The following is a 56,544-nucleotide window of genomic DNA, read 5'->3' on the forward strand; positions in this document are numbered from 1 at the left end:
GGCCCCTTCAGCACTTCGATCTGGTCGGCCAGGAACGGCTCGATGCTGGTGGCGTGGTCGGCGCTGACCGTGGAGGCATCCATGTTGCCCATGCCGTTGGAGAGCACCGCCACGCGCGGGCCTTCCTGGCCACGGATGATCGGGCGGCCGACGCCGGGGCCGAAGAACGTGCTCTGCACGCCGGGCAGCTTGGCCACGGTATCGCCGAGGGTGCCGGCCTTCTGCTCGTCCAGGCGTTCGCCGGCAAGCACGTCGACCGGGCGCGCCAGCGATTCGGCATCGCCCTGCAGCGGCGAGGCCGTCACCTGCACCGACGACAGCTCGGTCAGGTGGCGGTCACGATGAGCGGTGTCCTGGCCGGCGGCAAAGGCCGTGGATGGCAGCAGGGCGGCCAGGGCCAGGGCGAGGGAATGCGGCTTGAAGCGCAGGGTTTGGGCGGGCATGGGCAGGTCCTTTGTTACAATGTATCAATCGCGGGGCGCACGTATCCCGTCGGCGGGACAGGGGAGGGGAAACCGTGCGGGTCGGGAACGGATGTTATATTATTCCATAACGATTCGCCGACCCTGCTGGAAGTCATGTCCCTGTCCTCACGCCTGCGCCACCTGCTCGACCGTTTCGGTGCCACTGGTTCGATGCTGTGCGCGGTGCACTGCGCGGTGATTCCCGTGCTGCTGGCGGCGGCGCCTTCGCTGGGCCTGTCGTTCTGGCTGAGTGATGGCGTGGAGCAGGCTCTGGTGGTGTTCGTCACCCTGCTGGGGCTGTTCAGCCTGGTCTGGGGCTACCGCCGCCATGGCGCGCTGCGTGCGCTGGGCTTCCTGATTCCCGGTCTGGTCGCGCTGTGGGCCGGCGTGCTGTACGACCCGCTGCACCACAACGCGGTGCCGCACGCGGTGGTGATGACCATCGGTGGCCTGCTGGTGGGGGTTGCCCATCTGGTCAATCTGCGCCTGAACCACGGCCACGTGCACGACGCAAGCTGCGCGCACTAGGCGCTCCGTGATAGGATTTTCGATCGTGCGCGGGGGCGCCCAGCAAGGCGGCCCCGCCGAACCCGTGTCAGTACGGGGTAACCAGATTTCACACTTGAGGAGTTGAAGACATGGGTAAGGGTGACCGCAAGACCGCCAAGGGCAAGCGCTACAACGCCAGCTACGGCAACGCCCGTTCGCACACCGCGAGCAAGGTCGCCGTAGGCGCCGCCGCCCCGGTTGCCAAGAAGACCGTGGCCAAGGCTCCGGCGAAGAAGGCTGTGGCGAAGAAGACCGTCGCCAAGGCCTGATCCGGCCGACCGACCGGTCCAAAGAAAACGCGGCGCCTGGCGCCGCGTTTTTATGCGCGTTTCTGTAGAGCCGAGCCCATGCTCGGCTGGCGCAATGCAGCCGGGCATGGGCTCGGCTCTACGGGGAAGTCAGCGCAGCGTCTGCTTCAGCGTTTCCGGGTTGCCATCATTCGGCGCGGCCGGTACCTGCAGCAGGTGGGCCAGCAGCGGGTAGACATCCACGTTGTCGAACCCGTCGATCACCAGACCCTGGCGGAACGATGGGCCGCCGGCCACGAACACCGCGCGCATGGATGGCAGTGCGTTGTCGTAGCCGTGCGAGCCGCGGTCCTGCTGGACGCGTTTGGCGAGCTTCTGCTGGTGCAGCGCGTCCCAGCCTTCGTCCATGTTGCAGACGATGGCCGGAATGCGCGGATGCGTGCCGTAGTGCCAGCGCGCCGGCAGGTTCTCCTTCTTCCAGCACTCATAGTGTGCGTGACGGCCGAGCAGGGCGCGTTCGGCTTCGGCCTCACGGCCGGCCACCGGCGAAAAGCCGATCGACTGGCCCTGGCTGACATTGCGCGCGATGGCGGGGTCGACCATCGATTCGGTGGAAATCACCTGGCCTTCCGGCACCGACGCCATTCCGTGGTCGGACACCACGATCACGTTGGTGGTGGCGGCCAGGCCACGTTGCTGCAGGCCATCGAGCACCTGGCCGACAATCAGGTCGGCACGGGCGATGGCCTCGGCGTACTGCGTCGATTCGGGGCCGTGGTTGTGGCCGGCCTTGTCCACATGTTCCATGTACAACGTGGTCAGGCGCGGTGCATCGGCGTCGGACTGTGCCAGCCAGTCCAGCACGATGCCGGCGCGCTGCTCCAGCGGCTCCTTGCTGTCGTACACGCGCCACTGGCTGGGGCGCACACCGCCGATTGCCGATTCGCTGCCCGGCCAGGAGGTGGTGGCGGTACGCACGCCGACCTTCTCGGCACCGACCCAGATCGGTTCACCGCCCCACCAGCCGCTGGTGGTGACCGCGTCGCGGTTGCTCAGTTCGAAACGGCCCAGCGCTGCATCGTCCATGCTGTTGTTGACGATGCCGTGGTGGTCCGGGCGCAGACCGGTGACGATGGTGTAGTGGTTGGGGAAGGTCAGTGAGGGGTACGAAGGCGTCATCCAGCGTGCGCGGACGCCGCCGTCGATCAGACGCTGCAGGTTCGGGGTCAGACCGCGATCGAGTGCGTCGGCGCGCAGGCCGTCGATGGAGATCAGCAGCAGCTTCGGCGGCGCGGCCGCAGCGACAGCGGTGGGAGCGGAGGCGGAAGGGGCGGGCGCGGTGGTGCAGGCAGCCAATGGCAGCAGCAGCGCCAGCGAACAGGTCAGGCGTACGGAAGTCATCCATGCATGATAAGCGGCTGCAATGACGCGCCCAAGACACGGCGCCGGAAAGCGCGCCGTGTCCACGCATTTTCCTTATCCCCGCGCCTTCGGCGCGCCCCCTTCAACAAGAAGGGGCTCCTCACCAGAGGCACTCCGCAAACCCATCCAGCGTGTCGACCAAGGTCGACACCTACCAACAGCCACTCAACCTTCAGGCAAACAGCGGGGCCTGGCGTTGTTCCAGGCGCAGCAGGGCGGCCTTGGTTTCCAGGCCGCCACCGAATCCGGTGAGGGCGCCATTGCTGCCGATCACCCGATGGCAGGGCAGGATGATCGGCAGGGGATTGCGCCCATTGGCCGCGCCCACCGCGCGGGTCGCACTGGGTTGGCCCAGGTGCTGCGCCAGTTGCAGATAGCTCCAGGTCTGGCCAAACGGGATCAGTGCCAGCGCCTGCCACACGCGCAGCTGGAACGGCGTGCCGCGCGGTGCAAGCTCAAGATCGAAGCGGCTGCGCTCGCCATGCAGGAACTGCAGTAGCTGCTCGCGTGCTTCCGGGAGTGCATCCGGTGCGTAGTGCCAATCGTCGCGGCCGCGCGCCGGATGGCGGTTCTCCGGGAACAGCACATGCGAAAGGCCACGCTCGTCACCGGCGATGGTCAGCACGCCGATCGGGCTGTCGAAGCGGTCGAACAACAGGGTCATGACGATTCTCCAACGAAAGTGCCGGACAGGTGCCACAGGTGCAGCACGGCGTAGGCGCGCCACGGGCGCCACGGTTGCGAGCGTGCTTCGGTGGCACGTTCGCTCAGGCGTTGGCCCTGCGCATGGCCCAGGACCTGCTGCAATACCAGGTCGCCGGCGGGGAAGGCATCGGGTTGGCCGAGGCCGCGCAGGGCGATGTACTGCGCCGTCCACGGTCCGATGCCGGGCAGCGCCACGCAGCGGGCAACGAACTCTTCCAGCGCCTGGCCGGGCCCGAAGTCGAGCTGGCCGCTGGCGCAGGCGGCCGCCAGCGCACGCACGGTGGCCGCTCGGCTGCGCGGCAGGCCGATCGATTCCAGCGGCGCTTCGGCCAGCACCTCGGGCGCTGGGAACTGGCGGTCGAATTCGGAGGGCATGCCGGGCAGATGCGCGCCGTAGGCATCCACCAGCCGCCGCGCGAATGTCGTGGCCGCCGCGACGCTGACCTGCTGGCCCAGTACCGCGCGTACGCCCACTTCGAAACCATCCCAGCCGCCGGGCACGCGCAGGCCCGGCCGTTCGGCGATGCCGCGCGCCAGCAGCGGTTCCTCGCTCAGCGCGGCGTGCACTTGTTGCAGGTCGGCATCCAGATCGAACACGCGGCGCACGCGGCGCACGATGTCCGGAATCAGGCGCGGATCGACCGCGCCCAGCTGCAGATGCAGTTCCGGCCGCTTCGGGTCGGCGGTGACGCGCAGCAGGGTGGGGCGTTCGGGCGTGCCGAGCACGCGCTGGTAGCTGTCCTCGCCGATCAGCTCGATGCCGGGCAGGCTGCGCTTGCGCAGGAAGGCCAGCATGCGCGGGAAATCCAGCGGTGGGCGATACACCAGTCGCAGCACCAGGCTGCCGTCGTCGGCGGCCAGTGGGTGATGCTGGCGGCGCAGCGCGGTTGGCGCCATGCCGCAGCCCTGCAGGAACGCCGTATTGAAGCGGCGCAGGCTGTTGTAACCGGCGGCCAGCGCGACGTCGGTCACCGCCAGCGTGGTTTCGGTCAGCAGCTGCTTGGCCAGCAGCAGGCGATGGGTGGCGTGGATCTGTCCCGGGGTCGCGCCCAGGTGTTCGACGAACAGGCGCTGCAACTGGCGCGCGCTCAGGCCAAGCTTCGCGGCCAGATCGCCCACCGGTTGATCCTGAAGGAAACCGCCATGAATCAGGGCGAGTGCACGCTGTACGGTCTGTCCGGCCAGGGCCTGCTGCGCCTGCGGCGCCAGTTCGGGACGGCAGCGCAGGCATGGCCGGTAGCCAGCTGCGGCTGCGGCGGCCGCCGTCGGGAAGTAGCTGATGTTGCGCGGCTTCGGCGGTGGCGCCGGGCACACCGGGCGGCAATAGATGCCGGTGCTGCGCACGGCGGTGAAGAACACGCCGTCGAAGCGCGCATCGCGGGCCAGACGGGCGCGGTCGCAGGCGGCGGTGTCGAGGGCGAGTGCGGTGTCCATGGCACCAGTCTAGGCCGGTGCAGGCAGCGATACTCGCCACATTCGGACATGGATGCTGAAGGGGGGCAGGGCTGCGCCCTGCACCCGCAGAGGCCAGAGCAACAGCAACAGCGGGCTTCCTGTGGGAGGACGGGGTGGGTCCGGTTGCGGGGGACGCCGTAAACCCGTCCCTGGGGGCTTGGCCGCGGCATCCATGCCGCGGACACCCCCGCAACCGGACCCACCCCGCCTTCGACAGGCTCCTGCAATCTGTCGGGGCAGCGTTCTGAGTTGCTGTTGGTGGGTGTCGACCTGGGTCGACACGCTTTTCCCCAAGGGTCAGAAGGGGTTCAGTGCCACGCGCTGAATGCGCGGCCTGGACGGGTAGACTGTGGCTCTTGCTCAGATGAAGACCGGTTGCCCGATGTCCGCCAAACTCCGCTGGTTGCCCCTGTTGTGCCTGGCCCTGGCGGGCTGCAGTCAGCTGGAGAATCCGGGCAATGTGACCGCTGCCGACAAGGCTGCGCGGGCACCGGCCAGCGATGGCGAGAACATGGTGTCGATCAATGCCGCCGATGCGCCACCGCCGCCGGCGCCGCCGCGCAGCCGGGCCGACCGGCCGTGGCCGCAGGCGCAGCTGGAGAACGGCCGCGCCTGGGTCAGCTGCAGCACCGAATATGCCGGTGACGCCGGCGACGGTGTCGAGCTGGAAGGCCTGCAGCGCGACCAGATCAGCCAGGCATTGGCGCCGTGCGCCGAACGCGGCCTGATGCGCGTGCGCTATGCCGGCAAGATCAATCCGGGCTTCGCCGAGATGATGTGGCGGTTGGCTGCGGTGGCCGATGAACAGAAGATCCACAAGCGCATCCTTGACCTTGATTCCAGCGGCGGCCAGGTGGAATCGGCGATCGTGGCCGGTGACAGCATCGGCGAATCGGGCTGGACCATCTGGGTGCGCGAAGGTTCGATCTGCCACAGCGCCTGCGTGTTCGTGCTGGCAGCTGGCGACAACCGCCTGCTGTCGGGCAAGGTCGGCATCCACCGCATGATGCGCATCAGTTCCAAGGCCACCTCGCGCGCCGAACTCAACCGCGAGCTGCACGAGGTCTACGACAACGTGAAGGACTACCTGCAGCGCAACGGCGTGGCGGTAGGCGTGGCCGACCTGATGATGACCGTGCCCAACCGCAGCCTGCGCCTGTTGACCGCCGACGAGCTGCGCCAGTACGGGCTGGATGGCACCAACGCCGTGCAGGATGATCTGGAACGGATCAAGCAGATGCGCGCCTGTGGCGATGACTTCGTGCAGCGCAAGGATGCGTTCCTGATCGCCTTCGACCAGCAGTGCAAGCGCGAAGGCGCCGACATGGAATCGATCAACAGCTGCGGCCAGGCGCTGAAGCAGCGCTTCGGGTTCCCCGATGCGGTGTGCCCGGAAGAAAGCCCATTGTCGGAGATCGACGTGGCAACGCTGCCGCCGGCGCCATCCGAGCCGTCGCCGGTGGCCGAGCAGCTGCCTGCAGACGCCGGTAGGCCTGCCGCGCAGGCCGATGCGGCTGCCGCGGCGGTGGAAGGCAGTGCTCCCGCGCGCTGACGAGGCGGTCACCGTGCTGGCGTAGACTGCGGTTCTTTCCCCAGAACCGGCGGTGTCCATGAAGCGCGTGCTCCTGCTGCTGTCCCTGATGCCCTTCGCCGCATTGGCGCAGGCGCCTGCACCGGCCACGCCCGCCCCCGCGCCTGCGCGGCCGGCACCGGCATCGCCGGCGGCGGCCAAGCCGCTTACCGCGGGCGCGCCGGCACTGACCGCCGCGCAGCAGGCCCAGGTGCAGAAGCAGGATGCCGAAATGGGGGCCGCTGCAGTGAAGGTCGCGCAGCTGGTCGATGCCAATCGCGCGGGCGAACTGTGGGACGGCGCATCCACGGTCGCACGGCGCGCGGTGCCCAAGGCTGCCTTCGTTACCCAGCTGGCCGGTGAACGCACGCGCCTGGGCGCGATGGCCGGCCGCGGCCAGCCGACCATCACCCGGGTCAAGTACAGCGCGGGTGCGGCCGTACCGGAGGGGCTGTACATCAACGTCAGCTTCCCGACCCGCTTCGCCAACAGCGCACAGCCGGTGCGCGAGCTGGTGTCGTTCCGTTTCGATGAGGACCAGGTGTGGCGCCTGGCCGGCTACAGCCTGCGCGCCTCGGGTCCCTGAGGAGAACGATGATGGCAACCGAACTGACGATGCTGGCCTGGGCGACCCTGCTGGGGTTCGTCTACATCTTCGCCACTTCCACCGTGGTCACCCGCGAGCGTGGCCTGAAGTGGAATGCCTCGGCACGTGATGGCCAGGCCCGGCCGCTCAGCCCGCTGGCCGGCCGCCTGCAGCGGGCCCAGGCCAATTTCCTGGAAACCTTCCCGTTCTTCGCCGCCGCCGCGATTGCGGTGGTGCTGGCCGGGCGTGGCAATGACACCACGGCGCTGGCCGCGCAGGCCTATTTCTGGGCGCGCGTGGCCTATCTGCCGTTGTACGCCGCGGGCGTGCCGTACGTGCGCAGCCTGGTCTGGCTGGTGTCACTGCTGTCGATCCTGGCGCTGGTGTTCGCGCTGCTGTGATCCGACGCTGATCCAGATCAAGGCCGCTCAGCTGCACGGCGCTATGCTGGCGCGGACTGGATCAACGGCAGGAGGCGCGCATGCGCAGGATGGACGTGGTGGTGGTCGGTGCCGGGCCGGCAGGCCTGTGCTTTGCGCGCGCGCTGGCCGGCAGCGGCCTGCAGGTCGGGCTGGTGGACGTGCAGCCGCGCCAGGCGCTGGCCGAGGCTGCCTTTGATGGCCGCGAGATCGCGCTGACCCATGCCTCGCGGCAGAGCATGGAGCAGCTGGGTCTGTGGCAGCGCCTGCCGCATGCCGAGATCGCCGAACTGCGCGATGCGCGGGTGATGAACGGCGCATCGCCGTTCGCGCTGACCTTTGCCAGCCGACAGGTCGACGGCCAGCCGCTGGGCTGGCTGGTGCCCAATCACCTGATCCGCCGTGCCGCGTGGGATGCGGTGCAGGGGCAGGACGGCCTGGAACTGTTCGACGGGCGCAAGGTGCTGGGCGTGCAGGCCGACGCGCAGGGCCATGTGGTCAAGCTCGATGACGGCAGCCAACTGCACGCGCGCCTGCTGGTCGCCGCCGACAGCCGCTTCTCCGCCACGCGCCGCATGCTCGGCATCGGCGCGCAGATGCGTGACTTCGGCAAGTCGATGCTGGTGTGCCGCATGCAGGTCGAGCGCGATCACCATCACACCGCCTGGGAGTGGTTCGGCTATGGCCGCACCCTGGCGCTGCTGCCGCTCAACCAGGGCCAGGCCTCGGCGGTGATCACGCTGCCGCCGCGGCAGATCGAGGAGTTGCTGGCGATGGACGAGGTGGCCTTCGGTGAAGCCATCACGGCCTTCTTCGAGCACCGCCTGGGTCGCATGCAGCCGGTGGCTACGCCACAGGCGTATCCGCTGGTCGGCGTGTATGCGCACCGTTTCGTTGGCGAGCGCTCGGCGCTGATCGGTGATGCCGCGGTGGGCATGCACCCGGTCACCGCGCATGGCTTCAATCTGGGCCTGGCCAGCGCACAGCGGCTGGCACAGGGCATCGTTGATCAGCAGCGCCGCGGGGCAGATATTGCGGCGGCGGGCATGCTGGTCAGCTACCAGCGTGGTCATCGACTGGCGTCGCGGCCGCTGTACGAGGCGACCAATGCAATCGCCAGCCTGTATACCGACGACCGCCGCCCGGCGCGCGTGCTGCGTGCGGCCGGCCTGCGCCTGGCACAGGGCGTCGCGCCGTTCCGGCAACTGATTGCCGCGCATCTGACCCAACGCGTGGCCTGAACCGGTTCAGATCAGCCGGCGGCCAGCACCCGGATCTGGCTGTCGGCGAATTCCACCACCTGGCCTGCGCGGATCTTGCAGGCCTTGCGCAGCTCGACCTCGCCGTCGACCAGGACCTGGCCTTCGCTGATGACCATCTTGGCCTCGCCACCGCTGGTGACCAGGTCGGCCAGCTTGAGCAGCTGCTTGAGTTCGACGTAGTCGCCGTCGAGGTCGAATTCGAGAATCTGCATGGAGCGGGGTTTCCTGGAAAAGGGGCACGGGCCAGCGGCCGGGCCGGGGGAAGAGGGCGCGTATTGTGCGCCAGCACGGGGCATGACGGCACGCGCACGCAAAGCTGTACGCGTTGTTCAGGATCAATGCGGTATCATTCCGCTCTGAGCGAGTGAATCTCCCTCCGAACGAGCAGCGCCAGGGCACGCGATAAGAAGGGCGCCCAAAGCGCGGACCATCCCTTTTTATCGCACTGCCATGCAGATGGCCGTGCCTTTGGAGTTTTCCATGTCCCAAGAATCCCAAGCGCCGCTGCAGTTTGCGCAGCTCGGCCTGTCCGAGCCCGTGATGCAGGCGGTCACCGCCATCGGCTACGAAACCCCGTCGCCGATCCAGGCGGCCACCATCCCGGCCATGCTGGAAGGCCGCGACGTGCTGGGCCAGGCCCAGACCGGCACCGGCAAGACCGCTGCGTTCGCACTGCCGGTACTGTCCAACATCGACCTGCAGCAGATCAAGCCCCAGGCCCTGATCCTGGCGCCGACCCGCGAGCTGGCCATCCAGGTGGCCGAGGCGTTCCAGTCGTATTCCTCGAAGATCCCCGGTTTCCGCGTGCTGCCGGTGTACGGCGGCCAGCCGTACGGCCAGCAGCTGTCGGCGCTGCGCCGTGGCGTGCACATCGTGGTCGGTACCCCCGGCCGCGTGATCGACCATCTGGACCGCAGCACCCTGGACCTGTCCGAGCTGAAGACCCTGGTGCTGGACGAAGCCGACGAAATGCTGCGCATGGGCTTCATCGACGACGTCGAAGCCGTGCTGAAGAAGCTGCCGGAGCAGCGCCAGGTGGCCCTGTTCTCGGCCACCATGCCGCCGCAGATCCGTCGCATCGCGCAGACCTACCTGCAGGACCCGGTGGAAGTGACCATCGCGGCCAAGACCACCACCTCGGCCAACATCCGCCAGCGCTACTGGTGGGTGAGCGGCATGCACAAGCTGGACGCGCTGACCCGCATCCTGGAAGTCGAGCCGTTCGACGCGATGATCATCTTCGCGCGCACCAAGGCGGGCACCGAAGAACTGGCCAGCAAGCTGCAGGCCCGTGGCCTGGCCGCTGCCGCGATCAACGGCGACATGCAGCAGGCCCAGCGTGAGCGCACCATCGCCATGCTGAAGGAAGGCAAGCTGGACATCCTGGTGGCCACCGACGTGGCTGCGCGCGGCCTGGACGTGGAGCGCATCAGCCACGTGCTGAACTACGACATCCCGTACGACACCGAAAGCTACGTGCACCGCATCGGCCGTACCGGCCGTGCCGGCCGCAGCGGCGAGGCGATTCTGTTCGCCACCCCGCGCGAGAAGGGCATGCTGCGCCAGATCGAGCGCGCCACCCGCCAGCCGATCGAAGAAATGCAGCTGCCGAGCGTGGAAGCGGTCAACGACACCCGCATCAACAAGTTCACCTCGCGCATCACCGAGACCCTCGGCGCCGGTGGCCTGGACTTCTACCGCCAGCTGCTGGAGCGCTTCGAGAACGAACAGAACGTGCCGGCCATCGAAGTGGCCGCCGCGCTGGCCAAGATGCTGCAGGGCGATACCCCGTTCCTGCTGCAGGCGCCGGTGCGCGCCCCGCGTGAAGAACGGGGCCCGCGCGAACGCTTCGACCGTGGTGACCGGCCTGAGCGTGGCGATCGTTTCGATCGTAACGATCGTGGTCCGCGTTTCGAACGTGGCCCGCGCCGTGACGACGCCGAAGGCGGTTTCGAGCAGCGCCCGCGCCGTGAGGTTCCGCCGCGCGGTGCGCCGGAGCAGGGCATGGAGACCTACCGCATTTCGGTGGGCCACCAGCATGGCGTGAAGCCGGCCAACATCGTCGGCGCCATCGCCAACGAAGCCGGCCTGGAAAGCCGCTTCATCGGCCGCATCGACATCCACGACGACTTCTCGCTGCTGGATCTGCCGGCGCAGATGCCGCCGGACGTGCTGTCGCACCTGCAGAAGGTCTGGGTGTCCGGCCAGCAGCTGCAGATGCGTGCGCTGGCCCCGGGTGAAGACACCAACCCGGCCCCGCGCCCGTTCAAGCCGCGCTTCGACAAGCGCGGTCCGGGTGGTCCGGGTGGTCCGCGTCGTGGCGGCCCGGGTGGCCCGGGTGGCCACGGTGGCGAGCGCGGCGACCGTGGTGGTGACCGCGACGGCCGCCCGCCGCGCCGTGATGGCTTCAAGCCGCGCGGCCCGCGCAGCTACTGAGCCTCACCCGACGTAGTGGACAACGCCAGCCTCCGGGCTGGCGTTGCCCGTTGTGGCCCACGAAAAAGGGGACGGAGGGGATTAAGTCGTAATTGGCCGGCTGGACGCTTATGCCGAAAACGACTTAATCCCCTCCGTCCCCTTTTTCGCATGGCCCACACATTGCCGGTCATAGGCTGGACCGGTTCCAAGGGAGGTTGTCACCGCAGCACATTCGGGGGATCCGGGATGGGTAGGAGTGGCACGGACCAGCAGCGCCGACGGGTTCCGATGACCCGTGGCCTGGGACTGCGATTTGCGTTGCTGACGGGCATGGCGATCGGATTGGTCGCACTGTCCGCGTTGATCCAGGAGTTGCAGGCGGCGTCCACCGCCTGGATCGCCGGCCAGGGCTACTGGTCGCGGGGGCAGCAGGATGCGACCGCCGCGCTCAGTCGTTACCTGGCCCGTGCGGATGCCCGCGATCTGGACGATGCACGCCAGGCCCTGCAGGTGCCGTTGGGCGATCTGCAGGCGCGGCTTGCGCTGGAACAGGCCGAGCCGGACGTCGGCAAAGCCAGGCAGGGCTTCCTGCAGGGCGGTAACGCGCCTGCCGATATTCCGCGCCTGGTGTTCTCGTTCCGCTATGCGCGCGACATCGGCGCCTTCCGCGAAGCCACCACGCTGTGGCGCAATACCGATGATGACCTCAAAGCAGTGCAGCGGCTGATCGATACGCTGCAGCGGCGGCACCCGCAGGGCGCGCTGCCCGCCGCCGCCCGTGACCTTCATCTGCAGCAGCTGCGCGATCTCGACCGCCGCCTGCAGGTGCAGGCCCAGGCGTTTTCGCAGGCGTTGCTGCGCATGGCCACGATGGTGCGCGTCGCCACGCTGGTGGTGGGTGGATTGTCGGTGCTGGCGATCAGCCTGATGGCGGTCGCGCTGGCGCGGCGCGTCGGCAAGGACCTGACCGAGCATGAAAGCCGGTTCCGCGCGGCCTTCTACCAGGCCAATGTCGGCATGCTCAAGCTTGACACCGACGGCAAGGTGGTCGAGGCCAACCAGGCAATGGCCGACATCCTCGACCATCGCCGCGATGCGCTGATGCAGTTGTCCCTGGGCGACCTGTTGATGGACGGGGAACTGGTCATCGATGGCGTGGGCCGGATCGACTGGGACAGGCAGCTGCGGCCGAGCGAACTGCGTTTCCGGCGCCGCGATGGCAGCCTGGTCTGGGGGCGCTGGAGTGGCACCGGCGTACGCAGCGCCGATGGCGGTTTGTCGGTGTTCGCGATCATCGAGGACGTCAGCCAGAATCACGCCCTGGCCCGCGAGATCGAGCACCACGCCAGCCACGATCCGCTGACCGGCCTGATCAACCGCCGCGAGATCGAGCGGCTGCTGGAGCGGGCGCTGCTGCAGGTGCGCAGCGAGGGCGGCACGCATGCGCTGTGCTACATCAACCTGGACCATTTCAAGCTGGTCAACGATAGTTTCGGCCATGCTGCCGGCGACCAGATGCTGCGCAGCTTCGCCGACTATCTGCTGGCGGCGGTGCGCGACGGCGACTGGGTGGGCCGCCTGGGCGCCGACGAATTCGCGGTGTTCCTCGCCCATGCCGGGCAGGACGAGGCCAAGCGCGTACTGCAGCGGGTGATCCGCAACCTGGGCCAGGCCAGTTTCCCGATGAGGGAGGGCAGCCCACAGCCGAGCTGCAGCATCGGCGTGGTCGAGGTCAACGCCGAGGCGCCGGACGTGAACTGGCTGATGAGCGCCGCCGACAGTGCCTGCTACGCTGCCAAGCAGGCCGGGCGCAACCGCGTGCATTGCTTCAACGAGAACCGCATGGCGCTGGAAGAACGGCGCCGTGAAGCCGAACGGCTGCAGGGCGTCAGCGTGGCGATGGCCGAGAACCGCATGGTGCTGTACGCGCAGCGCATCGCCCGTGTCGACGATCCGCAGTACCTGCACTACGAAGTGCTGGTGCGCATGCGTGGCAGCGATGGCAGCCTGCACCTGCCGGGCCAGTTCATGCCGGCGGTGGAGCGCTACGGCATGGCCGTGGCACTGGACCGGCACGTGCTCGGCCTGCTGTTCCGGCACCTGCAGGTCTGCCCGGCGCATGTCCGGCAGCTGGGGCTGTGCAATGTGAACGTATCGGCACAGTCGATCGCAGAGCCGGGGTTCCTGGCCTTTGTCTGCGATCTGCTGGAACGCAACCGGGCGCTGGCGTCCAAGCTGTGCTTCGAGATCACCGAGACGGCCGCGATCAGCAACCTGAGCCAGGCACGCGCCTTCATCGACGCGGTGAAGGCGCGCGGCTGCCGGATGGCGCTGGACGATTTCGGCTCCGGCCTGTCCTCGTTCGGGTATCTGCGCCAGCTGCCGGCGGACATCCTGAAGATCGACGGTGCGTTCGTGCGTGACATGGATACCGATCCGGTCAGTCATGCCACCGTACGTGCGATCAGCGAACTGGGGCGCGAACTGCAGATGGAAGTGGTGGCCGAGTGGGTGGAGACCGCCGAGGTCGCCGCCGCCTTGACCCGGCTGGGCGTGCAGGGGCTGCAGGGCTATGCGATCGAACGGCCGCAGCCGCTGGAACGGATGACGCTGTCCGAGCTGCGGCCGGCGCGGCTGATCGCGGTGAAGGGACCGCCGGCCGCCGGCTGAAGGCCCGCAGCGACTTTGGTCTACACATGCGACGCTGCGGGGGCTGCGATAATGCCGGCCAGGGGCGACGTGCAGTGGGCGCGGTCGTAGGCAGGAACAGGATGTGGCGTGGGCGGCAGGCAGTGGCGATACGGAACAGGCGGGGTACGGATCGTGCTGCTGCTGTGGTGGGCGATGTCCTGGCCGCTGCAGGCGGCCCCGGCAGCGGCCGGACAGGATTACCTGCTGGTGGGCAGCGCCACCGACGAACCCACGCCGCACCGGGCCTGCACGCCGCAGATGCTTGAAGGACCGCGCCAGCAGGTGCGGGTCGCGGCGCCGCCGGGGGCTGGTCGGGCCAGCCGCAGGCGCTGGATGTGTTCAACGTGTTTGCCGGCGAAGTGCGCGTGCAGCACGGCGATCGCGAGATCTGCGGCAACATGCACGACGCGCGCACCCGCGATTCGCGCTTTCGTGCGGGCATCGGCCTGGTCGCGGTGCCCGCGGCCGGCAGCCATGAACCGTTCCTGGTTTCCTGGCAGACACCACTGAAGGCGCGCTGGGTGCCGACGCTGCGGCTGGGCGCGCCCAGTCCGGTGCAGCAGAACGACACCGCCCGGCTGCTGGTGCGCGCGGCCTGCATCGCGGTGGCGATCGCGCTGGCGCTGTCGGCGTTGATGGCGTTCCTCACCACGCGTGATCGCAGTTTCCTGGTCTACATCGCCGGCACCGCCGTGATGGTGCTGTGGCAGTCCATCCTGGGGGGCCTGAGCGGCTATCCGGAACCGTGGCTGCCGGTGGGCGAACAGGGCGCCTGGTGGCTGCTCGCGCTGACCGCGGCGACCCAGGCGCTGGTGTTGCCTGCGCTGTGGCGGCTCAATGGCGGTGATCGTCTGCTGCCGCGCTCGCGCCCGGTCCAGCTGCTGGCGCTGTGGGGGCTGCTGGGCGTGGCGGTGCTGGTGCCGTGGCTGCAGCGCGATGGCCTGGCCTGGGTGGCACGCGGCCTGCAGGCGTCCTACCTGCTGGGCTGCGGCCTGGCGCTGGCCGTGGGCGTGTGGGCGCGCTGGCGCGGCGACCGCTGGGCGCAGGCCGGGCTGGCGGCGCTGGCGCCGATGCTGGTGCTGATCGTCGCCGATGCCTGCCGTGCGGAATGGCTGCTGGAGTACCGGGTAGAGGCGCTGCAGCTGGCCGTGACCTGGCTGCTGATGATGGCCGCCTACGCGTTGAACCAGCGCCTGGGGCGGCTGCGCCAGCAACGCGATGAACTGCGCCAGCTGGCCGAGACCGATGGCCTGACCGGGCTGCCCAACCGTCGCGCCGGCCTGCAGCAGCTGGCCCGCCAGCTGGAACGGGTGGACCGCGAGCGTGGGCCACTGGTGATCGGTTTCCTCGACATCGACCTGTTCAAGGACATCAACGATCGCCATGGCCATGCGGTCGGCGATCAGGTGCTGGTGGCGGTGGCGCGCGCGCTGCGTGCAGCGGTACGCAGCCAGGACCAGGTGGTGCGGATGGGCGGCGAGGAGTTCCTGCTGCTGATGCCGGGCATGCCGCGCGAGGCCGCGTCGGCGCGCCTGGAGCGGCTGCGCCAGCGCATCACCGAGGCGGGGCAGGCGCTGCAGGTGCCGGGCCTGGAGGTGACCGCCAGCATCGGCCTGGCACAGTGGCGGCCGGGCGAGGACGATCTGGCGGCGCTGCTGCGCCGGGCCGACCATGCCATGTATGCGGCCAAGCGCGGCGGCCGCAACCGCGTGTTCGACGGTGAAACGCTCGATCCCCCTGCACCGGCATGAGGCGCGCCGGGCGGCGATACCGGATAATGGTGCGATGACCACCCGACTCAACAAACATATCGCCGATACCGGCTTCTGCTCCCGTCGCGAGGCCGATCGCCTGATCGCCGCCCGCCGGGTCACCGTCAACGGCCACCCGGCCGGCACCGGCGCGGTGGTGGGCGAGGAAGACCAGGTGCTGGTCGATGGCCAGCCGCTGCGCGCGCGCGTCGCACGCAAGCCCGGCACCCGCCGCCACGTCTACATCGCGCTGAACAAGCCGGTGGGCGTGACCTGCACCACCGAAAGCTCGGTCAAGGGCAACATCGTCGACTTCGTCGGCCACGAGCAGCGCATCTTCCCGGTCGGCCGCCTGGACAAGGAGTCGGAAGGGCTGATCCTGATGACCAGCAACGGCGACATCGTCAACCAGATCCTGCGCGCCGAGAATGGCCACCAGAAGGAGTATCTGGTGGCGGTGAACAAGCCGGTCACCGACGAGTTCCTGCGCGGCATGGCCCGCGGCGTGCGCATCCACGACCAGATGACCCTGCCGTGCAAGACCTCGCGGATCGCCAAGTTCGGTTTCCGCATCACCCTGCAGCAGGGCCTGAACCGGCAGATCCGCCTGATGGCCGCTGAATTCGGCTACCGCGTGACCCAGCTGCGCCGCGTGCGCATCGACAACATCAAGATCGGTGCGCTGAAGCCGGGCCAGTGGCGCAACCTGACCGAACAGGAACTGCAGGGCCTGCTGCCGAAGCAGCTGGACTGGTAGTGCCGGCCGCTGGCCGGCACCCTCGATGTGCGGATTGCAGCCCGGCATCCGCTAGACTTCGCAGTGACCTGCCGGAACGTGACGCTGCATGATCAAGCCCGACAAGCCTGCCAATGAAGCCCTTCGGCTCGAGGCGCTGTACCGCTACCGGATCCTCGATTCGGAGCGTGAGAAATCCTTCGATGACCTGGTGGTGATCGCCAAGGCAGTCTGCGGCACCTCGATGGCGGCGGTCACCCTGATCGATGTCGAGCGGCAATGGTTCAAGTCGATCCAGGGCATCGACGCGGCCGAGAACCTGCGCAGCGAGTCGATGTGCGGCCACGCCATCCTGCAGCCGCAGGAAATCATGGTGGTCGAGGACGCGCTGCAGGACATCCGCTTCCATGACAACCCGGTGGTGGCCGGCGACCCGCATATCCGCTTCTATGCCGGCGCCCCGTTGATCAGCTCCGATGGCCTGCCGCTTGGCACGCTGTGCGTGTTCGATGCACAGCCGCAGCACCTGGCCCACGACAAGGCCGAGGCACTGGCCGCGCTGTCGCGGCAGGTGATGCTGGTGATGGAGCTGCGCCGCTTCGCGCTCGACATCCAGAAGCACATGCTCGAGCGTGACGACTACGAACGCCTGCTGTCTGAATACCAGGACGTGCTGCTGGCGCAGAACGCCGACCTCACCGAGCAGAGTCGTACCGATGCACTGACCGGGCTGCCCAACCGTCGCGCGATGGCGGCGGCGCTGGACCAGGCGGTGGCCGTAACCGACGGGCAGCCGGGGCTGGCCTGCGTGGCGCTGCTGGACATCGACCACTTCAAGCACATCAACGATTTCCAGGGCCATGCCACCGGTGACCGGGTGCTGGCCGAACTGGGCGTGCTGCTGCGCTCGCACTTCGCCGGCCGCGGCATGGCCGCGCGCTACGGCGGCGAGGAGTTCGTGGCGGTGATGCCCGGCACCGACCTGCGCACGGCCGAACTGCAGTGCGAGTTCCTGCGCCTGGCGGTGGCCGACCTGCCGCTGGGTTTCCCGGTCACGATCAGCATCGGCGTGGCCCAGCACCAGGCCGGGGAGAGCGTGGATGACACGCTGGCGCGCGCCGACCGGGCGCTGTACCGGGCCAAGGGCAACGGCCGCAACCGGGTGGAACGGGCCGACTGAGCCCCCGCCCGGTAGATCCACGCCCTGCGTGGATGCTTTTTCCGATGGGATAACGCTGTGTCGCGGCCTGTGCGATTGCATGGCGCGAACATGGCGTTCCTGTTCCCCGGACCCGCCCATGCTGCAGACCCTGGCCATCGCCCATTACCGTTCGCTGCATGGTCTGGTGCTGCCCCTGCACCCGTTGAACGTGATCACCGGTGAGAACGGCAGCGGCAAATCCAGCCTGTACCGCGCACTGCGCCTGCTGGCGGAAACCGCGCAGGGCGGGGTGGCTGCCGTGCTGGCCCGCGAAGGGGGCCTGGGCTCGGCGCTGTGGGCCGGGCCGGAAACGATCGACCGTCGCGTCGGCGCCGGCGAGATCCCGCTGCAGGGCGGCCCACGCCAGGCCGCAGTGGGGTTGAAGCTGGGCTTTGCCACCGACGATTTCGGCTATGCCATCGACTTCGGCTATCCGCCCCCAGCCATTCGGCGTTCGCGCTGGATCCGCAGATCAAGGCCGAAGCGATCTGGGCCGGGCCGTTCCTGCGCAGCGCCAACCTGCTGGTTGATCGCCGCGGGGCGACCGTGCGACGGCGCCATGCGCAGGGCTGGGAACGGGTCGATGACCGCCTGTCCGTGTTCGACAGCCTGTTCACCCAGGTGGCTGACCCGCAGCGCATGCCCGAGACCCTGGCCCTGCGCGACTACATCCGCCGATGGCGCTTCTACGACCATTTCCGCAGCGATGCCGATGCGCCCGCGCGCCAGCCGGCGATGGCCACGCGCACGCCGGTGCTGCATCACGATGGACGCGATCTGGCTGCGGCGTGGGTGACCATTGTCGAGATCGGCGATCCGGTCGCATTGGCGCGCAGCGTGGACGATGCGTTCCCGGGGGCGACGGTCGGGTTCGAGGCACTGGACGGGCGCCTGGCCCTGCGCTTCCACCAGCCCGGCCTGCTGCGGCCCTTGTCGATGGCCGAGCTTTCCGACGGCACGCTGCGCTTCCTGCTGCTGGCCGCGGCGCTGCATACCCCGCGCCCGCCACCGCTGCTGGTGCTCAACGAACCGGAGAGCAGCCTGCATCCGGACCTGCTGCCAGCGCTGGCACGGCTGATCATTGCCGCCAGCGCACGCAGCCAGGTGTGGGTGGTGTCACATGCCAGCCGCCTGATCGCGGCACTGGAACAGGCGCCGGGGTGTCATTCGCTGCACCTGCACAAGCAACAGGGCCGCACCCTGCTGAGTGGCCAGGGCCTGCTGGATGCCCCGGCATGGCACTGGCCACAGCGCTGAGCCGTCGATTCGGCTCCGGTAGATCCACGCCCTGTGTGGATGCACTCAATCGGCGATGTTGCGCGCCTCGGCCGTGCCGAGGATCTCCGGGTGCTGCACCGGCTTGCGGCGGTTCAGCAGTGGGTGCAGGAAGACTGCGCCGACGATGATCGCTACGCCCAGGTAGAACCACGGCGTGACCTCGTGCTGCTCGCGCAGCAGCACCACCGCCAGCAGCACGGCGTAGACCGGCTCCAGGTTGGTCACCAGCTGCACCGTGTAGGCGCTGAGATGGCGCAGTGCGACCAGGGCCAGGGCGAACGGCAGCAGCGTGCAGAAGCCGGCCAGCACCAGCAACAGGAGGCCGTCATGCAGGTCCGGCACCACCCACAACGGGCTGGCCAGTGCCGGCAGCAGGTACGGCATCAGCGGTGCCAGCAGAGTCAGCGTAAGCGTGCCGGCGCCCAGTTCCAGCGCGGTGACGGTGAGTGGGTCGGCATGGCTGACCATGCGCTTGTTGAGCGAGCCGAACACGGCCACCAGCAACGCTGACACCGCGCCGACCAGCACGCCCAGCCGCATGCCATCGGGTACGCCACCGACCACCAGCGCGACGCCGGGCAGCACGGCCAGGCCGAAGGCCAGCTCACGCAGCTGGAACGGCCGCTTGGCCACCCACGGCTCGATGATCGAGGTGAACACCGGCGCCAGTGCGATGCAGGTGGCGGCCACGGACGCATTGGCCAGTTTCACCGCGCCATAGAAGGTCAGCCAGTGCAGGGCAACCAGCGCGCCGATGCCAGCGTAGCCGGCCACCACGCGCAGGGGCAGGGTGCGCAGCCCGCGCCAGACCCGCGGCAGCAGGGCCAGCATCGCCGTCACCAGCAGCATGCGCCACCACACCAGCGGCAGCGCGGGCAGGGTGATCAGCTTGCCGAGGATGGCGGTGACGCCCCACAGCAGGACACAGAAGTGGATCTGCCACAGCGCTTTGCGGGTGTCGGGTGTGCTCATCGGTGTATTGTGCGGCAATCATGCGGCCGCCGGTGATGCCTGTGGCATGCTCGCGCAATCGCCCTGTGGGAGCGGCACATGCCTGGCAATCGTTGCATGATGCGTGGATGGGCCGTGCTGACTGCACTGCTGGCCTTCGTCTCGCTGCTGCTGCAGTACCTGTTGCTGCTGCACGGGCCCGGAAGGGAGGTGGGCATCGGCACGGCGACGCTGCGCTTCTTCGGCTACTTCACCATCCTCAGCAATCTGGCGGTGTGCCTGGCCTGCATCCGGCTGGCGTGCGGGCGACCGGTGCGTGCAGCGGCTGCGGCGGCCATCGCGCTGTGCATCGGAGTGACCGGCATGGTTTACCTTCTGACGCTGCGTGGCCTGTGGCAGCCGACCGGGCTGCAATGGTGGGTCGATGCCGGTCTCCACTACGGCGTGACGGTGTTGTATCTGTTGGGATGGTGGCGGCTGTTGCCGCACGGGGCGCTGCGTTGGCGCATGCTGGGCGGGGTGCTGCTGGTGCCGCTGGCCTATCTGGGCTGGGCAATGCTGGTCACGGCCGTGACCGGGCAGGCACCGTATCCATTCCTGGAACTGCAGCGACTGGGGCCGGCAGCGTTCGCGCTCAACGTGCTGCGCGTGGCGGGCGTGTTCGTGATGGGCTGGACCCTGTTGTGGGGGCTGGATCGCTGGCGAGGTCGATGATCCGCTGCAGCGCCATCGCCGCCGCCGGATTGCGTACCTTGCCCGCACCGATGCACAGCAGGTAGACCTCGCGTGGTGTTTCCGCGGCGGGCCCGGCCAGGCACGGCAGGTCATCCACCGGCTCACCGCGCGACCAGCGCCGGGCGCGTTCGCTCCAGCGCTGTTGCACGCTCGCCGGCAGACCCTCGTTCAAGCGCGCCTGGCTGCGCTTGATCCGTGCGTAGACGAAGCCGGCGCTGACATCGCCGTGCAGTGGTGCCTCGTCGCTGTCCTCGATCACCAGCGCCACACCATGCGTACGTGCAGCGGCCACCAGTGCCGGGCCGTGCGCCTCGGCGTTGCGGACTTCCAGAGCGTGTTGCAGCGGCACGCCCTCCAGCTGCTTCGGCAGCTGCGCCATCAGCGTCGCCAGCATGGCCGCATCGGCCGGATGGCGTGGATCGAACTGCCACAGCAGCGGGCCCAGCCGATCGCCGAGCGCAAGGGCGGCCTGCAGGAAGGGGGCTGCGGCCTCCACCGTGCTGGACAGGTCCCGGCGCTGCACCAGGTAACGCGGCGCCTTCATCGCGAAGCGGAAGCCGTCCGGCGTCTGCGCGGCCCATTGCGCGCACTGGCTTGCGCTGGGCGTGCGATAAAAGGTGCCGTTGATCTCGATGCAGCGCAGCGCACGGCTGGCATGTGCCAGTTCTTCACGTTGCGGCAGGCCGGCGGGATAGAACACGCCGCCTCGCCATTGCGGAAACACCCAGCCACCGATGCCACAGCGGATGGCGGCGGTCACTGGCCGTGGTCCGCGCGCCACGGATCGTAGCTGCCGAACCACCACAGGTAGCCTTCCGGGTCGGCGCAGGCATAGCCACGACCGCCGTAGTCCTGGTCGGCGATGTCGATGACGATGCGCGCTCCGGCCGCCTTGGCCCGCGCATAGTGCGCATCGGCATCGCTGACGATCACGCAGGCACTCTGGGTCTGGCGGCCGCCGACCTCGTTGGGCAGGGCGGTGTGTTCGCTCCACGCGCTCTGGTTGCCGGCCGAGCCGAGCATGATCATGCCGTTGCCGAAGGTAAGCTGCGCATGGAATACGGTATCGCCATCGGCATACACCGCCTGCGCATGAAAGCCGAACGCGCGCTGCAGCCAGTCGATGGCGGCCAGCGCATCGCGGTAGCGCAGGCACGGAATGATGGTGGATCCATTGCTTGCTTGGCCGTTCCCGCCCATGACACCCCTCCTATGGCACAGGGCAGGATCGACCGGGGACCGTTACCATCGCGCGAAACCCCGGTGACGGCCTGCACATGGCCGCGACCCCTGTTCGGAGATGGTGCTGGATGAAGACCTGGATTGGAGGAGCCGTGCTGCTGGCGTGCACGACCATGGCGAGCGCGTCGACCCCGGCGCCGCTGCAGGATCTGGATGCGACGGTCGAGCGCGTGCGCGCGCAGTTCGACGTGCCCGGCATCGCCGTGGCCGTGGTCAAGGATGGCCAGGTGGTGCTGGAACGTGGCTGGGGCGTGCGCGAGCTGGGCAGGCCGGAGCCGGTGCAGGCCGACACGCTGTTCGCCATCGCCTCCAACACCAAGGCGTTCACCGCTACCTCGCTGAATCTGCTGGCCGAGGACGGCAAGCTGAAGATGGACGACAAGGTGATCGATCACCTGCCGTCGTTCCGCATGTCCGACCCGTTCGTGACCGGGCAGATGACCATCCGCGACCTGCTCTCGCACCGCAGCGGACTGAGCCTGGGCGCCGGCGACCTGCTGTTCTGGCCCACCACGTCCTACAGCAATGCCGAAGTAGTGGAGCGGCTGGGGAGGGTGCCGCTGAAGGGCGGTTTCCGCGAGAGCTATGCCTACGACAACATCCTGTACGCGGTCGCCCAGCAGGTGATCGAGCATGTCTCCGGCATGAGCTACCAGCAGTTCCTGCAGACCCGCATCTTCGACAAGGTGGGCATGGCCGGGACGCGCTACAACGCCGACCACCTCAAGCCGGGCGACAAAGCTGCCGTCGGTCACGCCAAGTACGATTTCAAGGACCTGCGCACCGTTGCGCCGCTGACCTGGTCGAACAACGCCGGTGCCGGTGGCATCTATTCCAGCGCACACGACATGGCGCGCTGGATGCAGGTGCAGTTGGCCGAGGGCAAGCTGGCCGACGGTACTCCGCTGTTCTCCGAGAAGAGCCAGCAGCAGATGTGGCGGATGATCACGCCGCAGTCGATCCCCGCGCCGAGCGTGCCGGAGCTGGCGCCTGCACGGGCCAATTTCGCCGGCTACGGCGAAGGCTGGAGCCTGAGCGACTACCGCGGGCAGAAGCTGGTCTGGCACACCGGCGGTTGGCCGGGCATGGTCTCGCGGCTGACCCTGGTGCCGGGCCAGAAGCTGGGCGTGGTGGTGCTGACCAACCAGGAGGTGGGCGCGGCGTTCAACGCGATCACCCTGAGCGTGCTCGATGCCTACCTGGGCGGTGAAAAGCACGACTGGGTGGATGCCTATGCCAAGGCGGTGGCCAAGGGCCAGGACAAGGCCGACGAGGCGTGGGCCAAGCACCAGAGCGCACGCGACAAGGGCAGCCGGCCATCGCTGGCGCTGGCCGCCTATACCGGGACCTTCCGTGACCGCTGGTACGGCGACATGCAGGTCAGCGGCGACGGCAAGGGCCTGCGTCTGCGCTTTGCCAGGACCGCGCAGCTGAGTGGGCGCCTGGAGCATTGGCAGCACGACACCTTCATCGTGCGCTGGGATGACCGCTCGCTCAACGCCGATGCGTTCGTGAACTTCAGCCTGGACCCGGACGGCAAGGTGCGCGAAGTGCGCATGCAGCCGATTTCCGACCTGACCGATTTCAGCTTCGATTTCCAGGACCTGCTGTTCACCCCGGTGAAATGACGCCGCCGGGTGTGGCCCGGCGCTACCGGAAGCCGGGCATCGTCGGCCGGCGTACACATCCGGCGTGGGATACTTCGCCGGCTATTGATGGCGAGGGAATGCGATGTTCCGTTGGTTTGAATCCCTGATTCCGGTGTTCCCGCCCGTGGACGGGCGCATGCCACCGCGCAAGGTGTTTCCGTTCTACCTGCACTACCTGCGCCCGGTGTGGCCGGTGCTGCTGGCCACGCTGATCGCCGGCCTGCTGCTGGCGCTGGTGGAAGTGGCGATGTTCGATTACCTGGGCCGCATCGTCGACATGGTCGCCGAACGGCCGGGTGCCGACTTCTTCAGGCGCCACGCCAATGAACTGGGCTGGATGCTGTTCATCACGGTCATCGCGCGGCCGATCCTGGTCGCCCTGCACAACCTGCTGGTCAACCAGGCCATCGTGCCCGGCCTGAGCAACCGCTCGCGCTGGCTGATGCACAACTACGTGGTGCGGCAGAGCCTGAGCTTCTTCCAGAACGACTTCGCCGGCAGCGTGGCCAACCGGGTGATGCAGACCGGTACCTCGCTGCGCGAATCGGCGGTGCAGATGGTCGATTCGCTCTGGTACATCGTGGTCTACACCGGCACCGCGCTGTACCTGTTCGCGCAGGCCGACTGGCGGCTGATGGTGCCGCTGATCCTGTGGCTGCTGGCCTATGCGGTGATCCTGTTCTACTTCGTGCCGCGCGCGAAGGAGCGGGCGTGGATCGCCTCCGAGGCGCGTTCCAAGGCCATGGGCCGCATCGTCGATGGCTACACCAACATTCCCACGCTGAAGCTGTTCGCCCATGGTGGACGTGAGCAGGCCTACGTGGCCGAGTCGATCCAGGAACTGGCGGTCAAGCACCGCGCGCAGACCCGCATCACCACCGGCATGGACCTGACCATCGCCATCGTCAACGGTTTCCTGATTGCCGGTACCTGCGGGCTGGCGCTGTGGCTGTGGAACGGTGGGCACATCACGGTCGGCGCGATCACCCTGGCGACCGGCCTGGTGATCCGCATCCACAACATGTCCGGCTGGATCATGTGGACCATCAACGGCATCTTCGAGGACATCGGCACGGTGCAGGATGGCATCACCACCATCGCCCAGCCGCTGACCGTGCAGGACCGCGACGATGCGGTGCCGCTGCAGGTGACCCGCGGCGGCGTGCACTTCCAGGACATCCACTTCCACTATGGCAAGAAGGGTGGGGTGATTGCTGGCCTGGACCTGGTGGTCAAGCCGGGTGAGAAGATCGGCCTGGTCGGTCCTTCCGGTGCCGGCAAATCGACCCTGGTCAACGTGCTGCTGCGCCTGTACGACCTGGAGAGCGGCCGCATCCTGATCGACGGCCAGGACATTGCCTACGTCACCCAGGAAAGCCTGCGCCAGCAGATCGGCGTGGTCACCCAGGACACCTCGCTGCTGCATCGCTCGATCCGCGACAACCTGCTGTATGGCCGCCCGGATGCCAGCGACGAGCAACTGCACGCGGCTGTGGCCAAGGCGCGCGCGGCCAGCTTCATCGACACACTGGTGGACGGGCAGGGCCGTCGCGGCTACGACGCGCATGTCGGCGAGCGCGGCGTGAAGCTGTCCGGTGGCCAGCGCCAGCGCATCGCCATTGCCCGCGTGCTGCTGAAGGATGCCCCGATCCTGGTGCTGGACGAGGCGACCTCGGCGCTGGACTCGGAAGTGGAAGCGGCGATCCAGGACAGCCTGGACGAGCTGATGGGCGGCAAGACGGTGATCGCGATCGCGCACCGGTTGTCGACCATCGCGCGCATGGACCGGCTGGTGGTGATGGACCAGGGCCGCATCGTCGAGACCGGCAGCCACGCCGAGCTGATTGCGGCCGGTGGCCTGTACGCGCGCTTGTGGGCGCGGCAGACCGGGGGTTCGTTGCCGCCGATCAGTAGCACTGCGGCATGCACATCCCGGAAGAGTGCAGCCAATTGCAACAGGGGGCACGTCAGTTTCCATTTGACGTGTGCTTTGGAGACGGCAGCGGGTCGCCAAAGTACATTTCAGGGTCGGGATGAAATCCCTCGTTCAAAAGTGCTTGCGCCATGCCTCTTGAATGGATGAGGTCTGTCAGTGGAAGCGTTGTGAATATCACACGCTGCTCAGAAGCAAGGGAGCGGAGGGTACTGATCCATTGGGCTCGAACCAGCACATCGAGGTCCAGATTCCTGCCTGCTGCGATTGCATCGTTGGTCAGCCGGGCCCAGCAACGAGAAGGGGGTGGAGGAGCGTTTCTGAGCGCACCCGCTTCGATATCTCCCGCCGTCCATGCTCGTCCGATCTCATCGGCACGGTCGAGCCAGACCTGCAGGCTTGAGGTGGCTTCCACGAAGCAGGTGCGGTCGTGCTCGGGGTCAATATGGAAGCTTCCGATCGCTTGCCCTGCATCTTCAATCGACAACGTGAAGCGTGCATTCACTATCGGTGTCCGTTGCTTCCGGGCAATCCTGGAAATGGTCTGTGAAATCGAGCCATCTGCCTGGAAGCCATCAGCCTTCAATGCGGCATCGTAGATCTTCCATGCGGCGTACATGGGGCGCATTCTTTCAATGCTGCTTCCACCCAGCTTGTATCGGTGCTTGAGTTCATTCCATCGTCTGTACTCGGCTGCCGGAAGCGCGTCGCGAAGCGTCCTCCCGTCTTCAAGGAATCTGAGCCTGCGGATGGAGGGCCACAGAAGAAGGCTGCGAATGAGCCCGCGATCGTGCTCAATGGTTACGCCCGGTGGGCCAAGCACCGCGCCCGCCATCGAAACTGCGGTTTCCAAGCCGCTGATATCGATCGATAGGTCTTTGCTCAAGGGCTGAACTGTGCCCAACACAAGAACGGTGGAAGTTCCTTTCGTGAACTGCCAGATGCGCGGGCCGGAAGCCGGCCGAATGGCATTGATGGCTTGAAGGTCTGCAATGTCATTTTCCCTGTGATCGTCAGCAGGATCGCGGGCCGATGAAAGGGCGGGGAGCACGACAGCAATCAAGGCGAGTGCCGGAATGTAAAGTTTGCTCATTTCTAATCCAGGCATGCCGTAAGAATGGGCTGTGGATTGATTCTCAGGTCGCTTGAGAAGGCGCGCCATGTCTCGTCGAATGTGTTGGGGTACATGAAGGGGAACCTGGAGCATGGCCGGGGGCCTGAGATGGCGCAGTCGGTAGCCGCAGTCGTGTTGTGTAAGGTTTCTCCTTGGGCATCTCCGTCACGTGCGCAATGAATGTCCGGTGCCGCGAGGATTTGCCGCTGACGACCTGTCTGCAGGGGGCGCGTAGCGGACCGATGGTGTTGCGAGTCCGGAGAAGTGATCATTCCGAGGTCGGACCCCTTTCTTTCGGAAAGTGATGCGACCTCAGTCCTGACCCACCGGAAACCTGCATGATCCGTTCAGTGCTCCCGCCGCTGCTTGCGTTCATTCTGATCACCCCGTCAGCCACGGCTGCGCCGGCACCCGCGGCCGACGAGCAGCTTGAACAGGTGATCCTGCTCAGCCGCCACAACCTGCGTGCGCCGGTGGTGGCCTCCGGCGCGCTGGCCAACGCGACACCGGAAGCCTGGCCGCGCTGGGACGTGGCACCGGGCGAGCTCACCACCAAGGGCGGCGTGCTGGAGGTCTACATGGGCCGCTACGTCGGCCAGTGGCTGCGCCAGGCACAACTGCTGCCGGCAGCGGGGTGTCCGCAGCCGGGTGATTTCCACGCCCATGCCAACAGCCTGCAGCGCACCCAGGCCACGGCGCAGTTCTTCATCGCCGGCGCATTCCCGGGCTGCCACGTGACGGTAGAGCAGCGCATGCCGTTGGGCACGATGGACCCGCTGTTCAATCCGGTGATCCATCGCGATGACGTGGCCTATCGCGAGCGCGCGCTGTCGTCGATGCGGCAGGCATTGACCGAGGCGGACCTGGCGCCGGCACTGGCGGTGGTGGAGGCGGTCACCCGCTACCCGCAGTCGGCAACCTGTGCTGACCGCAGCGACTGCCATCTGACGCTGGCCGATACCACCTTCAGCACAGAACCGGGCAAGGAGCCGCGGGCGTCCGGCTCGCTGGCGCTGGCCAACGGGGTGGTGGATGCCCTGCTGATGGAGCACTACGAGGCAAGTGGCAGCCAGCGCGAAGGCTGGGGCCGCTTGAACGGTGAGGCGCAATGGCAGGCACTGGCGCGGATCCGCAATCGCTACCAGGACATCCTGTTCGGCACACCCGGGGTGGCGCGTGATGTGGCCGCTCCGCTGTTGAAGCAGGTAGGCACGCTGTTGAACGATCCGGCGTCGCCGAAGGTGACCCTGCTGGTCGGCCATGACTCCAACATCGGCTCCGTGCTGGCGGCGCTGGGCATCACCGACTACACGTTGCCGGGCCAGTACGAGAAGACGCCGATCGGTGGCCTGCTGCAGTTCGAGCACTGGCGTGACCGCCACAGCGGCGTGGCGCGGATCCGCCTGGCCTACGTCTACCCGACCACCGCGCAGCTGCGTGATGCGCGGCCATTGACCGAGGCCCACCCACCGGGGCGCGTCGTGCTGCGCGTGCCGGGTTGCGCGGCGCAGGGCTGCACCGTCGCGGAATTCCAGCGTCTGCTGCAACCGGCGGCGCGCTGAGGTGCGCCGCTAGCGCAGGGGCGTGCGCACGATGCCGTGCGTGGCCATCAGGGTCAGGTCGCCGCCCAATCGCGGCGAGTGGAACGGGCCACGCGCATGCGCGGCCTCGAAAAGGCCGCCATCGGGTGAGCGCAGTCGATAGAATTCGACCCAGCCGCTGGCCTGCAGCGGCAGCTGTGCCACGCCGGTCTGCTGGTTGAACCACGCCGGGTCCTTGCTGCCCTCGATGACGCGCCGCGCCAGGCGGTCGATGGCGTGATCGCGGCTGGCGTACCAGTCCTGCCCGCGCAGCCGCGCCAGCTCGGCCATCATCACCAGTGGCGCCAGCGCGTAGTCGTGGTAGTGCAGGGCACGCTGCCCGCGCGCCATTTCCAGCGGCAGGCTGCCATCGTCCTGGATGTCATCGATGCCCTTCTGGAAGGCGGCGTGGCCAGCCTGCCACAGGGCCGGGTCATCGGTGGCCAGGCCGGTGGCCAGCACGCCCAGGCCGCCCCAGTAGTAGTGGTTGTTGCGGCGCCGTTTCGAGTTGTCCCAGTAGCCCAGGTTGGCGCGCGCCAGCTGCTGCAGCCACGGATCGATGCGCGCGCGCTGCTGCGGGTCGGCCTGGTCATGCACTTTCAGGTAGGCCATGGCCACCGCATCGAGCATCCACTGGCGCATGTAGAACGACTGGTCGTTGTTGACCCGTATCATCTGCCCGAGCATCGCGCCGTCCTTCGCCCAGGCGCCGAGCCAGGCCAGCGTGCACTGCGCAGCGGCGTGATCACCGTCGCGCAGGTAGTCATCGCTCATGCGCGCCACGTCGGCGGCATAGCGGTCCAGTGGCGCGGTGGCATCGTGGTTCTGCTGGTGCAGTGCCGGGTCGATCACCGAGCCGGCCTTGTCGGTGTAGTAGCCCAGGGCGCGGATGTCGGGCTGGCCGGGCGGTGGTGGAGGGCAGGTGGCGAAGGCACGGGCGCTGGCCAGCAGCGTGGGCAGCAGTGCAAGACGGAACAGGGGAGAGCCATGGACGCCGGTGGAAAGGGGAACCCGGCGAACGATGCGCCCGTGCATGTTGCTGGTGCGTGATGCAGCCGCGGCTCCTTTCGCCGCATGCAGAAACGGCCCGGGTCTCCCCGGGCCGTTCCGATTCCAACCTACATCCCCCGATCACTCGATCGGCTGGTCCAGCATCAGCTGGCGGGCGAAGCGTACCGGCGGTGCGCCGTAGGACAGCACCTGGTCGTGGTAGGCCTTCAGGTTGAACTTGTCGCCCAGCTTCTCCTGCACTGCCTTGCGGGTGTCGAAGTGCTCCTGCGCGCCGACGAAGTAGGTCGGCAGCTGCGCCGAGGTCAGCTGTGCACGCACCCACTTGCCCGCTGCCTCGCTTTCCTGCTGGAACGCATCGTGGGTCATCAGGTGCATCGCCTTTTCGCGATCCCAGTTGTCCACGTGCACGCCCTGGTCGAGGATCGCGTTGGAGATGGTGCGCAGGTAGAACTTCAGCTGCACCAGGTGGAACAGCGGGTCGTTGTTGAGGTAGCCCTGCTCCTGCATCATGCGCTCGGTGTAGACCGCCCAGCCTTCGGCGAACAGGCCCGAACGCAGCACCGCACGCAGCGTGGAGGGGAACTTGGCCGAATGCCAGCCTTCCAGGTAGTGGCCCGGGGTGCCTTCATGGATGCTGAGCAGGTGGATCATGCGCGAGTTGTACTCGCGCAGGAACGAGTCGACCTGCTTCTCGTTCCAGTCGTCCGGAATCGGCGACACGGCGTAGAAGGTCTTCAGGTTCTTGTCCAGGGGGCCCGGCGAATCGCAGTAGGCCACGGCCACGCCACGCTGGAATTCCGGCATCAGGATGATGTCCACCGGCGCATCGGGCAGGGTCATCAGGTCGTGCTCGCGCACGAAGGCGGTGGACTGCTCCAGCGCCGCCTTGGCATCGTCGACCACCTTGTCGCGTGCCGGCTTGTCGGCGTAGGCCAGCTCCAGCGCCGCTTCGATCGCCTTCTGCTGCTGCTCGTCGGTCGGCTGGGCCGGCATCTCCGGCGCACCCGGCTTGTCCTTCAGCACGGTCTGCGCGATGCCGTACATGTCTTCGCGCACACGCTTGAGTTCGGCGCGTGCACGCTCACCGATCTCCTGGCGCGACAGCGAGGAGCTCAGCGCGAACTTCAGCTTCTGGTCGTACTTTTCCGCACCGATGCGGAAATCACCCTTGGCGTTCGGCACCAGGGTCTTGTCCAGCCAGGTCTGCTGCTCGTCCACCGCCTTCTTCAGGCCGTCGATGGCGGCCTGCAAGCGCTGCTGGTCGGCCTGCGGCAGTTCGCCGATGTGCGGGGTGATGAAGGTGTCGACGATGCTGAGGATGCCCTTGTTCTGCTTGGCAACGGTCTCGGCGTGGATCTTCGGCACGCGCGCCGGGTCCAGGTTCTCGCGGGCCTGAGCGAAGATCGCCGGCAGCTTTTCCATGCGCGCGGTAGCCGACTTCAGGCGCTCCGGCAGCGGCGCGAATTCGCGCGCCATCAGGCCGTAGATCGCGCTGCCGGCGATGCCGTTGTACAGCTGCGGGTCCCACTTGCCGGACTGCAGCACTTCGGCATTCCAGATTTCCGACTGCAGCTGGTTGCGCAGGATCGCCGCGTCCACCTGGTTCTCGCGGCCCAGCTTGGTCACCTCGATCTTGTCCAGCTCGCCGAGCAGCGCCTTGTAGGCGGCCACGGTCTTCTGCTGGCCGGCGGCGCTCAGGTCGTCCAGTTCACTGTCGTAGCGGTGGTCGCCGATCTGGGTGGCACTGACCGGCGACAGCTGCATCCAGGTGTCCAGGGCACGCTTGGACAGGTCGGCGAAGGCAGCATCGGCTGCCGCGTCCGCCGCCTGCTGGCCGGCGGCCGGGGTGGCGGCGTTGGTCGGGGCTTCGGCCGGCTGGCAGCCAGCCAGGGCGGCCACCAGGGCGAGGGCAAGAAGATGCGGGCGCATCGGCGTTCCTGTGCAGGGTCAAACCCCGAGCATAGGGCCCCGGAGCTGCTTTGTCCCCGTGCCATAGGATTACCATGGGCGGCACAAGGACCCTCCAGCGGAGCGCAGGACATGCAATACCAGGGAAGCTGCCATTGCGGCAGGATCGCATTCACCGTGGAAGCACAGGCACCGATCAGCGATGTGATCGACTGCAACTGTTCGATGTGCCGCCGCCGCGGCAGCCTGCTGTGGTTCGCCCCGCGCGAGGCGTTCCAGCTGGCCACCGATCCGGCGGACGTGGCCACCTACCACTTCAACAAGGCCCACATCGACCACCACCATTGCCGCGAATGCGGCATCGCCCCCTACAGCGAAGCGGTGGATCCGCGTACCGGCACGACGATGGTGGCGGTGAACGTGCGCTGCGTGCCGGCGGTGGATCTGGCAGCGCTTTCGGTGACCTCCTACGACGGAGCCGCACTGTGAGCCGCACCGGCGCGTGGACGCGCGTGGTGGTGACGCCGATGCTGCTGATGGCGCTGGCGGCCTGTGCCCAGAGCGGCGATCGGGCGGCCAGTGCCGATACCGGCGCGGTGGCCGCCGAAGCGGCCATTGCCTCTCCGGACGGCGCGTTCCTGGCCTACGAACATGACGTGCAGATCCAGCTGGATGCCGCGCAGATCGCTCCACGCATCCAGCAGGTCGCGCAGGCCTGCCAGAGTGCGAAGTTCGGGGATTGTGCGGTACTGCAGGTCGACCAGCGCAGTGGCGATCAGCCCAGCGGCGAGGTCAAGGTGCGCATCGCCCCGAAGGGCACCGAGCCGTTGATCGCGCTGGCCGGTCACGGTGGCACGCTGCAGTCGCGCAACACGCGCGCCGAAGACCTCGCCCAGCAGGTGGCCGACACTGCGTTGACCAAGGCGCGGCTTGAAAAGGAGCACGCACGGTTGCTCTCCTACCAGGATCGCAAGGACCTGAAGATCGAAGACCTGATGGCGATCACCACGCGCCTGTCGGAGATCGAGGCGGGCGTCGAGCAGGCCAACAAGGATTCGGCGCAGCAGCGCCGGCGTATCGATACCCAGCTGGTGACGCTGCACTTTGCCACCACCTCGGGCCAGCGCAGCCGCAGCGAGATCGGCGAGGCGCTGAGCGAGTCGGGCAGCATTCTCAGTACCAGCGTGGCGTTCCTGATCCGTGCCGCGGCCGCCTTGTTGCCGGTGGCGGTGCTGGCGTTGATCGCAGGATGGGGCGTGCGTGCCTGGTGGCGGCGACGCCGTCGCAAGGCCTGATCGAACGATGCGCCCGCCGGTCGTGGACCGGCGCTACCGGACAGGTGGAAGGTAGCGCCGGGCCATGCCCGGCGGACACTCATCCTTCGTCGGTTTCGTACTCGACGAACACATCCAGCTCCAACGCGAGCTCCTGCACCGCATCGCGCACCTTCTGCGCGGTGCTCTCGTTGCCGACTTCCACTTCCAGTTCGTGGATGCCGGGACCGATATCATCGGACAGCCCGGCCGAGCTGGAATCGTCATCGTCCATGTGTGGCATCAGGTCGTCGGTTTCCTCGACGTGCTCGATGCCCTCCAGGCCGAGCAGCAGATCGCTGATGGCGCGGGCGTCGTCTTCGGTTCCGGTGATGCGCAGTCGCAGCAGGCTCATGTCAGGGGCACGTGGAAGGGTTCGCCTGCAGCCTAGCCAGCGCGAAGCAAAGAGCGGGTGAGGGCGCAGTCAGCCGCGCGTGGCCGGGCGCCCCAGCAGGCTGTCCGGCAGCGCGGGGATCGGCGTGCGTTCGTCCAGGGCCTGCTGCAGCAGCCAGTCGATGAACAGGCGCGCGGCCGGGCTGGGCGGCTGCGCTTCGGCGTGCACCACGTAGTAGGCGTAGCGGGCCTTCAACGCGGGTCCTGGCAGGCGCACCACTTCGTAGCGCTGCAGGTAGGGCTGGGCGATGTGGGTGCGTGCCAGTACCGCCCCCATGCCGTACACCGCCGCACGCATCGCATCGGTGCTGTCGGCGAAGGTGTGCATCGGCGGCAAGGGTGAGGGCGGGCGCACGCCGGCATGGCGGAACCAGTCGCGCCAGCCCTGCGGCGACAGGTCGGTCAGCAGCGGCAGGTCGGCGATGCGGGCCGGATCGTCCAGCGATTCGACCCCGGCCAGCGCAGGCGAGGCGACCGGGAACAGGTAGTCGTCCATCAGGTGCTGCGCATGCAGGCCCGGCCATTGTCCCAGACCGTAGCGGATGCCGACCTCCGGCCCATTGTCGTCGTAGCGATCGAGCCCGCTGCCGGTGTGCAGCTCGATGCGGATGTGCGGATGTGCCTGGGTGAAGCGCGGCAGCCGCGGCAGCAGCCAGCAGTAGGAGAGCGAGCGCAGCGTGGTGATCCGCAGCGGCACGCTGTCTGCGTCCGGATGCAGGTGATGGGCCACGGCCGCGACATCGCTGAAGGCCGCGCTGGCGGCATCGGCCAGCTGTCGGCCTTCGGCGGTCAGGCGCACGCCGCGGGCATGGCGCAGGAACAGGCGCGTTTCCAGCACTTCTTCCAGGCGCCGCACGTGGTGGCTGACGGCGCTGGCGGTCAGGTGCAGTTCCTGCGCGGCCTGGGCAAGGTTCTGGTGGCGTGCGGCGACCGCGAACACGGCCAGTGCGGGGAGCAGGGAAGGGCGGAGCTGCATGTCGAGCCTCAAGCCAGATTTGTGGCTGGCAGCGATACTACGCGCTTGTACGGCGGGCGTCTGCGCACGATCCTGTGTGCCTTGACGAGGATGCGACGATGGACGGAGGCAGGGCATGAATGCGGTCCCACAGGCGGCCGAGCGCGACTGGCGCACACCGCTGGAACTGACCCTGCTGGGCGCCATCTGGGGCTGCTCGTTCCTGTTCATGCGGGTGGCGGTGCCGTCGTTCGGCCCGTTCGCGCTGGTCGAGCTGCGGCTGGTGCTGGGCGCGCTGGTGCTGCTGCCGTTCCTGTGGCGCGCGCGCGCGCAGTTCCCGCCGCGACGCTGGCTGTGGCTGGCACCGATCGGCCTGATCAACTCGGCGCTGCCTTTCGTGCTGTTTGCCTATGCGGCGGAGCAGGCGCCGGCGGCGATCGGCGCGATCTGCAATGCGATGACCGTGCTGTTTGCCGCGCTGATCGCCTTCCTGTTCTTCGGCGAGAAGATCGGCATGCGCCGCGCCGGCGCGTTGCTGGTTGGCTTCGCCGGCGTGGTGGTGCTGGCTACGGCCAAGGTTTCCGGCCTGAGCATCGGCACTGCGGTGATCGCCGGCGCTGCGGCGTCGCTGCTGTACGGGCTGGGCGTGAACCTGGTGAAGCGCCATATGACCGGCCTGCCATCGGCAGCAGCGGCGGCGGCGACGTTGTCCTGCGCTTCGCTGTGGATGCTGCCGATGGCGGTGACGCACTGGCCGCAGGCCGCTATTCCGCTGAAAGCCTGGGGCGCGGCGATAGCGCTGGGGGTGGCCTGCACCGGCCTGGCCTTCCTGATGTTCTATCGCCTGATCGGCCGTATCGGGCCGTCACGCGCCTCGACGGTGACCTACCTGATTCCGCTGTTCGGCGCGGCGTTCGCGTGGATGTTCCTGGGTGAGCCGGTGACGCTGCAGATGCTCATTGCCGGTGCGTTGATTCTGGGTAGCGTGGCGGTGAGCCAGAAGGGCTGAGGGTGCCGAAGCGCTGGTAGTGCCGGGCGCTGCCCGGCAGGTCTTTTCCGCGCCTGCGGAGAGGTGTCACTTTCTTTGCTCGTGCAAAGAAAGTAACCAAAGAAACACGCCGCCAGGTCGCGAGCCGGTGCTGCGCACCGGTACCCTGCGCTCCTCGGCCCGTCGAGGGACGGCGCGGGAACTCGCTGCGCTCAAACACCCGCGCCTCTTCGCCCTCGCCGGACCTGCGGTGCTCGGCTCGCTCAAGGCGGATCCAAGATCAAGGGCAGAAGCGGTCGCTTCGCTCGCCGGGCCCGGCCCGGCACTACCAAACATCGTCGTGCAGCTGTGGCTCTTGATCTTGGATCCGCCTTGAGCGAGCCGAGCATCGCAGGGGAATCAGGGGCGAAGAGGTGCCGATGTCTGAGCGCAGCGAGTTCGGCACCGTCCCCTGATTCGCCGAGAAGCGCAGGGGACCGACGTGCGAAGCACGGCGGCTCGCGACCTGGCGGCGCGTTTCTTTGGTTACTTTTCTTTTCGCGCGAAAAGAAAAGTAACGCCCATGAACAGTGAAGCACCTTCAGCACGCGTAACGTGCGGAAACCATCACCGCACCGGCACCGGGATGTTGCACAGGTCGATATGCCCCGCCGGGCGCTTGTAGAAATCATCCACGCGATTGCGTCGCGCCTCGACCGTATCGGCGAAGGTCTTCGAATCGGTACGCAGCACCTGGATCGGTGTGCGCTCGGCCGCCGGCACGTCGCTGGCGCGGCGGATCGACACGATCGGCGTGCGCAGCTTCGGGTCGGTGTAGAAGCCCATCGGCGCCGGTCCGCGCGGGATCGCGCTGAGCAGTTCCATGCCCTTCAGCACGCGGCCCACCAGGGTGATGTTGCGGTCCAGTTGACGCGGCGACTGCCCGGTCACCACGTACAGTTCGGCGCCGATGCTGCTGTCTTCCTCGTTGCTGCGGCCGGCGCCGAGCATGCCGTAGCAGTGCGCCAGCCAGGCCTTGCCGGCCTGCGGGTCCTGGCCGACCGGGAAGCCGTCGACGAACCCGGTCTGTGCCGCCCAGCCATCACGGTCGGGCAGCACGCTCACCTTCAGGCCTGCGCTGGCGCGTTCGAACTCGGCCGGCAGCTTGCGCGCGGCACTGCCGAACGGCCTGGCCTTGGCCGCGTCATCGGCGTCGGCATCGCCGAACTGCACCACGAAGTTGTCCTGCGAGCGGTAGATGCTGGTGCCATCCCAGAAGTGCTCATGGGCGAAGGTCTGGATGTTGGCCACATGGCGCGGGGCGAACTGCGGCGCCAGCTCGATGATCACCCGCCCGGCCGGCAGGTCCATGTACAGCAGGTTGGCCGGGTCCGGCGTGCGCCAGTCGCTGGCTGCCGAGGCGTCGAGGATCTGCTGCGGACTGCGGTACGGGGTGGCCGCGCTGGCCAGCGAGGGCAGCAGGCAGGCCAGGGCGAGGGCGGTCAGGGCAAGACGGCGACGGTGCGGCATGGGATCCCCGGAACATGAACGAGGGTTCGATTCTGCGCGAGCGCACCGGTCTAGCCAACCGGCAGAGTGACTAACGACACATTCGCTATACCGAACTTCGCACTACTGTGGAGTTCAACGTAGTGGAGGGCCGGTCATGGTCGAAGACGATGTCCACCTGAAGAAGTTCCAGAAGGAGCTCAGCGCTGGAACGGTGTCGCTGGCCCTGCTGGCGGTGCTGGCCCGGGCCGGCGAGCCGCTGTACGGGTACCTGATTGCCAAGGAGCTGGAGCGCGTGGGCGAGGGCGTGCTGAGCGGCAAGCAGAGCGCGCTGTACCCGGTGCTGCGCAACCTGGAAGGGGCCGGGCTGCTGGAAAGCCATGTGGAGCCGTCCAGCAGCGGGCCGCCGCGGCGCTACTACCGCATCAACGAACGTGGCCTTCAGGTGCTGGCGCAGTGGCGCCAGGCCTGGCAGGCCACCCGCGATTCCGTCGATTCCGTGTTGGAGGGGTACCGCAATGAACGACCCGAGCCTGGCAGGCCGAGCCCTGCCCACGACCATCCCGCAGTACCTGGCGCAGCTGCGCGCAGCGCTGGAGGGCGCCGACCCGGCGATGGTGCAGGACGCGCTGTACGACGCCGAGGAATACCTGCGTTCGGAGCTGGCCGCCCAGCCTGGCCGCAGCGAGGCCGAGGTGATCGCCGACGTGGCCGGCAGCTATGGCGCGCCCGATGAAGTGGCCGAGATCTACCGCGAGACTGAGGTGACGGTGAACCGCGCGCTGCGCACGCCGCGTGCGGATACCGGGCCGGTGCTGCGTGCGGCCGCCGAAGCCAGCGGCGTCGAGCCGGCCGCGCCGCCGCCGGCACCGGTGCCGCGCTCGCTGCTGGCGCGTTTCTTCGGCGTGGTGACCGATCCGCATACCTACGGTGCGCTGTTCTACATGCTGCTGTCGCTGGCCACCGGCATCTTCTTCTTCACCTGGGTGGTCACCGGCCTGTCGCTGTCGCTGGGCCTGCTGATCCTGATCATCGGCATTCCGCTGACCGTGCTGTTCTTCGGCTCGGTGCGCGGGCTGGCACTGCTGGAAGGGCGGCTGGTGGAAGCACTGCTGGGCGAGCGCATGCCGCGCCGTCCGCACTACACCGACCGCAGCCGCACGTGGCTGCAGCGCATCGGCGACATGTTCACCGACGGCCGCACCTGGCTGACCCTGCTGTACTTCGTGCTGATGCTGCCGCTGGGCATCATCTACTTCACCATCGCGGTGACGCTGCTGTCGCTGTCGCTGAGCCTGATCTGGGCGCCGGTCGCGGCGATCTTCAGTGGCGATATCCCGGGCGTGTACATCAACGACGTGAATGTACTGCCGATGGCGGCCTCGCCGCTGGTGGCGATCGTGGTGGCGGCCGTGGGCGCGCTGCTGCTGGTGCTGACGATGCACCTGGCGCGTGGCATCGGCAGGCTGCACGGGCTGATTGCCAAGAACCTGCTGGTGCGGCTGTAAGCAGGGGCTGACGCTCTGGTGGGTGCCAACCTTGGTTGGCACAATCCTTCAGCGCAGGGGCGCTTGGCGGACTTCGCTCTGGTAGGTGCCAACCTTGGTTGGCACAATCCTTCAGATACCGGGATTCATGGAAGAGCGCCAACCAAGGTTGGCATCTACCAGGGCGTACCGACCAAGGTCGGCACCACCGAGGGCGGTTTACCCCGCCTTGCGCCGTAGCGGGGTGACGTTGCTCTTCTTCTTCGTGGCCTTGGCGGCCGGGGCTTCAGCGTGCGCGGCGAAGAAGTCGCGCACCTTCGGGTACACCACTTCGCGCCAGCGACGGCCGCTGAAGATGCCGTAGTGGCCGGCGCCTTCGACGATGAAATGCTCGCGGCGGTCAGCAGCAATGCCGGTGCACAGCGCCTGCGCCGCTTCGGTCTGGCCGAGCCCGGCGATGTCGTCCAACTCGCCTTCGATGCTCAGCAGCGCGGTATCGCCGATCGCCGACGGATCGACCTTCTCGCCATTGACCACCCACTCGCCACGCGGCAGCAGGAAGTCCTGGAACACCACGCGGATGGTGTCCAGGTAGTACTTGGCCGGCATGTCCAGCACCGCGTTGTACTCGTCGTAGAAGCGGCGATGCGCGTCGGCGTCTTCCAGGTCGCCCTTGACCAGGTCGGTGTAGAAATCCCAGTGCGAGCTGAAATGACGGCTGGGGTTCATCGACAGGAAGCCGGCATGCTGCAGGAAGCCGGGATACACGCGGCGACCGGCGCCGGGATAGCTCGGCGGCACGGTGTGGATGACGTTGTTCTCGAACCACGACAGCGGGTTCTGCGTGGCCAGGTTGTTCACTGCGGTCGGGCTGCAGCGCGCATCGATCGGGCCGCCCATCATCACCAGCGTGCGCGGCGTCGGTTCGCCACGGCTGGCCATCAGCGAAACCGCAGCCAGCACCGGTACGGTCGGCTGGCACACGCTGACCACGTGCAGGCGCTCGACGCCGAGGTGGCGGATGAATTCCTGGATGTAGGCGATGTAGTCGTCGAGGCCGAACTCGCCTTCGCTGGCCGGCACCATGCGCGCGTCCACCCAGTCGGTGACGTACACACGGTGGTCGCGCAGCAGGGTGCGCACGGTATCGCGCAGCAGCGTGGCGTGGTGGCCGGACAGCGGCGCCACCACCAGCACGAACGGCTGGTTGAGCATGGTGTGCAGCTGGTCGGCTTCATTGCTGTGGCGCTTGAAGCGCAGCAGCTTGCAGAACGGCTTGCTCACTTCTTCGTGCACGACGATCGGCACGCGCTCGCCATCGACATCGATTTCGTTGATGCCCCATTCGGGCTTCTCGTAATCCTTGCCGATGCGATGGAACAACTCGTTGACCGCGGCCAGGCGATCGGCACCCGGCATCTGCGACCACCAGTGGCCCGGGTTGGCGAAGAACTTGGCGTTGGCCTGGGCCTGGTGCACCCAGGGGGCGAGCAGGTTGCGGGTCAGTTCGTGCAGTTGATAGAGCATGACGACCGAATATGTATGGTCATATGTTGCCGCGCAGCATATCCCATCCGGGTGTCCCGCAGGTTAAGTCGGATGAAAATAATGAATCCGGATTCACATCTGTTCCAGCGCCGCCGCATCGCCTGCAAGGGCGGGGCCCAGCCAGCAGTGCGACCCTACCGGCTGCAGGCCATGCCGGCCCAGTGTCCGGCGGTACCAGCGCGCCGGACGGGCCTGGAAGCCCTCGTGGTCGCCCTCGAACTCATCCTCGGCGGCGAAGGTTTCCAGGAAGGCCACACCGCCGGTCAGCTCGGCCACACCGGCCAGGCCGGCACGCAGCTCGCGATCGGGCACGTAGTGCATCACGTCCGAACACACCAGCAGGTCGACCGGGGCGCAGGGCCGCAGCCAGGCGAAGTCGCCGAAGCCGGCCAGGTGCAGGTTGCGGGTGCGGCCGTAGCGGCGCACAGCGTACTCGCTGCTGTCGAAGCCGAGGTATTCGACCTTCGGACGCAGCTTCAGCAGCGGTGCGCGCCAGGCGCCTTCGCCGCAGCCGATGTCCAGCACGCTGCGGATCGGCCGTTCCAGGTAGTACTCGGCGCTGGCCACGGCCAAGGCCACCTTGCGCGCCAGGCGGGCGCTGCCGCCGATGTCGGCGCGGCGGTACCAGCGCTGGAAGTAGGCGGCGTCGTAGGTCTTGTCCATGCAGGCGTCGTGCGATCGGGAAAACGGCGCCTATCGTACGGTGTTGCGGCGCGCCATGCGTCGATGTGTCGCGGCGGCGGTGCGTGGGGCGTAGTGGTCAGCGCGTGCGAGAATGGCCGCCCATCTACGCCAGCCGCTGGAGCGAGCGCATGCAGAGCTACTACTGGGTGAAGACCTTCCACATCGTGTTCGTGGTGGCGTGGATGGCCACGGTGTTCTACCTGCCGCGCATCCTGGTCAATCTGGCCGAGACGGCGGGGCAACCGGCCGTGACCGAGCGCCTGCAGCTGATGGGGCTGCGCCTGTACCGTTTCGGCCATTCGATGTTCGGCCTGGCCTTCCTGCTCGGCCTGGTGCTGTGGCTGGGCTACAGGGTCATCCCGGATTTCCCGACCATGGTCGCGCCGGGCGGTGCCGGCTGGCTGCATGCCAAGCTGGGCCTGGTGGTGCTGCTGCTGGTGTACTTCGGCTGGGTCGGTCGCCTGCTCAAGGGCGTGGCCAAGGGCAGGGCGCTGCCGTCCTCGCGCGCGCTGCGCTGGATCAACGAGATCCCGCTGCTGGCGTTCATCCCGATCGTGTGGCTGGTGCTGGCCAAGCCGTTCTGATCCAGTAGATCCACGCCATGCGTGGATGCTCTCTTGTAGAGTCGAGCTTGCTCGACTGCTTCGATCAAAAGCAGTCGAGCAAGCTCGACTCTACACAGACAGGCAACGCGGCCGATCAGGCCGCGTCGCACGGGCCCGATCAGGCGGCTTCGTAGGTGCCGTAGCTGCGCAGGCGCGTGTAGCGCTGTTCCAGCAGCTGCTCGGTGGACAGCGCGTCCAGCGCGTCCAGTTCGTTCAGCAGCACGGCCTTCAGGCGCTTGGCCATCTGGGTCGGGTTGCGGTGGGCGCCACCGGTCGGCTCGCGCACAACCTTGTCGACCAGGCCCAGGCTCTTCAGGCGCGGCGCGGTCAGGCCCAGCTGCTCGGCGGCATCCTTGGCCTTGCCCGCGTCCTTCCACAGGATCGAGGCGCAGCCTTCCGGGGTGATGGTCGAATACACCGCGTATTCCAGCATCACGGTGCGGTCGCCCACGCCCAGCGCCAGTGCGCCGCCGGAGCCACCTTCACCGATCACGGTGCAGATGATCGGCACCTTCAGTTCGGCCATCTCGATCAGGTTGCGTGCAATCGCCTCGGACTGGCCGCGCGATTCGGCGTCGATGCCCGGCCATGCACCGGCGGTGTCGATCAGGGTCAGCACCGGCAGGCCGAAGCGCTCGGCCATCTTCATCAGGCGCAGCGCCTTGCGGTAGCCCTCCGGCTTGGGCATGCCGAAGTTGCGCTTGATCTTTTCCTTGGTGTCACGGCCCTTCTGGTGGCCGATCACCATCACCGCGCGGCCGTTGATGCGGGCCAGGCCGCCCATGATGGCCTTGTCGTCGGCGAAGGCGCGGTCGCCGGCCAGCTCCTGGAACTCATCGCAGATGATGCGGATGTAGTCGGCGGTATACGGGCGCGACGGGTGACGGGCCAGCTGCAGTACCTGCCACGAGGTCAGGTTGCGGAAGATCTGTGCGGTGCGCACGCGCAGCTTGTCCTGCAGCGCGTGTACTTCCGCCTCGACATTGACCGCCGGCCCGGCGCTGGCGTTGCGCAGCTCCTGGATCTTGGCTTCCAGGTCGGCGATGGGTTGCTCGAAGTCGAGGTAGTTCGGATTCATCGGAAGCCGTCGAGTAAAGAAGGGGGAAAGTGTAGCCGAACACAGGTGGATTCCCCGTACGCCCCTGTCTGGAGCGTACGGGTCGCGGGCGCGGGCTCAGCCCTTGCTGGCCGGGCGCACTGCCGCCGACATGCCGGTGGCCTGGCCCAGCGCCGACTGGAACGCATTGCGCTGCTCGTGGTCGGCCGGGCGCAGGTCGCGGCCGGCGGCCGCGCTGGCCTGCACGAAGTCCACGCTGACCTTGAAGCTCTCCTTCTTCAGGCGCTTCTGTTCAGACGGATCGACCGCGGCCAGGTAGCGGGCATGCCATTGCCGCGCGGCGGCGGCGTGCGCCTCGAACTGCGGGTGCAGCGCCGGCAGCACGGTCGGGGTGAACGGGGCCGGATCCTTCGGGGTGCGGTAGCCGGCCGGGTTGGCGGCCAGGTAGCTGCCTGGTTCCTCGTTCTCCTTTTCCAGGTAGGCGATGAAATCAACGGCGCTGAACAGCTTGTTGCGGCGCTCGATGCCGGCCTGCTGCTGGGTGGTGACCACGCTGTCCGGGAAGTTCTCGTGGGCGCCGTAGCGCCAGTCCTTTTCGATGAACAGGCCGTGGACCTTGGTGAACGGACCTTCGATGGCGACCCCGTCAAGGTCGATCTCGTTGTTGGCCTCTCCATACTGCTGCCCGGCATCGGCGTAGACCTGGCTGACCACCACGTACTCGGACAGGGTCGGGTTGATCAGCCCGCCCTGGCCGTCGGCGTAGACCACCAGCTGCACATCACCCAGCGCCTGGGTATGCAGGCGGTGTTCGCCCGGCGCCAGCGACACCGACACCGAGGCGTGCGGCCCGATGGCATGGGGCTTGCCGTCCAGGGTCAGTTGCAGCGGGCTGTCGGTGGGGTTGTCGATCTCGAAGCTCACGCTGGACAGCGAGCAGCCAGCCAGCGCGAGGCCGGCCACAAGGGAAAGCAGCAGGGATTTCATCAGCGGTATCGTCCTTGAAGTGGTGCGGGGAAAAGGTGAGGCCAGCGTCAGCTGGCCCATGGCGGGCTGTAGCGCACCTTCAGCGTGCGCACGGCCGGGTCGGCGCGCAGCGCCTCCATCAGCTTCGAATCGATGCGTACCGCGCTCTGCCCGGACACATCGAGCATGCCGGCGACGCCGCCCTGCGGGCCCTTCAGCAGCAGATCCAGGCGCAGTGGCGTTCGCCCTGGGCGGTGGCGGTCGAGCAGGGCATCGATGCGCTCCCAGACCGGGCGCTGCTGGCGCAGGTCCAGGCGCAGCGACAGCCGCGTGGCGTAGTTGGCGCAGACTTCATCGAAGTCCCAGCACTGGCGGATGCGCAGTGCGTAGCCGCCATTGAACTCGTCCTCGCGCAGGCCGCCCTTGACCACCAGGATGCGGTCCTTGGTCATCAGGTGGCCGAACTCGGCCATCGCGTCGGAGAACGCGCTGCACTCGACGCGGCCACGACCGTCTTCGAGCTGGATGAAGATCTGGCTTTCGCCCTTGCGGCGCACGCCGACCACCTGGCCGGCCAGCACGGTCTGCACTTCCGGGCGCCAGCGCTTCTCGCCGCCACCGCCACCGCCACTGTTGGCGCTCCAGATCTTCTCCACCGCGCCCAGATCGTTGCCGACCAGGTCGCGCACATCGTCGCGCCACGGATCGAACGGATGGCCGCTGAGGTAGAAGCCCAGCGTGTCACGCTCGCCGTTCAGGCGCTGCAGCAGCGGCCATTCCTCGGCCTCGGGCAGGTCCAGCTGGATCGACACGGTGCTTGGATCGGGCCCGCCGAACAGCGAGTTCTGACCGGAAGCACGCTCGCGCGCCATCTGGTCGGTGGCCTTGATCACTTCCGGCAGCTGCAGCATCAGCGAGGCGCGGTTGCGGCCGAGCTCATCGAGCGCGCCACAGTTGATCATCGCTTCCAGCGTGCGCCGGTTGAGCTTGGCCGAGCCGACGCGGGTGCAGAAGTCGAGCAGGTCCTTGAACTCACCGCCCTTCAGGCGCTCGTCGACCACCGCTTCGCAGGCGCCCTGGCCCACGCCCTTGATCGCGCCCAGGCCGTACTGGATGGTGTCCGGGGTGACCGCTTCGAACATGAAGGCCGACTGGTTCACCTTCGGCGGCAGCACGGTCAGGCCGAGGTTGCGCACTTCGTCGAGGAAGCCGACCACCTTGTCGGTGTTGTCCAGGTCCGAGGACAGCGTGGCCGCCATGAACTCGGCCGGGTAGTGGCGCTTCAGCCACGCGGTCTGGTAGCTGACCAGCGCATAGGCGGCGGCGTGTGACTTGTTGAAGCCGTAGCCGGCGAACTTCTCCATCAGGTCGAAGATCGCATCGGCCTTGGCTTCGTCGACGCCGTCCTTGGCCGCACCCTCGCGGAAGATCTCACGGTGCTTGGCCATTTCCGCCGGCACCTTCTTGCCCATCGCACGGCGCAGCAGGTCGGCGCCGCCCAGCGAGTAGCCGCCGACGATCTGCGCCATCTGCATCACCTGCTCCTGGTACACCATGATGCCGTAGGTGTCCTTCAGGATCGCTTCGGTGCGCGGATCGGGATAGATGATTTCTTCCTGGCCGTGCTTACGCGCGTTGAAGGAGGGAATCAGGTCCATCGGGCCAGGGCGGTACAGCGACACCAGCGCGATCAGGTCTTCGAAACGGTCGGGGCGCGCGTCCTTCAGCAGGCGGCGCATGCCCGAGGATTCGAACTGGAACACCGCGCCGGTGTTGCCGTTGGCGAAGATGTCCTTGTAGGTGGGCGTGTCGTCCAGCGGAATCGCGGCGATGTCCACGGGCGGGATGCCGGCGCGCTCATGGCGCTTGTTGATCGCCTTCACCGCCCAGTCGATGATGGTCAGCGTGCGCAGGCCGAGGAAGTCGAACTTCACCAGGCCGACTTCTTCCACGTCGTTCTTGTCGAACTGGGTGACCGGGTTCTTGCCCAGGCCGTTCTCGTCGTGTTCGGCGTACAGCGGGCAGAACTCGCTCAGCGGCTCGGGGCCGATCACCACGCCACCGGCATGCTTGCCGGCGTTGCGGGTCAGGTCTTCCAGCTGCAGTGCCAGATCGATCAGGTCGCGGACATCGTCCTCGGTCTCGTAGCGCTGGATCAGTTCCGGCGACGCCATTTCCGAGCTGGGGCCTTCCTTGCCCTTGCCCAGCGCATCCTTCAGGTGGATGCCGAGGATGTTCGGAATCAGCTTGGAAACGCCGTCGACCAGGCCGTACGGGAAACCGAGCACGCGGCCGGAGTCGCGCACCACCGCCTTGGCCGCCATGGTGCCGTAGGTGATGATCTGGCTGACGCGCTCGCGCCCGTACTTGCGCGCGACGTAGTCGATCACCTCGTCGCGGCGGTCCATGCAGAAGTCGATGTCGAAGTCGGGCATCGACACGCGTTCCGGGTTGAGGAAGCGCTCGAACAGCAGGTTGTACGGCAGCGGGTCCAGATCGGTGATCTTCAGCGCCCACGCCACCAGCGAACCGGCACCGGAGCCACGGCCGGGGCCGATCGGAATGCCCTGGTTCTTGCCCCACTGGATGAAGTCGGCCACGATCAGGAAGTAGCCGGGGAACCCCATCTTGATGATGGTGTTGAGCTCGAATTCCAGGCGCTCGAAATATTCTTCGCGGGTCTTGCCCGGCGCCAGCGGATTCTTCTCCAGGCGTTCTTCCAGGCCGTCGCGTGACATCTTCTGGATCCAGGTGTCCAGGGTCTCGTCGTCGGGCACCGGGTAGTTGGGCAGGAAGTAGGTGCCCAGCCGCATCTCGATGTTGCAGCGCTCGGCCAGTGCCAGCGTGTTGTCGATCGCATCGGGAATGTCGGCGAACAGCGCGCACATTTCCTCGGCCGACTTCAGGTACTGCTGGTCGCTGTATTCGCGCGGCCGCTTGGGGTCGTCCAGTACGCGGCCAGTGGAGATGCACACGCGCGCTTCGTGCGCGCTGAAATCCGACGGCGACAGGAAGCGCACGTCATTGCTGGCCACCACCGGCAGGCCGCGCTGGCCGGCGGCCATCAGTGCGAACTGGTTGAAGGTTTCCTCGCCCTCGCGGCCGGTACGGGTCAGTTCCAGGTGCAGGCCATCGCCGAACACGCGCTGCCAGTCGGCCAGCTGCTGCTCGGCCAACTCATGCTTGCCGTCCAGTGCCAGGCGCCCGGCCAGGCTCTGCCGCCCGGCCAGCGCGAACAGGTTGGCGTTGCCGGCCTTCAGCCAGTCCGGGTGGATGGCCACTCCGCCTTCCGGGCGATGGCCCTCCATCCAGGCGCGGGTCAGCAGCCGCGACAGGCTCAGGTAGCCCTCGCGGTCGCGGCACAGCAGGGTCATCCGCCACGGGTCCTGGCCTTCCTCGGCGATCAGCACGTCGGCGCCGGCGATCGGCTTGATGCCCACGCCTTCGGCCGCCTTGTAGAACTTGACCAGGGCGAACAGGTTGTTGAGGTCGGTCACCGCCAGTGCGGGCAGGCCCAGTTCCACCGAGCGCGACAGCAGGTTGGCCTGCTTGGCCTTTTTCGGGTCGGCCTGATCGGGTTTGGCCGGCACACGGATGGTCGAGTCCGCCAGCGAGAACTCGGTGTGGACGTGGAGATGTACGAAGCGGGAGTTGGACATGCCGGACCAGGTTGGAGCGCGCAGGCCCCGGATGCCGACGGAGGTTCGTCGCCGGGGTCGGGAAGCGCTGGAGTGCCTGGTCAGGGTACCGAGGGCAGGGGGCGCGACAAGCTCTTGACATGCCCGGGAAGGCGGCCGGGTTCAGGGGTGCGCGTAGCCGCTTCCTGTAGCGCCGAGCCCATGCTCGGCTGCCGCGAAAGCCGAGCATGGGCTCGGCTCTACAAGGTCAACCGAGGCACTCCCGCACCGGCGCGAAGCTGCGGCGGTGTTCGGCGCACGGCCCGTGGGCCCGCAGCGCGGCCAGGTGGGCCGGGGTGCCATAGCCCTTGTGCTGCTCGAAGCCATACTCAGGGTGGCGCACGTGCACCTCCTGCATGTAGCGGTCGCGCGAGACCTTGGCCAGGATCGAGGCGGCCATGATGGCCCGGTCGATGCCATCGCCGCCGACCAGGGCCTGTGCCGGCAAGGCCAGCCCCTTGGGCACCACGTTGCCGTCGATGCGCGCGAAGCCGGCCACGTGGGCCACCGCGGCCACCACATCGCGCATGCCCTGCAGGGTGGCCTGGTAGATGTTGAGGCGGTCGATGGCCTCCACCTCCACCAGTACCACATGCCAGGCCAATGCCCGTTCGACGATACGGTCATACAGCTGCTCGCGGCGCGCGGCGGTCAGCTGCTTGGAATCATCCAGGCCGTTGATGCGCGGCCTGGACGGGTCGAACACCACGGCGGCCACGGCCACCGGGCCGGCCAGCGGGCCGCGCCCGGCTTCGTCGACACCGGCGATCAGGCGTTCCGGCTCGACCACCGCACTGGTATCGAACAGCGCCAGGCTGGCCGCAGCGGCGTGGCGGCGGCTCATGCCTGGGCCTGGTTGCGCACCAGCAGCTCGCCCACGGCGTCGGCGGCACGTGCCGATGCGTTGCGGCGCAGGCGCTCGTGCAGACGCGCGTAGGTGTCCTGCAGGTCGCTCACCCGCTGTGGGTGGTCGAACCACTGCTGGATGGCCGCCGCCAGCTTGTCCGGTGTGCAGTCATGCTGCATCAGTTCCGGGGCCAGGTCCTGGCCGGCCAGGATGTTGGGTAGGGCGAAGCGGTCAACCTTGATCAGGCCCAGCGCCTTGACCAGGCGGTAGGTCAACTCGTTGACCCGGTAGCCGACCACCATCGGCCGCTTCACCAGCATGGCCTCCAGCGTGGCGGTACCGGACGCCAGCACCACCACGTCGGCGGCGATCATTGCATCGCGCGCCTGGCCGTCGAGTACGTGCGAATAGGCCACCGGCAGCGCCGAGCGTGACAGCTGCTCTTCAATCAGCCGCTTGCACGCCGCGTTGGCGGCAGGCACCACCACATGCAGCCCGGGAATGCGTTCGGAGACCTGCCAGGCGGCTTCGAAGAACGGCTCGCCCAGGCGCGAGATCTCACCCAGGCGGCTGCCCGGCAGCACCGCCAGCACCTTGGCCGAGGTCGGCAGGCCAAGCGTGGCGCGTGCGGCCTCGCGGTCGCCCTGCAGGGGAATGTCGTCGGCCATCGGATGACCAACGAAGCGCGCGTCGATGCCGTGCTTGGCATAGATCGGCGGTTCCATCGGGAACAGGCACAGCACCAGGTCGGCGCTGCTGCCGATCTTCTCGGCGCGCTTCTCGCGCCAGGCCCAGACCGACGGGCTGACGTAGTGCACGGTGCGTACGCCACGCTGCTTCAACCAGCGCTCGATACCCAGGTTGAAGTCGGGGGCATCGATGCCGATGAACACGTCCGGTTGCCATTCCAGCGCACGCTGGCGGAAGGCCGAGCGCAGCTTCAGCAGGCGCGGCAGATGGCGCAGCACCTCGGTCAGGCCCATCACCGCCAGCTCGCTGGCATCGTGCCAGGTCTGGCAGCCGGCGCTGCGCATGGCATCACCGCCGATGCCGGCGAATTCGGCATTCGGGAAGCGCGCCTTGAGCTCGCGGACCAGGCCCGCACCGAGCAGATCGCCGGAGGCTTCACCGGCCACCAGCGCGATCCGCAACGGGCGCTCGCTGAGCACCCGTTGCGCGGGGACACTGCCGGCCATCGAGGCCAGCGGGATCACGGCGGCGCCGGCGGGCGCCTGGCCGGGCGTGCTGCTCATCGCAGCAGGGGCCGCTCGGCGTGCTCGATGAAGTCCAGCATGGCCTTCACGTCATCGCTGTCACGCGCCTGTTCGGTCAGCTGCACCTTGGCCTCGGCCAGCGGCAGCCCGGCCACATACAGCGTGCGGTAGGCGCGCTTGATGGCCGAAATGCGCTCGGCATCGAAGCCGCGGCGCTTCAGGCCTTCGCTGTTGATGCCTCGCGGGCGGCCGAGCGAGTCGGTGCCGACCATGGTGAACGGCGGCACGTCGCCATTGGTCAGCGCACCCATGCCGAGGAAGGCATGCGCGCCGATGCGGCAGAACTGATGGGCGCCGGCAAAGCCGCTGATGATCACGTAGTCGCCCACGGTCACGTGGCCGGCCAGCGTGGTGTTGTTGGAGAACACGCAGAAGTTGCCGACATGGCAGTCGTGCGCCACGTGCGTGTAGGCCAGCATCCAGTTGTCGTTGCCGATGGTGGTGATGCCACCGCCGCCGCCGGTGCCACGGTTGAGGGTGACGAACTCGCGGAACACGTTGCGGTCGCCGATCACCAGTTCGGTACGCTCGCCGCCGAACTTCTTGTCCTGCGGCTCGCCACCGATGGCCGCGTGGCCGACGAAGCGGTTGTCGCGGCCGATCCGGGTCGGGCCGTGGATGCTGCAATGGGGGCCGACCACCGTGCCGGCGCCGATTTCAACATCGGCGCCGATCAGGGTGAAGGCGCCCACCTGGACGTCGTCGGCCAGCCGGGCGGCCGGATCGATGACGGCGGTGGGATGGATCCGTGGTGCGTTGTCAGTCATTGCTGCCTCCCGTGGATCAGCCCTTGGCGCCGGCGCACATGACCTCGGCCGAGGCGACCACTTCGCCGTTGACCTTGGCTTCGCCGTAGTACCAGCCCATGTTGCGGATCAGGCGCTTCATCTGTACATCCAGCATCAGCACATCGCCGGGGACGACCTGCTTGTTGAAGCGGGCGTTTTCCACCTTGACCATGTAGAACAGCTTGGACTGCGAGTCGCGGCCAAGCGTGAGCTGGGTCATCACGCCACCGGCCTGCGCCAGCGCTTCGATGATCAGCACGCCGGGCATGATCGGGCGGCCCGGGAAGTGGCCCTGGAAGAACGGCTCGTTGATGCTGACGTTCTTCTGCGCCAGGATGCGCTTGGCCTCGATGTCGAGCTCGAGCACCCGGTCCACCAGCAGGAACGGGTAGCGGTGCGGAAGCAGTTCCTGGATCTGGCTGACGTCGATCGGAAGCTGCAGCGTGTCGTTCATTCTTTCTCCTTGCCAGCGGCCAGGACGCGGCGAGCCAATGCGTCCAGCTGCTTGAAGCGCGCGGCGTTCTTGCGCCACGTGCGGTTGTCGGTCAATGGGGTGCCGGACGAGTACTCGCCTGGCTCATGGATGGAGTTGCGGACCACCGACTTGCCGGTGATCACGACCTTGTCGCAGATCTCAAGGTGGCCGACCACGCCGACGTGGCCGCCGAGCAGGCAGTAGCGGCCGATCTTGGCGCTGCCGGCGATGCCGGTGCAGCCTGCGATGGCCGAGTGCGCACCGATCTGCACGTTATGGGCGATCTGCACCAGGTTGTCCAGGCGCACATCCTCGTCCAGCACGGTGTCTTCCAGCGCGCCACGGTCGACGCAGGTATTGGCGCCGATCTCGCAGTCGTCGCCGATGCGCACACCGCCCAGCTGCGGAACCTTGATCCACTTGCCGGCATCCATGGCCAGGCCGAAGCCATCGGCGCCCAGCACGGCACCGGGGTGCACGCGCACGCGCTTGCCGAGCGTGACCCGGGTGACCAGGGTGACCCGGGCGATCAGTTCACAACCGGTGTCCAGGCGGCAGTCTTCGCCGATCACGCTGCCGGCGCCGATGATGCAGTTGTCGCCCACCACGCTGCGCGCGCCGATGGACACGAACGGACCGATGTGGGCGCTGGCGGCGACCTGGGCGCTGGGATCGATGACGGCGCTGGGGTGGATGCCCGGCGGGCGTGCCGGTGCGATGTCGAACAGCGCGGCGATCTTGGCAAAGGTGGTGTAGGGATCCTTGGCCACCAGCGCGGTGCCCGGGGCGGCGTCGGCGTCGTCGGCGCGCAACACCACCAGCGAGGCCTGGCTGTCGGCCAGCTGGGCGCGGTAGCGCGGGTTGGCGAGGAAGGTCAGCTGGCCAGGTCCGGCATGGGCGAGGGTGGCCACGCCATGGATGGCGGTGGCGGGGTCGCCATGGACCTGCAGGCCGAACTGCTCGGCGAGTTGCTGGGCGGTGTAGGTGGGAGTATTCACGGCGGGAGTTTAACGTGTGACGCCATTGCGGTCATGCGGGGGCGGTTTCATGGCGTCTGCCTGCTACCGGGCGGAGGCGACGGGTGGCCCTGGTCAGGACACGCAAGATCCCCTCCATGGTGCTCGGTGGCGCCATCCATGGCGCCAACGGTCCTGCCCAGGGCCACCCGCCGCCTCTGGACAGTTTCATGCGGGCGGCCAGTCCTCGAAACCCGTTTCCTGTAGAGCCGAGCCGTGCTCGGCTCAATGCGTGTGAGCGCGGCAATCAACAAACGAAAACGCCGGGCAATGCCCGGCGCTTCGCACCCCGTTTGGTGGAGAGCCCCCTTTGTTAAGGGGGCGCGCCAACGGCGCGGGGGATAGGAGGAATGCGCGTGCAGTTCTGATGAACCGCAGGGCGGTTCGTCAGAACTGCCCGCCGAAGGTGAACTGCAGTCGTTCGATCTTGTCATCGTCTTCCTTCTTCAGCGGGAAGGCGTAGCTGATCGAGATCGGACCGACCGGGGCGCGCCACAGCAGGGCCACACCGGTGGACACGCGCAGTTCGTTGGCCTTGAAGTTCTTGGTGCCGTTGTAGACGTTGCCGAAGTCGACGAAGGCCGACACGCGCGCCGACGGGCTGTCGAACAGGCGCGGGAAGTAGGCTTCGACCGAACCGACGGTCTTCAGCGAACCACCCAGCGGCTGACCTTCCGGATAGCCCTGGGTAATTTCGCGCGGGCCCAGGGTGTTGTCCTCGAAGCCTCGCACCGAGTTGGTACCACCGGCGTAGAAGTTCTCGAAGAACGGCAGACCGCTGGCGGTAACGGTCCGGGTGGTGCCATCAGGCTCGGTCAGGGTGCGGCTGTAGTCCTTGCCGTAGGCGTCACCGTAGCCCACTTCGGCACGGGTGTTGATCACCAGCGACGGCATGATCGGCCAGTACTTGCTGATCTGGTAGTTCAGCTTGTAGTACTCGATGGTCGAACCCGGCAGCGTGGTTTCCAGGCCGACGCGCTGGTAGGTACCGCGGGTCGGCATGAAGTAGTCGTTGCGCGAGTCGCGTGCCCAGCCCAGCTCGGTGCGCCACGCGTGGAAGGTGCGGCGGCCGACCGCGTTGATGTAGTCGATGATCGACTGCGGGGTCGAGCCCTGGTAGGTGGTGATCTGGTTGCTGTCGATGCCGAACATCAGCGAGACGGTGTCGGTCTCGGTCAGCGGCACGCCAAACACCACCTGCGCCGAACCATTGGTGCTGTTGTACTGGGCGGTGTTGAAGTCGGAGTAGTCCAGTTCGCGCCAGGACAGGTTGTAGCCCAGCGACACGCCGTCATCGGTGAAGTACGGGTTGGTGTAGCTGAAGCCGTAGCGCTGCAGGTAGCTGCTGCGCGAGGCTTCAACCGACACGCGGTTGCCGCCGCCGAGGAAGTTGTTCTGCGACAGCTGCACCGAGGTGGTCATGCCGTAGGACTGCGAATAGCCCAGGCCGAACACGAAGCTGCCCGAGGTGGTTTCCTTGACGTTGTAGACGACGTCGACCTGGTCGTTGCTGCCGCTGACGGCCGGGGTCTCGACCTCGACCGACTCGAAGTAGCCCAGGCGCTGCAGGCGGATCTTGGAGCGATCGATCGCGGCCTGCGAGTACCAGCTGTTCTCGAACTGGCGCATTTCGCGACGCATCACTTCGTCGGAGGTGCGGGTGTTGCCACGGAACAGGATGCGGCGCACCGACACGCGCGGGCCGGGCACGACCTGCATGTTGATGGCCACCGTCTGTTCGGCACGGTTGGTGGTCGGGATCGGGTTCACCTTGGCGAACGCGTAGCCGATGTTGGACAGCGAGTTGGTGATGGTGTCCGAGCTGAATTCCAGCAGGGCACGCGAGAACGTGTCGCCGGACTTCTGGATCACCATGCGCTCGACGTCCTCCTGCGGGAGGATGGTGTCGCCGCTGACCTTGATCTCGGAGATCTTGTACTGCGCACCCTCGGTCACGCCGGCGGTGAGGAACATGTCGCGCTTGTCGGGGCTGATCGAGACCTGGGTCGAATCGATGCTGAAGTCGACATAGCCGCGGTCCAGGTACCAGGAGTTGAGCTTTTCCAGATCGCCGGACAGCTTTTCCTTGGAGTACTGGTCATCGCGGCGGTACCACGAGGCCCAGTTGTGCTCCTTCGATTCCCAGGTCTCCAGGATGTCCTTGCTCTCGTACTTCTCGGTACCGACCAGATTGACATGGCGGATCTTGGCCGCCTTGCCTTCCTTGATGGCGATGGCGATGTCCACGCGGTTGCGGTCCAGCGGGCTCACCGTCGGGGTGATCTCGACGTTGTACTTGCCGCGGTCGTTGTACTGGCGGCGCAGTTCCTGGGTCACGCGGTCCAGGCTCAGGCGGTCGAAGGTGCCGCCTTCGGTCAGGCCGATGTCGGACAGGCCCTTGAGCAGCTGGTCGGACTTGATGTCCTTGTTGCCGGTCACGGTCAGCTTGTTGATCGCCGGGCGTTCCTTGACGGTCACCACCAGGATGGTGCCCTGGCGGTCCAGCTGCACGTCTTCGAAGAAGCCGGTCTTGTACAGGGCGCGGATGGTCTCGCCGACCTTGCTGTCGGTGACCGTCTCGCCACGTTCCACCGGCAGGTAGGTGAACACCGTGCCCGAGCTGATGCGCTGCAGGCCATCGACGCGGATGTCGCTGACAGTGAAGGGCTCGGCTGCCTGGGCCAGGGCGGGAGCGCCGGTGACGGCGGCGAGGGCGAGGGCCAGCAGGCGGCGATTGGGGAGTCGCGTCATGTCACGTCCGGTAGGAAGGTCGATTTCATTGGTGCGGGATGCCGACGCTGTAGACGGCAACAACGTGGAAAAGTTCATCGCGGGACCAGGCCGAGGATGTCGTTGTAGAACGCCAACCCCATCAGCCCGGCCAGCAACGCCAGGCCGATGTATTGGCCGGCGGCGATGGCACGCTCGCTCAGCGGGCTGCCCTTGACCAACTCGATAAGGTAATACAGCAGGTGGCCGCCGTCCAAGATCGGGATCGGCAGCAGGTTGATGATGCACAGGCTGAGCGACAGCAGGGCCAGGAACTGCAGGAACCAGTCGAGGCCGCGCTTGGCCGATACATTGGCCACCCGGGCGATGGTGACCGGCCCGGAAACGTTCTGCAGCGAGGCCTTGCCGGTGACGATGCGGCCCATCATGCCCAGCGAGTCGGCGGCCAGACGGCCGGTTTCGCGCACGGCCACGGTCACCGCGTCCAGCGGGCCATAGCGCAGCAGGGTGTCGTAGGCCGGGCTGTAGGAGGTGGGGAAGCCGACGCCGATCTGCCAGACCGGGTTGCCTTTGCCGTCCTTGCCCTGGCGCGGGGTGACCTCCAGCGCCAGCCGCTCACCGCCGCGCAGGACTTCGATCATGCCGGGGCCACCGGCGCGGCCGAGGGCCTGGATCTCGCCGATCACCTGGTCGACGCTGTCGATCCGCTGGCCGTCGATCGCCACGATCAGGTCGCCGGGCTGCAGCAGCCCGCTCACCACCGAATCGGGCGTGAGTGAATCGACCAGCGCCGGCTGCAGCCACGATTGCCAGTACAGGCCGGCCAGGATCGGCACCCGCCGTTCATCGAAGCCCGCCGGCAGCTGCGACAGCGGCAGCGTGCGCACGCGCACCTGGTCGGCGGCATCGAGCACTTCCAGCTTCACATCGCGGCGGTCCATCGCTGCAGCGGTCAGCGCCATGCTGGCCTCGCCCAGGGTCACCACCTGGCGGTCGTCCACGCGCAGCACGCGATCGCCACCGGCCAGGCCGGCCGTGGCGGCAATGCCGCTGGTGCGGCCGATGGTGGGGGAATAGTCCTGCTTGCCGATGACGAACATCGCCCACAGCAGCAGGATGCACAGCAGCAGGTTGGCGAGCGGGCCGGCGGCGACGATGGCGATGCGCTGCCACACGGTCTTGTGGTTGAAGGCCTGGCCGCGTTCATGCGGGTGGACTTCGACCTCGCGCTCGTCGAGGAATTTCACATAGCCGCCGAGCGGGATGGCGGCGATGGCGAACTCGGTGCCATGGCGGTCGCGGCGCGACCACAGCGGCCGCCCGAAGCCGACCGAGAAGCGCAGCACCTTGACGCCGCACAGGCGGCCGACCCAGTAATGCCCGAACTCGTGGAATGTGACCAGCAGCCCGAGGCTGACAATCATCCACCAGACCGATCCGATGAAATCAGTCATGCAGGCTCACAGTGGCGGACAGGGGCGGCGTCGTCATGCTGGGCGAGGCGGTCGTTCAGGCGGCGGCGATGGCGTTCAGGGTCAGCTGGCGTGCCCGCTGGTCGGCGGACAACAGGACCTCCAGTGTATCGGCTGGTTCGGTCGGCAGTGTTGAAAGAGCGTTAGCAACCAGCTCCGGGATGGTCAGGAAACCGATCCGGCCCTGAAGAAACGCTGAAACCGCCTCTTCGTTGGCAGCGTTCAGCACCGCCGGGGCGGTGCCGCCGGCCTGCATCGCCTGCCAGGCCAGCGCCAGGCAGGGGAAGGCGTCGGTGTCGGGGGCTTCGAAATCGAGCCGGCCCTGCGCCAGCAGGTCCAGCCCGGCCACGCCCGATTCAATGCGTTGCGGCCAGCCCAGGCCGACGGCCAGGGTGGTGCGCATGTCCGGCAGGCCCATCTGCGCCAGGGTGGAGCCGTCGACGAACTCGACCAGCGAATGCACCAGGCTCTGCGGATGCACCAGCACTTCGATGCGCTCGCCAGGCACCGCGAACAGGTGATGGGCCTCGATCACTTCCAGGCCCTTGTTCATCAACGTCGCCGAATCGACCGAGATCTTCGGCCCCATCGACCACTTCGGGTGGGCCACGGCCTGTGCCGGGGTGACCTGGGCCAGTTCGGCGCGGCTGCGGCCACGGAACGGGCCGCCGGAGGCGGTCAGCAGGATCCGGCGCACGCCGGCGCCGTCGAGGCTGGCGTCACGCGAGCGCAGGCACTGGAAGATCGCGCTGTGCTCGCTGTCGATCGGGATGATCTCGGCGCCGGCCCGCTCGGCGGTGCGGGTCAGCAGTTCACCGGCCAGGACCAGCGATTCCTTGTTGGCCAGCAGGACGCGCTTGCCGGCGGCCGCGGCGGCCAGGGTCGAGGACAGGCCGGCGGCACCGACGATGGCGGCCACCACGGTGTCACAGACCTCACTGGCTGCCAGCTGGTCCAGCGCGGCGGAGCCGGCATGGGCCTGGGTGGCCAGACCAGCCTCGCGCAGGCCGTCGCGCAGCGCGGCGTACAGCGATTCGTCGGCGATCACAGCATGCGCCGGCGCGTGCTGCCGGCACAGGGCCAGCAGCGCCTGCACCTGGCGGCCCGCTGCCAGCACGGTGGCCTGGTAGCGCTGCGGGTGGCGGGCGATCACGTCCAGCGTAGAGGCACCGATCGAGCCGGTGGCGCCGAACACGGCGACCCGGCGCAGGTCTGCAGCTGCATTCATGGTCAGAACCCGAAGATTTCCTTGCCCAGCGCGAACACCGGCACGGCCGCCAGCACGCCGTCGACCCGGTCCAGCACGCCGCCATGGCCCGGAATCAGGTGGCCCGAGTCCTTGGCGCCGGCGTGACGCTTGATCAGGCTTTCGAACAGATCGCCCAGCACCGATGCAAACACCGCCACCACCGAGGTGATCAGCAGGCCCGGCAGGTGGGCGCCGTCGATGCCGGCCAGCCAGCCCAGTCCAAGGGCGACGGCGACGCCGGCGATCAGCCCACCGAACAGGCCTTCCCAGGTCTTGTTGGGGCTGATGCGCGGGGCCAGCTTGTGCTTGCCGAACTGTCGGCCGGCGAAATAGGCGCCCGAATCGGCGGCCCAGACCAGTGCCAGTGCCGCCAGCAGCCACAGGTGGCCCTGCTGGCCCGGCGGATCGCCGCCAGCATGGATCAGCACCAGCGCCGCCCAGGCCGGGACGATGGCCAGGGTACCGGCCAGCATCTTCACGATCCGTGCAGGGGCCGTCGGCTGTGCGCCGAAGTTGAAGAAGCGCAGCCAGACCAGGGCCGCCAGCCACCAGGCAACGCCGGCCAGCGTGGTGATCTGGAACAGCACCAACGTGCTGCCATCGGCCCAGACCAGCAGCACCATCAGCAGCAGGTTCAGCACCAGCAGCACGGTA

Annotated in this window: 46 protein-coding genes and 4 pseudogenes (2 of these 50 cut by a window edge); 22 read left to right on the plus strand and 28 right to left on the minus strand. The window is 67.6% G+C overall.

What is annotated here, in order from left to right; all coding sequences use genetic code 11:
• Window positions 1–443 carry the 5' end (the start) of a TonB-dependent receptor gene (locus tag N4G47_RS04690; protein ID WP_475285533.1) on the minus strand. 1,762 nt of this gene lie to the left of the window's left edge, so 443 of the gene's 2,205 nt are visible here — the first part of the coding sequence; it begins with the start codon at window positions 441–443; the stop codon falls past the left edge of the window.
• Window positions 444–578: 135 nt separating this feature from the next.
• On the opposite strand from N4G47_RS04690, the gene N4G47_RS04695 reads away from it, so the two are divergent.
• Both N4G47_RS04695 and N4G47_RS04700 read left to right on the plus strand, forming a co-directional pair.
• Window positions 579–992 carry a MerC domain-containing protein gene (locus N4G47_RS04695; RefSeq protein WP_008264835.1) on the plus strand — a complete coding sequence of 138 codons (414 nt, stop codon included), beginning with the start codon at window positions 579–581 and terminating at the stop codon, window positions 990–992.
• Between the two features lie 110 nt (window positions 993–1,102).
• Complete coding sequence (locus N4G47_RS04700; RefSeq protein ID WP_010483110.1) at window positions 1,103–1,282, plus strand: 30S ribosomal protein THX; 180 nt, start codon at window positions 1,103–1,105, stop codon at window positions 1,280–1,282.
• Window positions 1,283–1,411: 129 nt separating this feature from the next.
• Here N4G47_RS04700 and N4G47_RS04705 read toward each other — a convergent pair whose 3' ends face one another.
• The 3 genes from N4G47_RS04705 to N4G47_RS04715 all read right to left on the minus strand — a co-directional run bounded on the left by N4G47_RS04705 (window position 1,412) and on the right by N4G47_RS04715 (window position 4,822).
• The gene (locus tag N4G47_RS04705; protein ID WP_475285534.1) at window positions 1,412–2,662 is read right to left on the minus strand and encodes an alkaline phosphatase family protein; all 1,251 of its coding nucleotides are present in this window, start codon (window positions 2,660–2,662) and stop codon (window positions 1,412–1,414) included.
• 193 nt (window positions 2,663–2,855) lie between these two features.
• Complete coding sequence (locus tag N4G47_RS04710) at window positions 2,856–3,347, minus strand: methylated-DNA--[protein]-cysteine S-methyltransferase (protein WP_309337418.1); 492 nt, start codon at window positions 3,345–3,347, stop codon at window positions 2,856–2,858.
• Complete coding sequence (locus N4G47_RS04715; protein WP_475285536.1) at window positions 3,344–4,822, minus strand: DNA-3-methyladenine glycosylase 2 family protein; 1,479 nt, start codon at window positions 4,820–4,822, stop codon at window positions 3,344–3,346. Before N4G47_RS04715 ends, N4G47_RS04710 begins: the two co-directional genes overlap by 4 nt.
• Before the next feature lie 403 nt (window positions 4,823–5,225).
• Here N4G47_RS04715 and N4G47_RS04720 point away from each other — a divergent pair, with 403 nt between their 5' ends.
• From N4G47_RS04720 to ubiM, 4 genes are all read left to right on the plus strand, one after another.
• The gene (locus N4G47_RS04720; protein ID WP_475285538.1) at window positions 5,226–6,395 is read left to right on the plus strand and encodes a COG3904 family protein; all 1,170 of its coding nucleotides are present in this window, start codon (window positions 5,226–5,228) and stop codon (window positions 6,393–6,395) included.
• 58 nt (window positions 6,396–6,453) lie between these two features.
• The gene (locus tag N4G47_RS04725) at window positions 6,454–6,999 is read left to right on the plus strand and encodes a DUF4019 domain-containing protein (RefSeq protein WP_475285540.1); all 546 of its coding nucleotides are present in this window, start codon (window positions 6,454–6,456) and stop codon (window positions 6,997–6,999) included.
• An 11-nt stretch (window positions 7,000–7,010) separates the two neighbouring features.
• The gene (locus N4G47_RS04730; RefSeq protein WP_475285542.1) at window positions 7,011–7,400 is read left to right on the plus strand and encodes an MAPEG family protein; all 390 of its coding nucleotides are present in this window, start codon (window positions 7,011–7,013) and stop codon (window positions 7,398–7,400) included.
• An 80-nt stretch (window positions 7,401–7,480) separates the two neighbouring features.
• The gene (gene ubiM / locus N4G47_RS04735; RefSeq protein WP_475285544.1) at window positions 7,481–8,659 is read left to right on the plus strand and encodes a 5-demethoxyubiquinol-8 5-hydroxylase UbiM; all 1,179 of its coding nucleotides are present in this window, start codon (window positions 7,481–7,483) and stop codon (window positions 8,657–8,659) included.
• Window positions 8,660–8,670: 11 nt separating this feature from the next.
• Here ubiM and N4G47_RS04740 read toward each other — a convergent pair whose 3' ends face one another.
• On the minus strand, window positions 8,671–8,892 hold the full coding sequence (locus N4G47_RS04740) for an RNA-binding S4 domain-containing protein (RefSeq protein WP_006426190.1): 222 nt from the start codon (window positions 8,890–8,892) through the stop codon (window positions 8,671–8,673).
• Window positions 8,893–9,160: 268 nt separating this feature from the next.
• On the opposite strand from N4G47_RS04740, the gene N4G47_RS04745 reads away from it, so the two are divergent.
• From N4G47_RS04745 to N4G47_RS04770, 6 genes and pseudogenes are all read left to right on the plus strand, one after another.
• Window positions 9,161–11,116, plus strand: a complete 1,956-nt coding sequence (locus N4G47_RS04745) for a DEAD/DEAH box helicase (RefSeq protein ID WP_475285546.1) — start codon at window positions 9,161–9,163, stop codon at window positions 11,114–11,116.
• Between the two features lie 228 nt (window positions 11,117–11,344).
• Window positions 11,345–13,768 (plus strand): putative bifunctional diguanylate cyclase/phosphodiesterase, encoded by a 2,424-nt coding sequence (locus N4G47_RS04750; RefSeq protein WP_475285548.1) that lies wholly within the window; start codon window positions 11,345–11,347, stop codon window positions 13,766–13,768.
• Window positions 13,769–13,876: 108 nt separating this feature from the next.
• Window positions 13,877–15,540 (plus strand): annotated as a pseudogene (locus tag N4G47_RS04755) (sensor domain-containing diguanylate cyclase).
• 34 nt (window positions 15,541–15,574) lie between these two features.
• On the plus strand, window positions 15,575–16,297 hold the full coding sequence (locus tag N4G47_RS04760; RefSeq protein ID WP_107230300.1) for a pseudouridine synthase: 723 nt from the start codon (window positions 15,575–15,577) through the stop codon (window positions 16,295–16,297).
• Window positions 16,298–16,385: 88 nt separating this feature from the next.
• The gene (locus N4G47_RS04765) at window positions 16,386–17,456 is read left to right on the plus strand and encodes a sensor domain-containing diguanylate cyclase (protein ID WP_475285551.1); all 1,071 of its coding nucleotides are present in this window, start codon (window positions 16,386–16,388) and stop codon (window positions 17,454–17,456) included.
• Window positions 17,457–17,574: 118 nt separating this feature from the next.
• A pseudogene (locus N4G47_RS04770) lies at window positions 17,575–18,734 on the plus strand (AAA family ATPase).
• 45 nt (window positions 18,735–18,779) lie between these two features.
• Here the strand turns inward: N4G47_RS04770 and N4G47_RS04775 are convergent.
• Window positions 18,780–19,727, minus strand: coding sequence for a DMT family transporter (locus N4G47_RS04775; protein WP_309337448.1), 948 nt, complete (start codon window positions 19,725–19,727; stop codon window positions 18,780–18,782).
• A 114-nt stretch (window positions 19,728–19,841) separates the two neighbouring features.
• Here N4G47_RS04775 and N4G47_RS04780 point away from each other — a divergent pair, with 114 nt between their 5' ends.
• On the plus strand, window positions 19,842–20,420 hold the full coding sequence (locus tag N4G47_RS04780; RefSeq protein ID WP_475285553.1) for a Pr6Pr family membrane protein: 579 nt from the start codon (window positions 19,842–19,844) through the stop codon (window positions 20,418–20,420).
• On the opposite strand, the gene N4G47_RS04785 is transcribed toward N4G47_RS04780, so the two are convergent.
• The gene (locus N4G47_RS04785) at window positions 20,341–21,201 is read right to left on the minus strand and encodes a DUF72 domain-containing protein (RefSeq protein WP_475285555.1); all 861 of its coding nucleotides are present in this window, start codon (window positions 21,199–21,201) and stop codon (window positions 20,341–20,343) included. The genes N4G47_RS04780 and N4G47_RS04785 overlap by 80 nt on opposite strands.
• On the minus strand, window positions 21,198–21,641 hold the full coding sequence (locus N4G47_RS04790) for a VOC family protein (RefSeq protein ID WP_475285557.1): 444 nt from the start codon (window positions 21,639–21,641) through the stop codon (window positions 21,198–21,200). Before N4G47_RS04790 ends, N4G47_RS04785 begins: the two co-directional genes overlap by 4 nt.
• 110 nt (window positions 21,642–21,751) lie before the next feature.
• On the opposite strand from N4G47_RS04790, the gene N4G47_RS04795 reads away from it, so the two are divergent.
• Window positions 21,752–23,311, plus strand: coding sequence for a serine hydrolase (locus tag N4G47_RS04795; RefSeq protein ID WP_475285559.1), 1,560 nt, complete (start codon window positions 21,752–21,754; stop codon window positions 23,309–23,311).
• Window positions 23,312–23,414: 103 nt separating this feature from the next.
• Window positions 23,415–25,246, plus strand: a pseudogene (smrA, locus tag N4G47_RS04800) (multidrug efflux ABC transporter SmrA).
• A gap of 53 nt (window positions 25,247–25,299) precedes the next feature.
• Here the strand turns inward: smrA and N4G47_RS04805 are convergent.
• Entirely contained in the window at window positions 25,300–26,358 is a 1,059-nt protein-coding gene (locus tag N4G47_RS04805) for a TraB/GumN family protein (RefSeq protein ID WP_475285561.1), read from the minus strand.
• A gap of 359 nt (window positions 26,359–26,717) precedes the next feature.
• Here N4G47_RS04805 and agp point away from each other — a divergent pair, with 359 nt between their 5' ends.
• Window positions 26,718–27,941, plus strand: coding sequence for a bifunctional glucose-1-phosphatase/inositol phosphatase (agp, locus tag N4G47_RS04810; protein ID WP_475285563.1), 1,224 nt, complete (start codon window positions 26,718–26,720; stop codon window positions 27,939–27,941).
• A 9-nt stretch (window positions 27,942–27,950) separates the two neighbouring features.
• Here agp and N4G47_RS04815 read toward each other — a convergent pair whose 3' ends face one another.
• Together N4G47_RS04815 and N4G47_RS04820 are read right to left on the minus strand one after the other, a co-directional pair.
• Window positions 27,951–28,994, minus strand: a complete 1,044-nt coding sequence (locus tag N4G47_RS04815) for a polysaccharide lyase (protein WP_475285565.1) — start codon at window positions 28,992–28,994, stop codon at window positions 27,951–27,953.
• A gap of 96 nt (window positions 28,995–29,090) precedes the next feature.
• Entirely contained in the window at window positions 29,091–30,899 is a 1,809-nt protein-coding gene (locus tag N4G47_RS04820) for a DUF885 domain-containing protein (RefSeq protein ID WP_475285567.1), read from the minus strand.
• A 111-nt stretch (window positions 30,900–31,010) separates the two neighbouring features.
• On the opposite strand from N4G47_RS04820, the gene N4G47_RS04825 reads away from it, so the two are divergent.
• Window positions 31,011–31,367 (plus strand): GFA family protein, encoded by a 357-nt coding sequence (locus tag N4G47_RS04825; protein WP_475285569.1) that lies wholly within the window; start codon window positions 31,011–31,013, stop codon window positions 31,365–31,367.
• 38 nt (window positions 31,368–31,405) lie between these two features.
• A complete protein-coding gene (locus N4G47_RS04830; RefSeq protein WP_475289890.1) occupies window positions 31,406–32,173 on the plus strand; it encodes a DUF4349 domain-containing protein in 768 nt (255 codons plus the stop codon).
• A gap of 79 nt (window positions 32,174–32,252) precedes the next feature.
• Here the strand turns inward: N4G47_RS04830 and N4G47_RS04835 are convergent, their stop codons facing one another.
• Complete coding sequence (locus tag N4G47_RS04835; protein WP_107230313.1) at window positions 32,253–32,546, minus strand: hypothetical protein; 294 nt, start codon at window positions 32,544–32,546, stop codon at window positions 32,253–32,255.
• Between the two features lie 69 nt (window positions 32,547–32,615).
• Window positions 32,616–33,560: a LysR substrate-binding domain-containing protein gene (locus tag N4G47_RS04840; RefSeq protein WP_475285571.1), complete on the minus strand. Its 945-nt coding sequence runs from the start codon at window positions 33,558–33,560 to the stop codon at window positions 32,616–32,618.
• A 115-nt stretch (window positions 33,561–33,675) separates the two neighbouring features.
• On the opposite strand from N4G47_RS04840, the gene N4G47_RS04845 reads away from it, so the two are divergent.
• Window positions 33,676–34,548: a DMT family transporter gene (locus N4G47_RS04845; protein ID WP_475285573.1), complete on the plus strand. Its 873-nt coding sequence runs from the start codon at window positions 33,676–33,678 to the stop codon at window positions 34,546–34,548.
• Between the two features lie 585 nt (window positions 34,549–35,133).
• Here N4G47_RS04845 and N4G47_RS04850 read toward each other — a convergent pair.
• Entirely contained in the window at window positions 35,134–36,036 is a 903-nt protein-coding gene (locus N4G47_RS04850) for a peptidylprolyl isomerase (RefSeq protein ID WP_164225548.1), read from the minus strand.
• A gap of 136 nt (window positions 36,037–36,172) precedes the next feature.
• On the opposite strand from N4G47_RS04850, the pseudogene N4G47_RS04855 reads away from it, so the two are divergent.
• Window positions 36,173–36,526: pseudogene (locus N4G47_RS04855) on the plus strand (PadR family transcriptional regulator); the annotation flags it as partial.
• A gap of 7 nt (window positions 36,527–36,533) precedes the next feature.
• Entirely contained in the window at window positions 36,534–37,523 is a 990-nt protein-coding gene (locus N4G47_RS04860) for a sensor domain-containing protein (protein WP_475285575.1), read from the plus strand.
• Between the two features lie 198 nt (window positions 37,524–37,721).
• Here N4G47_RS04860 and N4G47_RS04865 read toward each other — a convergent pair whose 3' ends face one another.
• Entirely contained in the window at window positions 37,722–39,029 is a 1,308-nt protein-coding gene (locus tag N4G47_RS04865; RefSeq protein WP_475285577.1) for a polyhydroxyalkanoate depolymerase, read from the minus strand.
• A 93-nt stretch (window positions 39,030–39,122) separates the two neighbouring features.
• Complete coding sequence (locus N4G47_RS04870) at window positions 39,123–39,713, minus strand: class I SAM-dependent DNA methyltransferase (RefSeq protein ID WP_475285578.1); 591 nt, start codon at window positions 39,711–39,713, stop codon at window positions 39,123–39,125.
• Window positions 39,714–39,862: 149 nt separating this feature from the next.
• On the opposite strand from N4G47_RS04870, the gene N4G47_RS04875 reads away from it, so the two are divergent.
• Complete coding sequence (locus N4G47_RS04875) at window positions 39,863–40,318, plus strand: CopD family protein (protein WP_107230321.1); 456 nt, start codon at window positions 39,863–39,865, stop codon at window positions 40,316–40,318.
• A gap of 139 nt (window positions 40,319–40,457) precedes the next feature.
• On the opposite strand, the gene N4G47_RS04880 is transcribed toward N4G47_RS04875, so the two are convergent.
• The 12 genes from N4G47_RS04880 to N4G47_RS04935 form a co-directional block, all read right to left on the minus strand.
• A complete protein-coding gene (locus tag N4G47_RS04880; protein ID WP_249844592.1) occupies window positions 40,458–41,417 on the minus strand; it encodes an acetyl-CoA carboxylase carboxyltransferase subunit alpha in 960 nt (319 codons plus the stop codon).
• A 96-nt stretch (window positions 41,418–41,513) separates the two neighbouring features.
• Window positions 41,514–42,383: a hypothetical protein gene (locus N4G47_RS04885; RefSeq protein ID WP_475285580.1), complete on the minus strand. Its 870-nt coding sequence runs from the start codon at window positions 42,381–42,383 to the stop codon at window positions 41,514–41,516.
• Between the two features lie 47 nt (window positions 42,384–42,430).
• Entirely contained in the window at window positions 42,431–46,021 is a 3,591-nt protein-coding gene (gene dnaE, locus N4G47_RS04890; RefSeq protein ID WP_475285582.1) for a DNA polymerase III subunit alpha, read from the minus strand.
• Between the two features lie 226 nt (window positions 46,022–46,247).
• Window positions 46,248–46,883 carry a ribonuclease HII gene (locus N4G47_RS04895; protein WP_475285584.1) on the minus strand — a complete coding sequence of 212 codons (636 nt, stop codon included), beginning with the start codon at window positions 46,881–46,883 and terminating at the stop codon, window positions 46,248–46,250.
• Window positions 46,880–48,082 carry a lipid-A-disaccharide synthase gene (gene lpxB / locus N4G47_RS04900; protein WP_475289891.1) on the minus strand — a complete coding sequence of 401 codons (1,203 nt, stop codon included), beginning with the start codon at window positions 48,080–48,082 and terminating at the stop codon, window positions 46,880–46,882. The genes N4G47_RS04895 and lpxB overlap by 4 nt, the downstream gene beginning before the upstream one ends.
• 53 nt (window positions 48,083–48,135) lie before the next feature.
• Window positions 48,136–48,927 carry an acyl-ACP--UDP-N-acetylglucosamine O-acyltransferase gene (lpxA, locus tag N4G47_RS04905; protein ID WP_057497707.1) on the minus strand — a complete coding sequence of 264 codons (792 nt, stop codon included), beginning with the start codon at window positions 48,925–48,927 and terminating at the stop codon, window positions 48,136–48,138.
• 16 nt (window positions 48,928–48,943) lie between these two features.
• On the minus strand, window positions 48,944–49,402 hold the full coding sequence (gene fabZ, locus N4G47_RS04910) for a 3-hydroxyacyl-ACP dehydratase FabZ (protein ID WP_057497706.1): 459 nt from the start codon (window positions 49,400–49,402) through the stop codon (window positions 48,944–48,946).
• Window positions 49,399–50,421, minus strand: a complete 1,023-nt coding sequence (lpxD, locus tag N4G47_RS04915; protein ID WP_309337490.1) for a UDP-3-O-(3-hydroxymyristoyl)glucosamine N-acyltransferase — start codon at window positions 50,419–50,421, stop codon at window positions 49,399–49,401. Before lpxD ends, fabZ begins: the two co-directional genes overlap by 4 nt.
• Window positions 50,422–50,826: 405 nt before the next feature.
• Entirely contained in the window at window positions 50,827–53,190 is a 2,364-nt protein-coding gene (bamA, locus tag N4G47_RS04920) for an outer membrane protein assembly factor BamA (RefSeq protein ID WP_475285588.1), read from the minus strand.
• Between the two features lie 74 nt (window positions 53,191–53,264).
• Window positions 53,265–54,623, minus strand: coding sequence for an RIP metalloprotease RseP (gene rseP / locus N4G47_RS04925; protein ID WP_107230328.1), 1,359 nt, complete (start codon window positions 54,621–54,623; stop codon window positions 53,265–53,267).
• 55 nt (window positions 54,624–54,678) lie between these two features.
• A complete protein-coding gene (locus N4G47_RS04930) occupies window positions 54,679–55,869 on the minus strand; it encodes a 1-deoxy-D-xylulose-5-phosphate reductoisomerase (RefSeq protein WP_475285590.1) in 1,191 nt (396 codons plus the stop codon).
• A 2-nt stretch (window positions 55,870–55,871) separates the two neighbouring features.
• Window positions 55,872–56,544 carry the 3' portion of a phosphatidate cytidylyltransferase gene (locus tag N4G47_RS04935; protein ID WP_107230330.1) on the minus strand. Its footprint extends 164 nt past the window's final position, so the window shows 673 of its 837 coding nt (coding positions 165–837); its start codon lies off the right edge, out of view; its stop codon occupies window positions 55,872–55,874.

The organism is Stenotrophomonas sp. GSD10 (assembly GCF_056172695.1).

Excerpts from the sequence above, each read along its gene's own strand:
- N4G47_RS04880 (WP_249844592.1), bottom strand. The coding sequence starts at position 41,417 with ATGAATCCGAACTACCTCGACTTCGAGCAACCCATCGCCGACCTGGAA.
- N4G47_RS04815 (WP_475285565.1), bottom strand. The coding sequence starts at position 28,994 with ATGCACGGGCGCATCGTTCGCCGGGTTCCCCTTTCCACCGGCGTCCAT.
- N4G47_RS04805 (WP_475285561.1), bottom strand. The coding sequence starts at position 26,358 with ATGAGCAAACTTTACATTCCGGCACTCGCCTTGATTGCTGTCGTGCTC.
- N4G47_RS04820 (WP_475285567.1), bottom strand. The coding sequence starts at position 30,899 with ATGCGCCCGCATCTTCTTGCCCTCGCCCTGGTGGCCGCCCTGGCTGGC.
- N4G47_RS04775 (WP_309337448.1), bottom strand. The coding sequence starts at position 19,727 with ATGAGCACACCCGACACCCGCAAAGCGCTGTGGCAGATCCACTTCTGT.
- bamA (WP_475285588.1), bottom strand. The coding sequence starts at position 53,190 with ATGACGCGACTCCCCAATCGCCGCCTGCTGGCCCTCGCCCTCGCCGCC.
- N4G47_RS04710 (WP_309337418.1), bottom strand. The coding sequence starts at position 3,347 with ATGACCCTGTTGTTCGACCGCTTCGACAGCCCGATCGGCGTGCTGACC.
- N4G47_RS04860 (WP_475285575.1), top strand. The coding sequence starts at position 36,534 with ATGAACGACCCGAGCCTGGCAGGCCGAGCCCTGCCCACGACCATCCCG.
- N4G47_RS04740 (WP_006426190.1), bottom strand. The coding sequence starts at position 8,892 with ATGCAGATTCTCGAATTCGACCTCGACGGCGACTACGTCGAACTCAAG.
- lpxB (WP_475289891.1), bottom strand. The coding sequence starts at position 48,082 with ATGGCCGGCAGTGTCCCCGCGCAACGGGTGCTCAGCGAGCGCCCGTTG.
- N4G47_RS04795 (WP_475285559.1), top strand. The coding sequence starts at position 21,752 with ATGAAGACCTGGATTGGAGGAGCCGTGCTGCTGGCGTGCACGACCATG.
- N4G47_RS04840 (WP_475285571.1), bottom strand. The coding sequence starts at position 33,560 with ATGCAGCTCCGCCCTTCCCTGCTCCCCGCACTGGCCGTGTTCGCGGTC.
- N4G47_RS04825 (WP_475285569.1), top strand. The coding sequence starts at position 31,011 with ATGCAATACCAGGGAAGCTGCCATTGCGGCAGGATCGCATTCACCGTG.
- N4G47_RS04885 (WP_475285580.1), bottom strand. The coding sequence starts at position 42,383 with ATGAAATCCCTGCTGCTTTCCCTTGTGGCCGGCCTCGCGCTGGCTGGC.
- N4G47_RS04760 (WP_107230300.1), top strand. The coding sequence starts at position 15,575 with ATGACCACCCGACTCAACAAACATATCGCCGATACCGGCTTCTGCTCC.
- ubiM (WP_475285544.1), top strand. The coding sequence starts at position 7,481 with ATGCGCAGGATGGACGTGGTGGTGGTCGGTGCCGGGCCGGCAGGCCTG.
- N4G47_RS04830 (WP_475289890.1), top strand. The coding sequence starts at position 31,406 with ATGCTGCTGATGGCGCTGGCGGCCTGTGCCCAGAGCGGCGATCGGGCG.
- N4G47_RS04930 (WP_475285590.1), bottom strand. The coding sequence starts at position 55,869 with ATGAATGCAGCTGCAGACCTGCGCCGGGTCGCCGTGTTCGGCGCCACC.
- N4G47_RS04750 (WP_475285548.1), top strand. The coding sequence starts at position 11,345 with ATGGGTAGGAGTGGCACGGACCAGCAGCGCCGACGGGTTCCGATGACC.
- N4G47_RS04895 (WP_475285584.1), bottom strand. The coding sequence starts at position 46,883 with ATGAGCCGCCGCCACGCCGCTGCGGCCAGCCTGGCGCTGTTCGATACC.
- N4G47_RS04790 (WP_475285557.1), bottom strand. The coding sequence starts at position 21,641 with ATGGGCGGGAACGGCCAAGCAAGCAATGGATCCACCATCATTCCGTGC.
- rseP (WP_107230328.1), bottom strand. The coding sequence starts at position 54,623 with ATGACTGATTTCATCGGATCGGTCTGGTGGATGATTGTCAGCCTCGGG.
- lpxA (WP_057497707.1), bottom strand. The coding sequence starts at position 48,927 with ATGACTGACAACGCACCACGGATCCATCCCACCGCCGTCATCGATCCG.
- N4G47_RS04720 (WP_475285538.1), top strand. The coding sequence starts at position 5,226 with ATGTCCGCCAAACTCCGCTGGTTGCCCCTGTTGTGCCTGGCCCTGGCG.
- N4G47_RS04850 (WP_164225548.1), bottom strand. The coding sequence starts at position 36,036 with ATGCCGCACCGTCGCCGTCTTGCCCTGACCGCCCTCGCCCTGGCCTGC.
- N4G47_RS04745 (WP_475285546.1), top strand. The coding sequence starts at position 9,161 with ATGTCCCAAGAATCCCAAGCGCCGCTGCAGTTTGCGCAGCTCGGCCTG.
- agp (WP_475285563.1), top strand. The coding sequence starts at position 26,718 with ATGATCCGTTCAGTGCTCCCGCCGCTGCTTGCGTTCATTCTGATCACC.
- N4G47_RS04870 (WP_475285578.1), bottom strand. The coding sequence starts at position 39,713 with ATGGACAAGACCTACGACGCCGCCTACTTCCAGCGCTGGTACCGCCGC.
- N4G47_RS04695 (WP_008264835.1), top strand. The coding sequence starts at position 579 with ATGTCCCTGTCCTCACGCCTGCGCCACCTGCTCGACCGTTTCGGTGCC.
- N4G47_RS04875 (WP_107230321.1), top strand. The coding sequence starts at position 39,863 with ATGCAGAGCTACTACTGGGTGAAGACCTTCCACATCGTGTTCGTGGTG.
- N4G47_RS04705 (WP_475285534.1), bottom strand. The coding sequence starts at position 2,662 with ATGACTTCCGTACGCCTGACCTGTTCGCTGGCGCTGCTGCTGCCATTG.
- N4G47_RS04725 (WP_475285540.1), top strand. The coding sequence starts at position 6,454 with ATGAAGCGCGTGCTCCTGCTGCTGTCCCTGATGCCCTTCGCCGCATTG.
- N4G47_RS04865 (WP_475285577.1), bottom strand. The coding sequence starts at position 39,029 with ATGCTCTATCAACTGCACGAACTGACCCGCAACCTGCTCGCCCCCTGG.
- fabZ (WP_057497706.1), bottom strand. The coding sequence starts at position 49,402 with ATGAACGACACGCTGCAGCTTCCGATCGACGTCAGCCAGATCCAGGAA.
- dnaE (WP_475285582.1), bottom strand. The coding sequence starts at position 46,021 with ATGTCCAACTCCCGCTTCGTACATCTCCACGTCCACACCGAGTTCTCG.
- N4G47_RS04765 (WP_475285551.1), top strand. The coding sequence starts at position 16,386 with ATGATCAAGCCCGACAAGCCTGCCAATGAAGCCCTTCGGCTCGAGGCG.
- N4G47_RS04715 (WP_475285536.1), bottom strand. The coding sequence starts at position 4,822 with ATGGACACCGCACTCGCCCTCGACACCGCCGCCTGCGACCGCGCCCGT.
- N4G47_RS04700 (WP_010483110.1), top strand. The coding sequence starts at position 1,103 with ATGGGTAAGGGTGACCGCAAGACCGCCAAGGGCAAGCGCTACAACGCC.
- N4G47_RS04730 (WP_475285542.1), top strand. The coding sequence starts at position 7,011 with ATGGCAACCGAACTGACGATGCTGGCCTGGGCGACCCTGCTGGGGTTC.
- N4G47_RS04835 (WP_107230313.1), bottom strand. The coding sequence starts at position 32,546 with ATGAGCCTGCTGCGACTGCGCATCACCGGAACCGAAGACGACGCCCGC.
- N4G47_RS04845 (WP_475285573.1), top strand. The coding sequence starts at position 33,676 with ATGAATGCGGTCCCACAGGCGGCCGAGCGCGACTGGCGCACACCGCTG.